Source organism: Thalassospira sp. MCCC 1A02491, from assembly GCF_001613785.1.
In the GTDB taxonomy this organism is placed as follows: Bacteria; Pseudomonadota; Alphaproteobacteria; order Rhodospirillales; family Thalassospiraceae; genus Thalassospira; species Thalassospira povalilytica.
The window spans coordinates 288,358-346,028 of the sequence record NZ_LPVX01000031.1 but is presented as its reverse complement, the minus strand read 5'-3'; the positions used below and the strand labels follow the sequence as shown (position 1 = coordinate 346,028).

The following is a 57,671-nucleotide window of genomic DNA, read 5'->3' as shown; positions in this document are numbered from 1 at the left end:
TGCAGCGCGAGGGCATTTTCCGTGAGATGAAACTCCGTCGCCACTTTGAAAAGCCGTCGGAGAAGAAAGCTCGCGAAGGGGCGGAAGCAATCCGTCGTGCCCGCAAGCTGGAGCGTAAGCGCATCGAGCGCGAAGGCTTCTAGTCTTTTTCACTTTCGGGGTATCTCGAACGTGACTGTACGATCGAATTTGGCTTGCCAAGTTCGGACCCGTGCGCCAAGCCCGCCTCGGAGCAATCCGGGCGGGTTTGGTTTTTCTGGACTATTGAAACGAGACTGATTTCACATCAGTTTCCCGCCACCCAGGCCCGGATATCATCAAGCATCGTTGGCTCATACCCAATCGGATCGGGCATCGGTTCGGACCGGATGATAATCCCCGACTGGGTGCGATAAACCCGATACACCGTATCTTCCTTGATATCGGTATAGGTCGAACTGCCATATTCGGCATCGACCAGAAAATTCCATTCCGCCAGATAATTGATCAGATCAAGCGCATCGCCCGCCCCAAGCTCATAGGCCCGAAACGGTGCGGTATTTTGCCGCACCACATCGCGATATCGGCCCTCGAACCGCACAAGCTGATAACGGGCATCCATGCCAATGATATTGGCCCATGGCTTCAGCTTGATGAATTCCGCATCAATCCGCCACTGATCGCCAAGGATTTCATAGGTCCCGCTGACACCGGGATCATCGGACACCAGATGCGCGGTAAACACATCCTCGGAAACCGGTTCGAAATAAAGGGCCGCAATCGGGTCTTCATCGGTCAGGCGCACATAGGTCAGAATGTTCAGCCCCATCGACGCGACCAGCGCAATCGACAGAATGACCACCATAAAAAGCGAGACCCTGACTATTCGAAACATATGACCTTCCGATCCATGATGTTCAAATCCTCCGACAGCTTGGGGTTATAAGCAACCACTCCGACGAAAAAAAGGCGGCCCGAAATTCGGCCGCCTAAGGTTTCTACTTTAATAGCAATAGGCTGTCGTGAAGTTACTCAAACTAAAAGCGACGCTGACGCTAGTGTTTCAGTACAGTGTAAGGTTGGTGCTCGTCCTCCCAATCTTGGATTTTACCCATCAATGGGGAGGCCTGAAACTGCGCACTGCCGAAACTCAACCTCCATCCTAACTCAACTTCCGAGCGCCATGTTCGGACATCAGGTTTTCCTGTTTTCCTACACCTCAAGTCGGCGACACATTTTCTCAATGCAATCCCGGTCACTTCAGCCAGATCATGCCCCCTGCATATGTCTTCTGCCGAAAAAGGTTGTCGACGGATAATTTTGTATCGACGCTCCACTTCACTTCTATCTATGCCCGAGCACGATTGGTCGAGAACATCATTTAAGAGCGCAGATTCATCAATGGACAAATCGTCTTCATCGACAAAATTGTATTTGAGTCCCTTAAACTTCAGGTCAACTTGCATGTGATAACGAACCAACCATAGACACCCTATTGGAACGCAGGCATCAAGCACCTTACGTCGAAGAGTTTTACCTGACTTCTCTTCAAAGGCCTTAAGCTTATCTGGATCTGCTCTTTCAAAAATAAAACGATCAAAGGCTTCAGACAGGAAAACAATAACGTCCATATCCCGAACGCCGGTGTCGATTAAATTTTCACTTTGATAATCTGCACCAACAGCGTCCGTATCAATCAACCCGACAACGCCGGGGATTCCTTCTTCGTCCAAAATTTGAATTGCTCCGACAACATTTTCCTTCTTACCTGCTATTACAATCTCGCAGTGCTCATCATCCACGAACGTGTACAATGTTCTTTGATCATTTCTACCTTCTAGTACGAAGAAAGAACTAGTAGCCCCACCACTTCTTTCCATACGAATTTGCTGAGCTACATCTTGAGCTTCTAAATAATTATGCAACATTCTCATTCACCGTCGACACTAGCCAATTCAACGGCGAGATTGCTCCAACGGCCGATCAGCTGCGGAGAATGCGTAGCAATGACTACGTCAAAGCTATTGACTTCAATAATTTTCATCAGGTCTGAAATAAACTTTTTCTGCCACACTACGTGCAAGGATATCTCAGGTTCATCAATTAGTATTAGGCTATCTTCTTTAATCTCAAATAGAAGTTCAAAAAGCATTACAAGCTGGTGCTGCTCACCAGAAGAAAGTTTGCTTAATGCGATCTCGTGACCGGATTTTTGAGATACAACTTGGAAACCGCATTCTCGATTTACTTGCACATACTTATCGAGAAATCGACTGTTTAATATTTCAGTAAATACGGATATTTTTGATTTTATGTCATTAAAGACAGAAAGCTTCTTCTCCGCATCTTCCACGTATATAGAAAGTAGATTAAGGATACCTGGGTCAATTGTACTAGGACGAGCGAGAGGCTCAAACTCCTTCTCAATAACTCCGAAGTTCTGAAGTTCTTCCCTTTTTTTCTCCAACCCAACAAATCTATTCAGTATCTGATCTGTAGAAGACCTCTTTTTTCCATGAGCTTTAATCATTCTGTTCGGAAAAGATCTATCCAACCTCTGAGAAAGACTTGCATATTCCTCTAACTCTTTAAGCAAAAGTCTCTTTAGCTTTTTTGCCTTTTCCTCCACAACCAACTCTGGAGCATATTTTGAACGCCCTTCGTAACGAAAGTCCCTCGCATTCTCTCCGGTAAACCTCAAAAGGCGCTGCGTTTCAACCAAACTACACGACACAGAACCAACAATATCATTCAATACTTCTTTTACTTCAGAATCCTCTTGACCCAACAACCTTGTAGGCAAAAAATCTGCATATCTATGAATTAGTTCCTCGTAGCGTACGGCCTCACCTGTTCTATCATCAGACCAAAACTCTGGTGATATGCGCGTCAAGAACGGCAAGTATTTGCTTACAAGTTTAGCACCTCTAAAAGCCGGAACATCCTGCGGCTCCCAAGTAATCTCCTCCCATCCAGGACGAGATACTGTATAAGTTATACGAGAACTAATTCTTTCGACACCATCTTCAAACAAAGTTTCCTGATCATATCCCTTGTTTATTTTCACCTCTGTTCCATCAGTAAAAGAAAACAACGCATAACTAAAATCAACCGTTGAAAAATATGAATAATGCATATTATAAAATGCATTTATCATCCTAAGACAGACGGTTTTACCTCTCCCGTTCGGTCCTATTACGGCTGTAATTCTTCCATCTACATTCAGGGCTATCGAGTTATCATACACACCAAACAACTCGGACACTTGAAAACTTCTAAGTCTTACAGGCACACCCACCTCCACAACTAAAATATTAACAAATAATAGACAGCACAACCGATTTACATCAAGAGAAAATCATATAAAAAAGGCGGCCCCATTGGAGCCGCCTTCTTCATGTTCGAACCGGATGGCTTGATCAGTTATCGAGATGCATGACGATTTCTTCGCACATCTTTTTGGCATCGCCAAACAGCATCATTGTGTTGTCCTTGAAGAACAGTTCGTTCTGGATGCCAGCGTAACCGGCTGACATGCCGCGTTTGACAAACAGGACCGTTTTGGCCTTTTCAACCTCAAGGATCGGCATGCCAAAGATCGGGCTGGCCGGATCGGTTTTGGCGGCCGGGTTGGTGATGTCGTTGGCCCCGATGACAAAGGCAACGTCGGCGGAACCGAAATCACGGTTGATTTCTTCCATTTCCAGAACGTCGTCATAGGGAACGCTGGCCTCGGCCAGAAGCACGTTCATGTGACCGGGCATACGACCTGCCACCGGATGGATGGCGTAGCGGACATTGACACCCTCGGCCTTGAGGATATCGGCCATTTCACGCAATGCGTGCTGTGCCTGTGCGACCGCCATGCCATAGCCCGGAACGATGATCACGTTCGATGCATTCTTCATGATGAAGGCCGCATCATCGGCCGATCCGGATTTGACCGCACGATCGCCATCACCGCCACCAGCAGCGGCAGCTTCACCTTCGGCACCAAAGCCGCCAAAGATGACGTTGAAGATCGAACGGTTCATGCCCTTGCACATGATGTAGGACAGGATCGCCCCCGAAGCACCCACCAACGCACCGGTAATGATCAGCGCGTTGTTTTGCAGGGTAAAGCCGATGCCACATGCTGCCCAACCGGAATAGGAGTTCAGCATGGAAACAACGACCGGCATGTCCGCCCCGCCAATCGGAATGATCAGCGTGATACCCAGAACAAGCGCCAGCGCAACCAGGATCCAGAAGGCCGTATGGCTTTCGGTTGCAACAAGGATGATGGCAAAGACAACAATGCCGATCCCGATGCACAGGTTCAGCATATGCTGCCCCGGGAAGCGTACCGGCGTCCCCGAAACAATGCCCTGCAACTTGCCGAATGCAACCAGCGATCCGGTAAAGGTAATCGCACCGATGGCAACGCCAAGCCCCATTTCAATCAGGCTGGCTGCACCGATATTGCCCGCCGTTCCGATGCCATAGGCACCGGGCGAATACAGGGCCGCACCGGCAACAAACACCGCTGCCAGACCGACAAGCGAATGGAAGGCCGCGACAAGCTGTGGCAAGGCGGTCATCTGGATTTTAAGGGCGATCACCGTACCGATCGCACCGCCAATCAGGATGCCGACAATGATGGTGGTATAAGACAGCACCGCCGGGGATGCCAGCGTGGTAAAGATGGCAATTGCCATACCCACCATGCCAAGGATGTTCCCGGTCCGGGCCGATTCAGGTGACGAAAGTCCGCGCAACGACAGGATGAAGCAGACCGAGGCCACCAGATACAGGAAAGCCGAAAGGTTTTCCGACATTGTGTGTTCCCCCTACTTCTTTTTCTTGAACATATGCAGCATGCGCTGGGCGACGATAAAGCCGCCAAAGATGTTGACCGATGCCAACACCACCGCGATGAAGCCCATCATCTTGGAGAAGTTCATCTCCACCGGGCCTGCTGCAAGAAGTGCACCGACAATAATCACCGACGAAATGGCGTTGGTAACCGCCATCAGGGGTGAATGAAGGGCCGGGGTGACTTTCCACACCACGTAATAGCCGACAAAACAGGCCAGTACGAACACGGTCAGACCAAGAACCGTCGGGCTGACGCCCGTTCCCTGGACTGCGACCGTGGCGGTGTTTGCTGCGTCGGTTGCGCCACTTGCCAGACTGTCGGCAAGCTTTGCGGCCTTTTCTGCCAGACCAAGGGCGGCATCACGCAGTTCATTTGCATTCTGGGCTACGGATTGATCAGCCATTTGCGACCTCCTCCCCGCCGAATTTCGGATGGACGACCTTTCCGTCATGGGTGAGCCTGGTTTCGGCGATGATCTGGTCTTCGCCGTCAAACACCAGTGCGCCCTTGTCCTTGTCGACAGAAAGGGTAATGAAGTTCAAAAGGTTCTTGGCATACATCGCGGTTGCATCGGTCGCGACCGAGCTTGTGATATTTGCCGGACCGATCAGCTTTACGCCATTGTCAGTCAGAACCGTTTCGCCAAGCTTCACACCGGCAACGTTGCCACCGCGTTCCGCGGCCAGATCAATGATCACCGAACCCGGTTTCATGCCGGCAACCATGTCGGCTGTGACAATTTCCGGGGCCGGACGACCGGGAATAAGGGCGGTCGTAATGACGATGTCGGTCTTGGCCAGAACTTCCTTGAGCTTCTCGGCCTGCTTTTTCTTGTAGTCGTCCGACATTTCCTTGGCATAGCCGCCAGAGGTTTCTGCATCCGATGCATTGTCGTCTTCGACTTCGATAAAGGTACCGCCAAGCGACTGGACCTGTTCCTTTACCGCCGGGCGCACGTCAAATGCCGACACAACGGCACCAAGGCGCTTGGCCGTTGCAATGGCCTGAAGGCCCGCAACACCGGCCCCGACCACAACAACACGGGCGGGCGGCAAGGTGCCGGCCGCCGTCATCATCATCGGATAGATCCGGCCGAACTCATGGGCGGCATCAAGAACCGCGCGATATCCGGCAAGGTTGGATTGCGACGACAGAACGTCCATCGACTGTGCACGCGAAATACGCGGCATCAGTTCCATGGAATAGCCATCAACCCCGGCCTTGGCCATCGCATCGATCAGGTCTTTGCGGTCATAGGGCTCAAGCAGGGCAACAACAGCAGCCCCCTTTTTATAAGCCGTCAATTCGTTGGTTTTGCCATCAATGACAGGTGGGCGAACCTTGAAGATGACATCGGCATCCTTCACGGTCGTTTTCATTGTCTTGGCAATGGTTGCACCGGCATCGACAAAGCGATCATCCGGTATGGCGGCGTCAATTCCGGCACCAGCCTCAATTGCGACGTCGAACCCCAGAGCCTTCAGCTTCTTGACGGTCTCTGGTGTGACGGCAACGCGCTTCTCTCCGGGCCATATTTCCTTTGGAACGGCCAGTTTCATCGCGTTAGACCTCCTTCCCTAATGTAATGGTAAGCACGGTAATTCTTGTTGTTATTGCGAAGTAACCGGTTTCAGAATGTCATCACGCATTCTGTTTTGATCCGGCTACCGGCACCCTTGCCCGGAAAGAAAAAAGGCGGTTCTTCCAGCTAACGCAGAAGAAACCGCCCACTTTCCCACCACGCATTCCGAGGCATAAAGCCTTGGTGACATGTCAGGTCCCACCCGCCATTGGTGCTCAGGACAAACAATCAATGACGCCCCGCCATGTCTGCGTTGAAAGCAAGATGCGATTTCCCACCAACAACCACAATATCAAAAACCTATAAAAAATCAGTTTAACTGAATTTCGATTAACAACGGTGAAATTGCATTATGTGCGGATTTTCGCACATTTTATTTCCGTAACGGAACAGGTCTTGATCCACACCATCACACAATAGACCGTTGATTTACAGCAGTTTCCCCTATTTTCACCCCACGCAGAAAGTGAACATTATCTTACAAACAAACGCGCAAGTCTGCATCAAATGCCTGACTGGCATTGATCTGGGAACGTTTGAATTATGAAAAAGTTCGCGAAAAAACTTATCGTTCGCGTGAGAAACGGAAGTGTTTTTAGTCTCGAATACGATCAAACATCGATCTGTTTGGCGAAAATCAGCCCCGATTCCGCCGCCTCAAACCACGAATCGTCGCGACTTATAAGCCGTTTATCAATCTTCCGGGCGTTCCAGCCCGATCAGATCAAGGGCCTTTTTCTGACGGGATTCGAGTTCAGAGACATCAAAATCGCCGACCAGATCATGGAACAGGCGATACCAGTTCACATGCGCATCAAGGCGCAGGAACACAGCACCCAGCCCGACAGCAGCCCGATCAACCAGCACGAATTCACGTGGCGGCTTTACCCCGCCGACACGACGCAGTTCCTGATGGACCTTGGCGGCGACTTCCGCGCCATAGGCAACCGAATTGGTTTCGCCCATTTTGCGTTCGCGGTCATCAAGGATCGGGCCATAAACAAAGCTGGCCCAGATGTTAAGCACATCAATCAGTTCGCGTGACGGCGCCTCAAAGCCCCAGCTTTCATAGGCGGAAACGGCCTTTTCCTCGTCCTCGTCGCGAAGGGCTTCATAAAGCGTGATCACCGCCTTGACGAAATCGGGTTTGAAGATACGGATACAGCCGAAATCGAGAAGATTGACCGACAGGTCATCACGCAATGTGTAATTGCCCAGATGCGGGTCACCATGAATGACGCCATAACGGTAAAACGGCACATACCAGGCCCGGAACATGTTAAGCGCCACCTGATTGCGCGCATCCTGATCGGGATTGCTATCAAGGAATTTCTGGAACTTCTGTCCGTTTTGCCAGGTCATGGTCAAAAGCCGCCCGGTGGTCAGCCCGTCCACCGGTTCGGGAACATGCACGGTATTTTCACCGGCCAACATGTGGCCATAAAGGCGCATATGTTTGGCTTCGCGGGCGTAATCAAGCTCTTCGCGCAGGCGTGCTGTCAGTTCGTTCTGGATATTTTCGGCATCGATCGCACTGTCATAGCGCTTATAGATCGCAAAGGCGGCGCGAAGCTGCTTAAGGTCGGCCTCAACCGTTGCCGACATGTCGGGATATTGCAGCTTGCAGGCCACTTCGCGCCCGTCGGGCAGGATTGCCTTATGCACCTGCCCAAGCGATGCAGCGGCCACCGCATCGTGGCTGAATTCGGTGAAATTTGATTGCCATCCAGCCCCCAGTTCACTGCGCATCCGGCGTTTGACAAACAGCCAGCCCATGCTGGGCGCATCAGCCTGAAGCTGTGCAAGGGCCTGGGTATATTCCTTGGGCAGGGCATCGGGGATGGTTGAAAGGATCTGGGCCACTTTCATAAGCGGGCCTTTCAACCCGCCCAGGGCCGAGGTCAGTTCGGCAGCATATTTGGCGTGATCAATTTCGCCACCGAACACCTTTCCGGTGGCAAGGCGTGCGGCCAGTTTCCCGGCCGACGCCCCCACCCTTGCATAACGACGAACCCGCCCGCCAAATCTGTTTTCTTCGGAAGGTGGGGTAAAATCATCGTCGTCTGCATTCATGTCAGGAAAGCTCCTCCAGCTCGTCGATCATGCGTTTGATCATGTTCAGACCCCGTTGCCAGAAGGCCGGGTCGGATGCATCAAGACCGAACGGTGCCAGAAGTTCCTTGTGATGTTTGGTGCCACCGGCTTTCAGCATATCAAGATATTTCTGCTGGAAGCCGTCTTCGGCGTGTTCGTAAACATCATAAAGCGAGTTCACAAGGCAATCGCCAAAGGCATAGGCATACACATAGAACGGCGAATGGATGAAGTGCGGAATGTAGGACCAGTAATATTTGTACTCGTCTTCATACCGGATGGCATCGCCCAGACTTTCATGTTGTACGGCAAGCCAGATCTCGCAGATCTCATCAACGGTCAATTCACCTTCGCGGCGTTTGTCATGGACGCGTTTTTCGAACTCGAAGAACGCGATCTGACGCACGACGGTGTTGAGCATATCCTCAACCTTGCCGGCCAGCATGATGCGTTTCATCTTCGGATCGGTTTCCGAGCGCAGCATCGACTGGAAGGTCAGCATTTCGCCAAATACCGATGCGGTTTCCGCAAGGGTCAGCGGCGTATCAGACAGGAAATAGCCATGTTCACCGGCCAGGACCTGATGCACACCATGGCCCAGTTCATGGGCAAGGGTCATCACATCACGGGTTTTGCCGTGATAGTTCAGCAGCAAATAGGGATGGGCTGACGGTACGGTCGGATGGGCAAAGGCACCCGATGATTTACCGGCACGGGGCGGCACATCGATCCATGGATTATCAAAGAATTTCTGCCCAACCGCGGCCAGTTCCGGTGAAAATTCACCATAAGCCTTAAGCACTGTCGACCGTGCGGTTTCCCAATCGATCTGACGGTCATCGTCATCAGGAAGCGGCGCGTTACGGTCCCAGTAATCAAGCTGATCGACACCGAACCATTTTGCCTTCAGGCGATAATAACGGTGCGACAGATCGGCATGGCTGTTTTTAACCGCGGTATTAAGCGCATCAACCACTTCGTCTTCGACCTGGTTGGACAGGTTGCGTGACGATACCGGGGTGGCAAATTTGCGCAGGCGATCATCAATCTCCTTGTCCTTGGCAAGGGTGTTGGTGATATGCGCCAGAAGCTTGATATTCTTGCCCAGAACATCGCCAATTGCCTTGGCAGCCTTTTTGCGATCTTCCACCTTGGTCGAGGACAGCATGTTCGATGCGTCCGACATGGTCAGCTCATTGCCATCAATCGGGAAGCGCAGATCGGCCATGGTCTGATCAAACAGGCGCACCCAGGCGCTTGATCCGGCGACACGGCGTTCATGAAGAACCTGTTCGACTTCGTCAGACAGTTGGTGCGGGCGGAAGGCCCGGTTTTCATTCAGCCACGGGCGATACCGGCGCAGATCGGCACTTTCGGCATATTTCGCATCAAGCGCGTCATCTTCGATCCGGTTCAGTTCAAGCCCGAAGAACAGCGACAGGCTTGAAATCGCCGTCATCTCTTCCTGAACGGACTGATAGAACTGACCAATTGCGGGATCAGCACTGTCACCGGCATAAAGCAGCTGTGCAAAGGAGCCGATTTTACCGCAAATCTCGCTGATGGCTTCATATTCGGCAATCGCGCCTGCCAGTTCGTCGCCCGACAGATCGTTCAATTTGCCCTGATAGCTTTTTTGGAACGCCTGACTGCGATTTTTTGCATCATCAAGATCGCGCCGGATAGCGGGGTCTTTTGGATCGTTATAGAGATCCGTCAGATCCCAGGTCGGCAAATTCTTGTTGATCGCGTTCATTTGTCCTCCAGACTAATCTCTTGCTTTCGCCCCGTTCTGCGCCGTCATGATCCGCATGCCGCGCAGTCACATCCCGATACCGATATATAGCTGCTTGATGCCATATCACCAGCCCTGAATGCGGATCGATTTCCGGGCGATCCAACCGATCATATCGTTACCGTCGATCCGAACAACAGCAAACCGTCATGAAGATGGCCCGACAATGTGTTCAGATCACGTCATCGTCGGCATGATTGCGTGAAAAATTTCCCGAAAATTCAATGTTCTTTGTGAAAAGCATTCCGGCAGACGCAAATTTCGTCATTTTCAGGCTGCCAAACGATGCAATCCCTGATAACAAAATTGTCTTGGAACGTTCATTTAAATTGGTCCAGCTTGCATCTTGCGCGATCTGAACGATTTGAAGAGAACAACCAGTACAGGGCAACCCGAAGATTGCCGACCACGGGAAAAGATAACAAGGCAAGGAAATGTCATGACGAGCTTGCAGGATTATGCCGACTGGCAAAACTTGCCCTCGATGTTTTTCGCACAGGCCAAGAAATATGGTGACGCACCGTTTCTTTGGACCAAAAACAGCGAAACCAATGAATTTGTCCCCACCACCTGGCTTGAGGTGGCCGATCAGGTCCGCGCCCTTGCCCGTGCGCTTTATGATATCGGCGTGCGTCCCGGGGACCGGGTTTTGCTAGTGTCGGAAAACCGCACGGAATGGGGGATTGCCGATCTTGCCATCATGTGCGTGGGCGCAATGACTGTCCCGGCCTATACCACCAATACCGAACGCGATCATTTGCACGCGATCGAAGACAGTGGTGCGGCCATTGCCATCATATCGACCAAGAAACTCGCCCAGCCTTTCCTGCATGCCGCCCTTGATAGCGGGCGCTGCCGTCATGCCATCATGATGGAAGAATGGGGGCAGAGCTTTGTTGGCGATATCACCATTTCACGGTGGGATGACCTGATTGCCAAGGGGCGCGGTCTTGCGCATGATATCGACAGCTGGGTCAACGGGATCAAGCGCGATGATCTGGCCTGCCTGATCTATACGTCGGGTACCGGCGGTTCGCCCAAGGGCGTGATGCTTGCCCACGGGGCGATCCTGTCGAACTGCATGGGGGCGTTCGACATCATTGATACCCTTGGCATCGAAGACGAAATCTTCCTGTCATTCCTGCCGCTGTCGCATTCCTATGAACATACAGCCGGGCTTTATTTCCCGATGAGTATCGGCGCGCAGATTTATTATGCCGAAAGCCTTGATAAGCTTGCGGCCAATCTTGCCGAAGTCCGCCCGACCATCATGACCGCGGTGCCGCGTCTTTATGAAATGCTTTATCAGCGCATGAGCCGCATGGTCGAAAAAGAAGGCGGCATCAAACAGAAGCTGTTTGAACTGACACTCCGCCTTGGGCGCAAGAATTACGAAAAGCAGCGCCTGACATTTGTGGAAAAGCTTCAGAACCTTGCATGCGAATTGCTGTTGCGGCGCAAGTTGCGCCAACGTTTCGGTGGCCGCATCAAGGCCATGGTATCGGGCGGCGGGCCGCTGAACTATGAACTGGGTGTTCTGTTTGTATCGTGCGGTATCCGCATTTTGCAGGGATATGGCCAGACCGAATTCGCCCCGGTTGTTTCGTGTAACCGTGCCGAAAACAACAAACTGCGCACCGTTGGTCCGCCCATGGTCGGCGCAGAGGTACAGATTGCCCCGGATGGCGAAATCCTTCTGCGCGGCGAAAGCATGATGAAAGGCTACTGGAACCTGCCCGATGTGACGGCAGCAACCATTGTTGATGGCTGGCTTCATACCGGCGATATCGGCATGTTTGACGAAGAAGGCAGCCTGATCATCACCGATCGCAAGAAGGACATCATCGTCAATTCCGGCGGGGACAATATTTCGCCCCAGCGGATCGAAGGTCTGATGACGCTTGAGACCGAAATCTCGCAGGCCATGGTCTATGGCGATGCCTTGCCCTATTTGGTGGCGGTTGTCTGGCCGGAAGAAGACTTCATGCGCGAATTCGCCCGCGACAATTCGATTGAAAACAATATCGATGTGCTGGCGAAGAACGAAGATTTCCGCAAAGCCATCCGTGACGCCATTGATCGCGTCAACAAACGCCTGTCGACGATTGAAAAGGTCCGCAGCTTCATGTTCGCCGAAGCTCCGTTCAGCATCGATAACGAAATGCTGACGCCGTCGATGAAAATCCGTCGCCATAAAATCCGCGAAGCCTATGGCAAACAGCTTGATGGCCTTTATCAGCGCAAGCGCAAAGGCCAGTAACTGTCGAAATGCCTGGCGTCAAAGACGGAAAGCTTCAAACACTAACCCTGATCCGGGGTCTTCCCGGATCAGGGAAATCAACATTGGCCGTGCATCTGGCATCGGCAACCGGCGCGCTACATCTGGAAGCCGACATGTTCATGGTCGACCGTCAGGGCTTCTATGAATTTGACATCCGCCGGCTTCGTCACACCCACGCCAAATGTGAAGCCAAATGTCGCGACGCCCTGACAGATGGCAGGAATGTCATCGTCTCCAACACCTTTACCCGGTTCTGGGAAATGAAGGCCTATATCGACATGGCCGAACAGCTTGATATCAAACTTCTGATCGTCGAATGCCACGGCAAATTCGGCAGCATCCATCAGGTTCCCGACGAAACCCTTGCCGACATGCGTGATCGCTGGGAAGACCTTCCCGAACAATACCGCTGATCAAAACCGGTTGTTTGCATCCACGGCCCCGGCTCCAATGCCCCTATTGCGCGGCCGAGAATACCTTTTTGAGGATATCTGTCGTCCAGCGGGTCGGATCGGAACGAATGTCTGCTTCCTGAAGCGCGATGTAATGGAACAGTCCGTCCATTGCCTTTTCCGTCGCATGATCGGTCAGTGACGCCTTGAGATCGGGGACGAACGGCAATGTGTCATATTGCCCGACCATCTGATCATAAAGCGACAGGGCACCGGTATCTGCCAGCGCATCGGTAATAACCGGGCGCAAGCGCCCTTCGATGTCCGAACCGGCAACACGGCGCAGATAGCTGGTTGCGGCGTCATCTGGTCCCTCAAGAATGCCCTTGGCATCGGCAACGGTCATCTGTTTGACCGCATTGACCAGGATATCCCCCGCATCGCTCATGGTTTGTTCGGCCGCCCGGTTCATGCGCAGCTCGATCTCGTCGGCATAGCTGCCAAGCCCGGCGGCACTCAAAAGTTTCTGGGCTGATTTGACACTTTCAGGAAGCGGGATATGGGCCACCGGGTCGGCATTGAAGCCATCGGTCGCGCCAAGCTGACTGGTAACAAGATCAACCCCCATATCAAGCGCCTGTTTGAGGCCCTGCTCCACCGTATCCGACGACAGGGCCGAAACCGCCGCACTCGTGGCATCTGACGAACTGCCTGATCCCGATGAATTCAACGCATCGCCAAGCGTTTGCTTTGCCTTGTCAAAAAAGGATTGCGCCACAGACGGCTGGGACATCCCGGTTGAAAGAACAAGTGCACCAAGTGCGATCACGCCAAGGCGCTGCATGGATGAAAACGGTTTTGACTGCATGTGATGTCCCGGTCGTTTACGTGGTTGCATATTGTCTGATCTGTCTATCTTATCGCAAACCGATAGTGCCGGGTAATCATGACCCGAAAAAGACAAAACCCCGGACATATGCCGGGGTTTTGCATTTGTAATGTCAGGCGGGGTTATTCAACCACCTCGACCTTTTTGCCATTCAGCAAAAGATCGCTTCCTTCGGTCGAGACCGGCACGGTATCGCCATCCTTGATCGCGCCTTCAAGGATCTGCATCGCCAGCGGGTTTTGCAGATAACGCTGAATGACGCGTTTAAGCGGGCGGGCACCGTAAATCGGGTCATACCCTTTTTCTGCCAGCCAATCCTTGGCAGCATCATCAAGCTTGAGATCGATCTTGCGATCAAACAGCAGCTTCTCAAGACGGCCAAGCTGGATTTCAACGATCTTGCCCATCTGTTCACGGGCCAGACGATGGAACAGGATGGTTTCATCCAGACGGTTCAGGAATTCCGGACGGAACGATGCCCGGACAATTTCCATGACCTGATTGCGGACTTCGCCGCTGTCATGACCCGGTTGCTGGTTGGCAAGAATTTCACCGCCCAGGTTCGAGGTCAGAATGATCAGCGTATTGCGGAAATCGACAACCCGGCCCTGCCCGTCGGTCAGACGACCTTCGTCAAGAACCTGAAGCAGGACGTTGAACACATCGGGATGTGCCTTTTCGACTTCGTCAAACAGCACAACCTGATACGGACGCCGCCGTACCGCTTCGGTCAGGGAACCGCCCTCTTCGTAACCGACATAGCCCGGGGGCGCACCGATCAGACGCGCGACGGCATGTTTTTCCATGAATTCGGACATATCAATCCGTACCATGGCCTGTTCATCATCAAACAGGAACTGTGCCAGCGCCTTGGTCAGTTCGGTTTTACCAACCCCGGTGGGGCCAAGGAACAGGAACGAACCAATCGGTCGGTTTGGATCCTGAAGCCCGGCACGGGCACGGCGCACCGCGTTCGAAATCGACCGCACGGCGTCATCCTGACCAACAACCCGCTTGCGCAACGTGTCTTCCATTTCCAGAAGTTTTTCACGTTCACCTTCAAGCATCTTGTCCACCGGAATACCGGTCCAGCGCGATACCACCGATGCGATATGTTTTTCGGTTACTGCTTCTTCCTTGATGCCGCGCGACGGATCGTTTTCGGCCTTTTCAAGCAATGCCATCAGGGCCGGGATTTCTTCGTATTGAAGCTGTCCGGCACGGTCGAGTTTGCCATCACGCATGGCGCGTTCAAGTTCACCGCGCGCCTGGTCAAGCTGTTCCTTGATATGGGTTGATGCCGCCAGTTCTTTTTTCTGGGCTTCCCATTTTGCGGTCAGTTCGGCCGACTTGCCTTCCAGTTCGGCCAGTTCCTTTTCCAGACGGCCAAGACGATCCTGTGACGCGCTGTCCTGTTCTTTTTTCAGGGCCTCGCGTTCGATCTTGAGCTGAATGATACGGCGATCAAGTTCGTCGATTTCCTCGGGCTTGGAATCAAGTTCCATCCGAAGACGTGATGATGCCTCATCCATCAGATCGATCGCCTTGTCGGGCAGAAAACGATCCGTGATATAGCGGTTCGAAAGCGTTGCAGCGGCCACCAGTGCGGTATCGGCAATCCGGACCCCGTGATGGAGTTCGTATTTGTCCTTGATCCCGCGCAGGATCGATACCGTGTCGGCAACCGATGGTTCGGATACAAAGACCGGCTGGAAACGCCGGGCCAGTGCCGCATCCTTTTCGATATGCTGACGATATTCGTCCAACGTGGTCGCACCAACGCAGTGCAGCTCACCGCGCGCCAGTGCCGGCTTCAGAAGGTTGGATGCATCCATCGAACCTTCGGCCTTGCCTGCCCCGACAAGGGTGTGCAGCTCGTCAATGAACAGAATGACCTGACCGGCTTCTGATTCAATTTCGCTCAAGACCGCTTTGAGGCGTTCCTCGAACTCGCCGCGGAACTTGGCACCGGCAATCAGTGCCCCAAGATCAAGCGACAGAAGTTTCTTGTCCTTAAGCGTTTCGGGCACGTCACCCTTGACGATGCGCAATGCCAGACCTTCGGCAATCGCGGTTTTACCGACACCGGGTTCACCGATCATTACCGGGTTGTTTTTGGTCCGGCGCGACAGGACCTGAACGGCACGACGGATTTCCTCGTCACGGCCAATGACCGGATCAAGTTTGCCTTCACGCGCTGCCTCTGTCAGGTCACGGGCATATTTCTTAAGGGCGTCATACTGATTTTCCGCGCCCGCACTGTCTGCCGTGCGGCCCTTGCGGATGTCATTGATCGCCCCATTAAGGCCCTGTGCGGTTACACCGGCATCCGCCAGAACCTTGCCCGCGGTCGATTTCGGATCAAGTGCGATGGTCAGCAACAGCCGTTCAGCCGTGACATAGCTGTCACCGGCCTTCTTGGCGACTTCCTGCGCCTGATCAATCAGACGGGCAAATTCCGACGAAAGGTAAATCTGACCATTGCCGCCGGAAACCTTTGGCAATTTTGCCAGTTCCTGCGCACAGCGTTCCTGGGCAAGTTTGGGCTTGCCGCCTGCTGCCTTGATCAGATTGGCTGCCAGACCTTCTTCGTCGTCCAGCAGCACTTTCAGAAGATGGATCGGTACAAATTGCTGATGGTTTTCACGCAGCGCAAGCGATTGCGCAGACTGCAGAAATCCTTTGGACCGGTCCGTAAACTTTTCGAATTCCATTCCTGCCACTCCTTGAGTCAACAGTATCCATACGATGTGGACCTTCTTTGAAGCATCCACGGCCTTGGCGTCATTGCCGAATTCTAAAATTATAGATTATTTCAACAGCGACAACATTGATATGTCTCAGTCTAGCCTGTTTGCAACCATATACCCCTACAAAAGTTGCAAGAATTATTTGTGCGCCGCAACACGGAATTCTGTCATTATTCCAGAGACGCCCGGACTGCCCTGAAACATGTATGAATGTTGGGGTTGCTCTTGGCAAAACAACGAATTAACGTCACCGTTTACGGCATGTATTCCGCCCCGAACCGATACCATGCCCAAGCGCCATACAGGAAGACACACCATGACGGTCGAGCTCAAAGCCATCAAACGATACCCGGTCAAGGGAATGCGCGGCATCGATATGCCAGACGCCAAAATCACGGCGCATAAAATGCTTGCCAATGACCGCCGGTTTGTCGTCGCCACCCAGTCATCGCTGGGACAAGACGGTGTGCGGGAATGGGCGCGCAAAAGCAACTTCCTGCAACTGGTCAACACCCCCAAACTGGCCGAACTTGGCACCGAATATGATCAGGACACCGCCACATTGACGGTTTTGCGAAATGGCCGGGCAATCTGCAAGGGCAAGCTTGACGATGCCATGGGCCGCACCGTGATTGAGGATTTCCTCAAGGCGTTTCTGAAAAACGACGTCGCTGGCACGCCGAAAATCTATTCCGCACCTGAAACCCAATTTGGCGATATGCGCGAACCCTATATTTCGGTTCTCAATCTGGCATCCATCCGCGATTTCGCCACCCGTATCGTCCAGGGCGAAGTCGATCCGATGCGGTTCCGTGGCAATTTGCTGATTGACGGACTTGATCCGTGGAAAGAACTGGAATGGGAAGAAGGCCAGATCATCAAGATCAATGGCGGATCATTCCGGGTCATTCACCCGATCACCCGGTGCAAGGCAACAAGCGTCAATCCCGACACCGCCGTTTCCGACATCAATGTGCCCCTGATGCTGCGCAAGGGTGTGAACCATCTTTATATGGGTGTCTATGTCGAGGCCCTTGACGATGTGACCATCACCCCGGGTGATGCGATCACGATCGACTGACCCGAATATTCCCGAAATTTCCATCCTGCCGGTGGTTCATCAAATACCGGCAGGATGTCGTCCATTGATAACCCCGGTCCCCGAATAGCGTTTCTAGCTTTCCGGATTGAATGTCGGGGCGTGAACAGCCATGCCGGCAAACATTTCATCATGATGCCAGTCAAGTCGCCAGGCCCGGATCGGTGGGCATCCCTTGCGAAACAGGATTTGTTCTTCCTTGGGGAACCGTGCGACTTCGGCTGATCTGAGGATCGGCTGGTTGTCCTGTGGGCGCAAATGCACCGGGCGTGTGGTATCAGCCCCGCCACCGGTGTCGTCAAAGCGTGACATCGCCGTCAGTCCCGACACCCAGTCAAGGTTGAATGCCCCTTCCTGGCTAAGCACCGAAATGGCGTCAACCCGCCCGACAACGTTTTCCCAGTTCAGGCACACATCCATCAGGCCACTGACACCGCTAAATCCGGGCCAGACCACCATGCCATCGCCATATCCGCCGCCAAGAAGCCGTTCAAACAGCGGCATGCGCCCGACCCGTTCCACCCCGTCCAGCAGAATCAGGAATTCAGGGTCCCCCGATTTCCAGCCGCGCTGATTGATCAGGTTCATCATCCCGGCCAACATCACACGGCTAAAGGATGGCTGAACATCCGGGGTTTCCCCGGCCAGTTGCCCGATGACAAAAATCGAAACGCCGCCCGATACGATATCATCGATGGTGAAGCTGCTGCTGCTGACCAGGCGCGAGATTTGCGGATGATCGAATTCCGCCGTCGCATTGCGGCAGGCCTCGATGATCTTCATGCGCTGATCTTCGGTCATATCCAGGATATTCAGGGCGACTTCGGAAATCCGCCCATCGGCGGATTCAATCCCCATCAATTCTTCAAGGATCTTGTAGAACCGGTGAGAAGGCATGATCAGGTTGCGGCGGACTTCGCCCAAATTCCTGTTTTCCTTAAGGCTTTTCTGAATGGTATGAACGATGAAGCCCTGCAACAGGGTGCGCGCAGTTCGCACTTCCTGTTCGTCAAGTTCCTGGACAAACATCGGCGCCAACAGGGTATCGGCGATCAGCCCGGTATCGGTAATCAGCCCTTCGCCCTGCTGACGGATAAAATCAAACGGATTGAATTGATGGGTTTCAGCACCGCTTTGTCCGTGCGGATCCAGCACGATCAGCTTCTGGCCCATTTTTGCACGGCGATCATGAACCGCGCGATAGATGCTGCCGACCCGTTCATAGACAAACAGATTGCCGGTATGAAGCAACGCATTGGGTTCGGCCGAGGACCGGTAATATTCGTCAGGTGACGTAGCAAAGGTGATGACACGTTTCAAACCCGACGCCCCGACCAGGCGTTTTTCATCCCCCCAGCGCCCCAGAACAAGCGGCGGATTGTTTTCAAGAAGCTTGCGTGCCGTCAGGTCTTCGCGCTTGGCCCATTGTCCTTCGGCCTTGATTTTGGCCTGCTGGGCCGGTGACAGGGTTTTCTTGGACTTCGAAGAAGCCGGTCGTGACCGGTTGATTGCAATCACAATCAGCGGCAGGAACATCGGGATGATGAAACATACCCCGCCAAGCAGGGCCAGTTCATAGTCACCATTAAACAAACCAAGGGCGATGACCATCCCGCCAAGTGCCCATAACAGCACCATGATGACCCGAAACAGACCTGTTCCCATCAACCACTCCCCGACTATGCGCGCCTTTCGGTGGTCACCACCTGTGCTCTTTGACCGGCAGTAACCTTACGGAATTATTTGTGATTTTTATAAATTGATACCAACAATAATCACAGGTTGCACGATATATTCCGATATATTGTTTTACAGTTACACCGCGTTAAACAGCCACCCGGGACCGTGAATTCCCCCGAAAACGACAACACCCCTGCAAGTCATTGACTTACAGGGGTGTTTGTCATGTTGAGATGATGTGACCGTCAGATCAGGCCGAAACCGGTTCCGTACCTTCGTCGGAAGAAACGGCTTCTTCGTCATCACGGCCCGCCGCACGGCTGCGCCCGCGACGTGCTGTCGGATGGCGGCCACGGGTGCGGGCGGTACCACTTGCGGCACGGCGCGGTTTCTTTTCGGTTTCGTCACCCTGCTCTGCCGTTTCGGCATCAGCCGGGGTGTCGTCGCCAGCGGCATCTGCGGCTGCGGGCTTGTCGGACGCATCGGCATCGTCGGTTTTGCGCGGGCGACCGCGACCGGTTGCACGACCGTCGGTCCGACGGGTGCGGGTTGCGCGTTTCGGCTTGTCGTCACCATCGTCGCTTGCGGCAGTTTCGGTGTTTTCACCAGCCGAACCGTCTGCATCCGCCGGGGTTGCAACACTGTCGTTGGACGCGTTTTCCGCGTTTTCGGTGTTGTCGCCCTGCTGGTCGTCGCCCTGGTTTGACTGGGCGTCGTTGCGGTCATCACGGTTGCCACGGTTGTTGCGCTGACGATTGTTTTCGCCACGTTCTTCGCGACGCTGGTTTTCCCACTCCTGTGCCGCCTGAAGAATGCGGTGGTAGTGTTCAGCGTGCTGATAGAAGTTTTCCGCAAGAACCGGATCGTCAGTGCAATCCTTGGCAAGCGAAACGTATTTTTCGTAGACCTGCTGGGCGTTGCCGCGAACACGGCCGTCCGGCCCATTGCTGTCAAAATTCTGGAATTTTGGATTTACTGGACGTTTGTTAGACTGTTGCCGTCCGCGCGGACGTTTATTGTTATTTCTCATATCAACATGACTTTGGTGTTGAAGAACAATCCGGTGGCATCAAAGGCCCCGGAACCACTCCGTCTGAAAAACATATTTCCCGCTAAACAGCACCGGTCAAAACGGCACCTACACAAACCTGCCGGGATCCATCAATGGAACGGAGATTGTTAACTGTTTACTGGGGAACACGGCGCTCTCATAAGCGCGTCGGGCACCCGGCCCGTTAAAACCAACCTATATGGCTTGATCTGTTATTCCAACTGTTTTTTTCACTGCCAATCGCTTTTTTTACATCACAGGGACGCAAAACTCAGATTACGCAACGACCAACAGAACAGCGCGTTTTCTTTGCCGCGACACAGCGCACAATACCGCCAAGGTCTTCGCGATATTCCACCCCGACAAAACCGGCTTCGACCAGCAACTGGCCAACGTCTTTTTCCTGACCGCGGCCAATCTCGAAAATCACGAAGCCACCCGGCTTTGCCAGATCAAAGGCAACCTGTGACAGCACCCGATAGGCCGCCAGTCCGTCCCCTTCATCGGTCAGGGCAATGCGCGGATCAAATTTCTGAACTTCCGGTGACAGTGTTTCCATCTCGTCCCGGGTGATATAGGGCGGGTTGGACATCACAAGATCAAACCCGTCCGCACGTTCGCGATCATCAAGGGCGCTATCCCAATCCGAGACCCGGAATTCCACCTGCCCGTCCAGATCAAGGGCGCGGGCATTTTCCCGCGCACAGGCAACCGCACCTTCGCTGATATCAAGACCGATACCGCTTGATCCGGGCAGATCACCAATGGTCGAAAGCAACAAACACCCGGTGCCGGTACCAAAATCGACAATGCGCGGCGCATCATTGTCTTCAAGGAAATCAATCGCCCATTCAACAAGGGTTTCGCTATCGGGGCGCGGTTCAAGCGTTTCAGGCGCCAGCTTGAAAGTATGACGCCAGAAATCGCGTTCACCCAAAATCCGCCCGACCGGTTCATGGCCGCTGCGCCGCGCGATCATGTCACGAAAAAGTGCTTCCTTGTCAGCCGCGACTTCGTCTTCGGGCCATGCCGAAATCCGCCCTCCATCAACACCGGCCGCACGTGCAAGCAAGATACGCACATCCATCCGGGCATTTTCAATGCCCGCCTCATTCAGGGCTGCGACCCCTTCTGCCATCAATGTGCCGAGTGTTGCGGACATGCTTACCCTTCGATCTCGGCCAGTTTCTGTGCCTGTTCCTCGGCAATCAGGGCATCGATCATTTCATCGACGGCCGGGCCACCGGCAATGAAGTCATCCAGACGATACAGGGTCAGGTTGATGCGGTGATCCGATACGCGCCCCTGCGGGAAGTTATAGGTGCGGATACGCTCGGAACGATCCCCCGATCCGACCTGTGACTTGCGATCCGCCGCGCGTGCGCTGTCCTTGCTTTCGCGTTCCTGGTCATACAGGCGCGAAAGCAGCATCTTCATCGCCTTTTCCTTGTTCTTGTGCTGCGATTTTGCTTCCTGGCTGGCGGCAACCACGCCGGTCGGGATATGGGTGATGCGCACCGCACTATCGGTCGTGTTGACGTGCTGACCACCGGCCCCTTGCGAACGGTATGTATCAATACGCAGATCCTTGGGATCAATGCGGATATCGACTTCTTCGGCCTCGGGCAGCACCGCAACGGTTGCCGCAGACGTATGAATGCGACCGCCGCCTTCTGTCACCGGGACACGCTGCACACGGTGCACGCCACTTTCAAATTTCAGACGCGCAAACACGTCCGTCCCCGACACGTTGACGATGACTTCCTTGTAACCGCCAAGGTCGTTCTCGCTGGCATCCATCTGTTCGAACTTCCAGCCGCGGCCTTCGGCGTAACGCTGATACATGCGATACAGATCGGCTGCAAACAGGGCGGCTTCCTCGCCGCCGGTGCCGGCACGGATTTCAAGAATGGCGTTTTTGGTATCTGCGCTGTCCTTGGGGATCAGCATCAGCTTCATCTGGCGTTCGGCTTCGGGCAGTTTTTCAAGAATTTCGTATTTCTCGGTTTCTGCCATTTCACGCATGTCGCGATCACCGGACGGGTCAGCCAGGATTTCTTCGGCTTCTTCAAGGTCGCTCAAAAGGCGTTTATAGGCCTCGATCGCCTCGACCACCGGGGCCAGTTCGGCATGTTCGCGCGACATTTTGGCGAAGCCTTCACCATCAAGCTCGCCGCTTGAAAGAAGCGCGTTGAGTTCGTCAAACCGGCGCACAACACCATCAAGTTTACCAAGGTCGAGACTCACTCTTCATTCTCCTGCTTCGGATCGGTCGGGCTTTTTGCCGTGTCGACCGGTTTGTCTTCAAGTTCAAACAGGCGCGCCAACAATTTCTGGGCCTTGACCCATTCCACGGTGCCAACACCGTCTGTTGTCGTCGCCAAATCTTTCAGGGCCTGGGTCGGTGCATGCAAAAGACGATTGACCAGAAGTCTGGTTGCCTTTTCCGCATCCCCGTGGCTTTCACGCAGTGCATCTTCACGGACGGCCTCGAACCGTTTGCGCAAATCGGCAATGGCCGGAACAGCCGCGCGTTGCGCACGATCCCGGACGAAACCGTCAAGCTCGGTTTCAATCAGCGCCCAGGCTTCGTCTGCCTTTTCCTCGCGCCCGCCGCGTCCTTCGGCTGCGATCTTTTCCAGATCCTCGATCCGGTAAAAGAACACTTCGTCAATTTCATCGACCTGCGGATCGATGTCGCCCGGAACGGCGGTATCAATCATCAGAACCGGTCGGAACCGGCGGCGTTTGACCGCGGCAAGTGCGCGGTCCTTGTCAATCATGTATCGCCGTGAACCACCGGCGGTCAGAACCAGATCCGCCTCGGCCAGAAGCCGGTCCAGATCGTCCATTTCCGACCAGTGGCAATCAAGCCGTCTTGCCACCAGCCGCGCCCGGGCTGTCAGGCGATCGGTCACCAGAATGCGTCCGATGCCCCGTTCGGCAAGCGATGCGGCAATCAGTTCGCCCATGTCCCCGGCCCCGGCAACAAGCAAGGTACAATCCTTGAGATCACCATGCAGATCACGGGCAACCGACTGGGCCGCTGCGGCAATCGAAACCGCGCCCTGTCCGATACCGGTCTGGCTTCGGACCTTTTTGGCGATCGCATAGGCGGTCTGATAAACCTGCTCCAGTTCGCGCCCGACCAGATCATGCTTGCGCGCGATGCGATGCGCATCCTTGACCTGACCAAAGACTTCGGGTTCGCCAATCACCAGACTGTCAAGCGATGCGGCCACCGCAAACATGTGGCGAAGCGCATCCCGGCCTGCGCGGATATAAAGTTCGGTTGCCAGCTGATCACGATCAATATCAGCCCAAAGCGACATCAGATCGATCAGACGTTCGCGACCGCGCTCGGCCTCAGACGCCAGCAAATGGATTTCGGTGCGGTTACAGGTCGAAACCACCACGGCCTGCCCCAGACGGGCCTGCTCGATCGCGGCCAGAAACTGTGGCAGGCGGGCTTCTTCGATGAACAGACGGTCGCGGGTATCCTCGCTTGAGCGCCGATGATTGGTGCCGATCACCATCAGGCGATCAAGCGGCCAGTCTCCGGCATCCTCATGCGTTGGTCCGTCTGTCACGCTGTTCTCACTTTTTGCCGATCACATCAGCAAGCTGATCAAGTGCGACTTCCTGTTGCTCGCCACTGTCAAGATCGCGCAACTGGGCGACACCTTTGGCCAGTTCGTCATCACCAAGGATCACGGCCCGGCTGGCATTTGCCTTGTCCGCGCGCTTAAGACGCTTTTTCATATTGCCTGAATAGCCAAGCTCGACAGCCACACCGGCTTCGCGCAAAGTCTGGGCCAGACTTCTGCATTTTGCCTCGGCCGCATCCCCCATCGGGATCAGGGCCACCGGACGGGCACCGGCCGGGGCTTCGCCCACCATAAGGGCAAGACGCTCCACACCAGCCGCCCAGCCAACACCGGCAGTCTGCGGACCACCCATGGTCGAAATCAGGCCGTCATAACGGCCACCGGCCATCACGGTGCCCTGTGCGCCAAGGGTGTTGGTGGTGAACTCGAAACAGGTATGGCAATAGTAATCCAGACCACGCACCAGACGCGGGTTCAACTGATAGCTGATGCCGATATCCCCCAGACCTTCGGTCAGGCCCTTGAAGAATTCCTTGCTGTGATCATTCAGATATTCCGAAAACAGCGGCGCATTGGCCACCAGTTCGCGGTCGCCTTCATCCTTGGAATCAAGAATACGAAGCGGGTTCTTTTCCAGACGCGCGCGGCTGTCTTCTGACAGCTTGTCAAAATGGCCCTTGAAGTAATCGACCAGCACATCGCGATAAGCCGCCCGGCTTTCCGGATCGCCAAGGGTATTGAGTTCCAGCGTGATATCGTCCCAAAGGCCAAGGCGTTTAAGGATATGTGCGCCATACCCGATCATTTCGATGTCGCCTGCGACCTGTTCAACGCCAAGAAGTTCGGCACCAATCTGGTGGAACTGGCGCTGGCGGCCTTTTTGCGGACGTTCATATCGGAACATCGGGCCATAATAGCTGACCTTGACCGGGGACATCTGCTGCATGCCATTGGAAATATAGGCACGCGCAATACCCGCCGTTCCTTCGGGGCGCAGCGTGATCTGTTCGCCGCCGCGATCCTCGAACGTATACATTTCCTTGGTCACGACATCGGATGTATCGCCAAGGGTTCTGGCAAAGACTTCGGTAAATTCGAAGATCGGCGTGGTCATCCGGTGGTAGCCATACAACTCGCCGATTTCGCGTGCAGTATTCGCGATGTAATCCTGCAGACGGTTCTGTTCCGGCAGAAGGTCGTGCGTGCCACGGACGGGTTGAAGCGATGCCACTTTGGGTCTCCGATCTAACTTGAATTCCAGATATTTGCGCGAAAATCCGCGTTGCGCAAATTCATGCGAACATGAAAATAGCTTTCCGCCGGTGTGGCGGAAAGCCAAAATTGATCAATACAGCGTTGCTATTCCGCTGCGGTTTGTTTTGCTGCTTCTTCGGCTTCGATCTTGGCAGCCCGCTCTTCGACCAGTTCGACGATATGGTCGACCATCTTTTCGGTGCTGATATTGTGATCGGGACGGCCGGAAATATACATCTTGTGATTTCCTCCACCCCCCCCGGTCAGACCGATATCGGTTTCGCGGGCTTCGCCCGGGCCATTGACGATACAGCCGATAATCGACAGGGAGATCGGGGTCGAGATATGGGCAAGACGCTTTTCAAGCTCTGCCACGGTTTCAACCACGTTAAAGCCCTGACGCGCACAGGACGGACAGGAAATGATCTGAACACCGCGGGTCCGAAGACCAAGCGATTTCAGAATATCAAACCCGACATGGATTTCCTCGACCGGGTCAGCCGACAGCGAGACACGAAGCGTATCACCAATACCGGCCCACAGAAGGTTGCCCATACCGATCGACGATTTTACCGTACCACCGCGCAGACCACCGGCCTCGGTAATGCCAAGATGCAGCGGATAATCGCATGCTTCGGCCAAACCGTAATAGGCGGCAACCGCAAGGAACACGTCCGATGCCTTTACCGAAATCTTGAATTCGCGGAAATCCTGATCTTCAAGGATCTTGGCGTGATTAAGCGCACTTTCGACCATCGCCTCCGGGCAAGGTTCGCCGTACCGTTCCAGAAGCTCCTTTTCGAGCGACCCGGCATTCACGCCGATGCGCATCGAACAGCCATGATCCTTGGCTGCCTTGACGACTTCGCGCACGCGGTCGGTCGATCCGATATTGCCCGGATTGATGCGCAGACACGCAGCGCCGGCTTCGGCGGCCTCGATCGCGCGTTTGTAATGGAAATGAATGTCGGCAACGATCGGGACATGCACCTGTTTGATGATGTCTTTCAGGGCTGCGGTTGATTCCTGATCGGGGCAGGAAACACGCACAATATCCGCACCCGCTTCTTCCAGACGATGGATCTGCGCAACTGTCGCGTTCACATCGGTGGTCAGGGTATTGGTCATCGACTGCACCGAGATCGGCGCGTCTCCACCAACTTCCACATTACCAACACGGATTTTGCGGCTTTGGCGGCGTTCAATATCGCGATATGGGCGGACGCTCATTTCGTGTTCCAGAATGTTCAAGATGTCTTGGGGGTGTATATAGCTTATCAGGCACAGATTAGAAACCGTTGCCTGACAGATTTTCAGCCAGATTTTGCATATCTGACACGAAAAAGGCGACCCATTGGGTCGCCTTCGTCATCAGATCACAGTTCCGTGCCAGTTCGATGGCAGAAAAGTTACTGTGCAGTCGGCTGATCGGCCTGTGTCAGATCATCGACATCAAGCGAAAAGTCCGAAATCACCGCACCGTAATCGCCGACCGGCTTGGCGTCCGCACCGTCGATGCTATAGGTCAGCGCACCGGCATTGCCGACTTCAAGTTTAAGGCCATCGCGATTCGGCACCTTATAGGTATCGCCTGCCGTCAGCATACGGGTCAGAAGCACATTGCCATCTGACTCACGGATGCGGACCCAGCTGGTCTCAACCGCCGAAATCGTTACACGGCTGTCAACATTGACCGCCCCGAACACACGGGCACCGCCCGCCTCTTCGACTTCCGGTGCCGCAGGAACCGACGCAACTTCCGCTGCGGGTGCCGCCGGTACCGATGCCGAAGCAGCAGGTTGCTGCTCAGCCGGTGCAGGCGTCGCCGTCGCCGCAGGTGCCGTTTCAGGCGTGGCTGCGGGTTCTTCGGCTACAACCGGTGCCGGTGCATCAGATGCGCCCGCTGCCTCGGTTGCTTCTGCAACTTCGGCGGCCGGTGCCGATTGCGGTTCCGCGACCGGTTCTTCTGTCGCGGTTGCAGTTTCCTGTGACGGCACGACCGGGGTGACTGGCGCATCAGATGCGTCATTCGCCGCCGTTTCCGGGGTTACCGGTGCTGTTGCAGGAACATCGGCCTCGGCAGCTTGTGCCTCGGCTGCGTTTTCAAGATTGCGCGGTTCAGCCGGCTCGACCGGCTTTGCCGAATAGCTTGCCAGGCGTTCGGGCAACGGATCAACCAGATCAGCAATGGTTTTGCCCTGGCTCGACAGATAGTACCATCCGCCATAAGCACCAAGACCCAGCATCACGGCAATCAGCAGCACCGCCCCACCGGGCACACGGCTTTCCTGAACCGGTTTCGGGAATGACAATTCGCTGCGAACCGCAGGCGCATTGCTTTCCTCGCGGAAACGACGGGTCATTTCTGCCCCGTCCAATCCAAGATGTTCGGCATATGCCTTTACAAAGCCAAGACCATAGGGACCATTCGGCAAGATCGAATAGTCGCTGTTTTCAATGGCTTCGATATAGATTTTGCGAATACGGAGCATACGGCAAACGTCTTCGACTGATTGCCCCAATCCGGTACGGGTCGCCTTAAGCAGGCTTCCGACATCGGCACTTCCACCGCCGAACTGATTATTCTCTGCGTCCATCACAACATCATTCGATGGCTGGTCCCCGGATAAAGGCCTGAAACGCAGGCGTTCACGGGACTCATCACCCAAATGATCTTCCTTTCGCTTTTTGATCGCCAACTCCGCACCCCCACGTTACGATCTAGCAATAAAAATAGCAGATACCCCCACCAAAAGCGATGTTTTTTAAAGTTTTACACCATGATCTATTGCGAAAGCCTTAAGACGCGAACGCAGAGATCTGGTGGAACTGTCCATTATCGTCAGGACATATCTTTCAACTTCAGCCTTGCACATGCTTCTGACCATTTCCTTCACAGGACCGACAGATGCAGGCGCCATTGACAATCGTTTGATTCCCAAACCGATGAGAGCCATCGCTTCGAGCGGCCGCCCCGCCATTTCACCACAAATGGTCAGGCGGACATTCCGCTGGTCACACAATGTCACCAATTGCCGCATAAATGCAAATACACTCGGTGACAGGGTATCATACCGTCCTTCGATCCGCGGGTTACCGCGATCGGCAGCAAACATGAACTGCAAAAGATCGTTGGTACCAACCGACAGGAAATCCACCCGGTCAAGCAATGTCGGGGCCTGCCAGATCAGGGCAGGCACTTCGAGCATTGCGCCAACCTCGACCTTGCGCGGCACAAATCCGCGTTCGGCTTCACGTTTAAGCTGCTGATCCAGAAGCTGCTTGGCCTGATCAAACTCGGCCACTTCTGCGATCATCGGGAACATGACATACAAATCCCGATCATGACCGGCCCGGATCAGGGCGCGCAACTGATGCACAAGCACCGCCGGGCGATCCAGGGTGATGCGGATCGACCGCCACCCCATTGCCGGGTTTTCTTCTGTCATGTCCTCCCAATAGGGTAACAACTTGTCACCCCCGACATCAAGGGTCCGAAACACAACAGGACGTCCGTCCGCCTGTTCGAAAATGCGGTCATAAAGACGCGTCTGGTCGGTGATATCGGGCATGGCCGATCGCACCATGAACGGAATTTCCGTCCGGTACAGGCCAATACCATCCGCACCGCTTTCCACCACATGGGGGACATCGATCAAAAGACCGGCATTCACATTAAGCGAAATGTCCGCACCATCGGTGGTGCGTGCCGGCATGTCGCGCATCTGGGCATAAAGCGCCTTGCGTTCGGCCCGGGCCTTAAGGGCGCCGTCAATTACCGCGCGCACATCTTCGGTCGGGCGGACAAACAGCTGGGTATTGTCGGCATCAACAATCAGCGGATCACCGGCCTCGACCTTGTCGAGAACTCCTTTGACCCCGCCCAGAACCGGAATATCAAGCGCACGGGCAACGATCGCCACGTGCGAGGTATGCGACCCTTCTTCAAGCGCCAGACCGCGCAACCGGGTATGATCATAATCAAGAAGTTCGGCCGGACCGATATTGCGCGCAACCAGAATGATATCATCAGGCAGATCGCCAAATGCCGGGGACTGATATTGCCCGGAAAGATGCTGCAACAACCGGTTGGCCAGATCTTCGAGATCATGAAGACGTTCGCGCAAATACGGGTCGGAGACCTGCGCCATGCGCGCACGCGTATCGTCATGGACCTTTTGCACCGCGGCTTCTGCCGTAAGGCCCGTATGGACCGCCTCGGTGATGCGGTTAAGCCATCCGGTATCCTGGGCAATCATCCGATAAGCTTCAAGAATGTCGCCCGGATCGTCGGCCTCGTTCAGGCCATCAATACCCGATACTGCTTCGAGCATCTTGTCGAGATGGTTCTGAAGGCCGTGCATGGCTTCGCGCAGACGCGTCAGTTCTTCTTCCGGGTCTTCGGACACCATGCGATCAATGACGATGCGCGGTTCATGAAGAACGGCAAGCCCCTTGCCGATCCCGGGTGCCAGACGCGCCCCGCCCAGACGCAGCGGCAACAATGCAATCCCATCAGCCGGAAGCAGTTCTTCACGGCTGACCAGTTCGCCACCGGCGACCATTTCGGCCAGCACCATGGCTACGTTTTCAAGCGCTTCCTGTTCGTCTTCGGAATAAAGGCGTTCGGTACGGTTCTGGACGGCCAGAACCCCGATAATGCGACCACCGCGCAAAATCGGTACACCGATCATAGAATGATAGATTTCCTCGCCGGTTTCCGGGCGATAGGCAAAGTTCGGGTGCTTTTGCGCATCCTTGAGATTAAGCGGACGGGCATGGGCGGCAACAAAACCGACAATGCCCTCGCCAACGCGCAGGCGGGTCATGTGGACCGCCTCTTTGGACAGACCACATGTCGCGAACAGTTCAAGCACTTCGCCCGCGCGCATGACATAGACCGAGCACACCTCTGCCACCATATCAGCAGCAATGATGGTTACGATCTGTCCCAGACGCTCTTCCGCAGTCCCCGGCCCAGCCATAACGTCACGGACGCGCTTTAAAAGGCGTCGCGGACCAGAGACTGCGGCGGAGGGAATGCTCATTTGGCTTAGTCGTCTCTCTTAATCAGGGAATGAACGGCCTGTTCGACCAACTCTTGCAGAATTTCGGTAACCGGTTGTTCTTTCTTTACCATACCAACCGACTGCCCTGCCATAACCGATCCACTTTCGACGTCACCATCGATCACGGCGCGGCGCAATGCCCCGGCCCAGAAATGTTCGATTTCAAGCTGGGCGGCACCCTGATCGAGTTCGCCTGAACGGAATTTCTCAATGACTTTGCGCTGGGTTTCGCGGAATTCCTCGGTTCCCTTGTTGGCAAGGGCACGGACCGGAATAACCGGGAAACGGTCATCAAGCTGCACGGTGGTGACAGCATCACGCGCGCTTGCGCGAATGAAAGCCTTCTTGAAATCGGGATGGGCAATGCATTCTTCGGCACACACCAGACGAGTCCCGATTTGCACACCCGCCGCACCCTGTTCAAGCAGACCGGTAATTGCTTCGCCGCGTCCGATACCACCGGCACAGAAAACCGGAATGTCGGAAATGTTTGGCAGAATTTCCTGAACCAGAACGGTCAGCGATACCGGGCCGATATGGCCACCGGCTTCACTGCCTTCGATCACCAGCGCATCGGCCCCCGAACGGATCAGTTTCTTGGCCAGAACCAGCGCCGGGGCAAAACAGACAACCTTGGCGAATTCCTTGGCCTGCTTGATCGAGTTTGACGACGGCAAACCGCCAGCCAGAACCACATGACCGACATTATGTTCACGACAAACTTCGATCAGATCATCAAGCTGCGGATGCATGGTGATCAGATTGACGCCAAACGGCTTTTTGGTCATTTCCTTGGTCGCGGCAATTTCCGCCGACAGCAAATCCGGGGTCATGGAGCCACAGGCAATTACACCAAAACCGCCCGCATTTGAGACCGCCGAAACCAGATGACGTTCAGACACCCACGACATTGCACCAGCCATGATGGCATAATCGGTTCCAAGGAATTCCTTGCCCGCTGCCCACAGTTTTTCAAGGCGCGCGTGTGCTGCGTCGAATTTCGGATCACTCATATTTTCTGTACCCCAAAGCAGAAATGCAGGAGACCGATTGATCCCCTGCCATTTCATCACAAATGGCCGAAACACATCGTTGCGACCAGTATGTAGTATTACACGTAATTTAACAGTGGCTTAATCGCGCAAAAGCGATCGGACTGTCGAAATTATTCGTCATCAAGACCATAAGCAGTGTGCAGGGCACGAACTGCAAGTTCGGTATATTCCTCGGCGATCAGAACACTGACCTTGATTTCCGAGGTGGAGATGACCTGAATGTTGATGCCCTTTTCAGCAAGGGTTTCAAACATTTTGCGCGCGACACCGACATGCGAGCGCATGCCGACACCAATGATCGATACCTTGGTAACATCCGAAGTGCTCAGAAGTTCCTGATAGGCGATCTTGTCCTTGTTTTTTTCGATGACCTGAAGCGCACGCTGGAATTCACCCCGCGGAACGGTAAAGGTCATGTCCGTGCTTTTGCCGTCTTCAGAGACGTTCTGCACGATCATATCGACATTGATATTCGCATCAGCCAGCGGGCTGAAAATAGAAGCGGCAATACCCGGCTTATCAGCGACTTTAACCAAGGTGATCTTGGCTTCGTCACGGCTATAGGCAATTCCGCTGACGACTTCCTGTTCCACGATTTCGTCCTCGTCTACAACAAGTGTTCCTTCTGCTTCGCTAAAGGTCGAGCGGACCTGTACCCGGACGCGATGGTTCATGGCCATCTCGACAGAACGGGTTTGCAGGACCTTCGCACCCAGCGAAGCCAGTTCCAGCATTTCTTCGTAGGTAATCTTTTCGATCTTCTTGGCCTTGGGCACGATGCGCGGATCGGTGGTGTAAACCCCTTCGACATCGGTATAGATGTCGCAACGATCCGCATTCAGTGCCGCCGCAAGCGCCACAGCAGACGTATCCGACCCGCCACGCCCCAGCGTGGTGATCCGGTTGTCCGGTGCGATCCCCTGGAACCCGGCCACACAAACGACTTCGCCGCCATTCATGCGCTTGTCGAGTTCGGTGGTATCGATTTCCTTGATACGGGCCTTGGCATGTGCGCCATCGGTCTTGATCGGAATCTGCCATCCAAGCCAGGAACGCGCAGGCACATCCATGCTTTGCAGCGCCATGGCCAGAAGCCCGACGGTAACCTGCTCACCCGACGATACGATGACGTCATATTCGCGTGCATCATACATCGGCGAGACTTCCTGCGCCCAACCGACCAGTTCATTGGTCTTGCCAGACATGGCAGAGACGACCACAGCAACCTGATTGCCAGCGTCCACCTCGGCCTTGACCCGACGTGCTACGTTTTTGATTTTATCAACATCAGCGACCGAAGTGCCGCCAAATTTCATGACAATACGGGCCATGAAGTATCCCCGCTATGCTCTCCGTCCATCGGCGATCCGAACGAGACGGTATGTGATCCGGTTCCCTGGCAGGGATGCAATGCCATCGTGTCGGCGCGTCCCCTGTTTCGGGCGGCGTTATCAATACTTCCATAATCATCGCGAAACAAGCATCAACGCAGCCGATAAATTGCGTCGGAGCAATTTTTATAAGCCAAATATGTCCCGAATGGCCCCGCGCATGCAAATTCAGTGAAATATCGTGCGAAATTTACCCAAAAACCCTGACGATCCATACCAGCAATGCAGATCACCTCAGACATGGTTTTGATCCCCGATCAGCGACGATGGCCGCGCGCATTTGTCAGCTGAGTATTGCCTTGCCGATCAGGCCCGCGTAAACAGGGCACAGAACACACATACTGATGTCACGCCTTTGGAGCCACGCCATGTCGGACGCATCCGCCAAAACCAGCCGCACCGCCAATGCCGAGGAAATCGCGCGTTTTTCCGCGATGGCAGAAAAATGGTGGGATCCGAATGGCGTGATGAAACCGCTGCACCGCTTCAACCCGGTGCGCCTGCAGCTTTTGCGGGACAATATCTGTGCCCATGTCGGGCGTGACCCCGCACAGATCGAACCTCTTAAAGATATCGAAATCATCGATATCGGCTGTGGTGCGGGCCTGTTGTCCGAGCCGCTGGCACGGATGGGGGCCAAAATGACCTCGATCGATGCTGCGGAAAACAACATCGAAGTCGCCAAGGTTCATGCTGCCCAGTCCGGTCTTGAAATCGACTATCGTTGCTGCACGCCGGAAATGCTGGCCGATGAAGGCAAACAGTTTGATATCGTGCTCAATATGGAAGTCATCGAACATGTCGATGATCCGCAATTCTTCATGCAGGCCTGTGCATCGGTTCTCAAACCGGGCGGACTGATGTTTGTTGCGACCCTTAACCGCACCATCAAGTCACTGGCGCTGGCCAAGATCGGCGCCGAATATGTTCTGCGCTGGCTGCCGGCTGGCACCCATGACTGGCGCAAATTCGTCAAACCGTCGGAAATGTCGGGCTACCTGCGTGGTGCCGGTCTGGAACTGACCGATATCACCGGTGTTGCCTATAACCCGATCAAGGATACCTGGTATCCCGCCCCGCGCGATCTTGACGTCAATTACATGGTCATCGCCCGCAAGCCCGAGGCTGCCTGAACCAAGGGCTGCCTGAACCCGGGGCCGCGAAACGGCCCCTAACATTGCGAAATTACAAACCGGTTCTTGCCCGACCTTTTGGCTTCGTAAAGATCCCGGTCAGCGACCTGCATGACCTTGTCCGTATCGATGCCATTGCTCGGAACCACGAAACATGCGCCAAGGCTGACAGTGATCGACACATGCTGACCGTCGGCAAGCTCAACCCGGCATGACCGTGCATTTGACAGCACCCTGGCACACAGGATGTCCGCTGCTTTGCGCTCCTTGACGATTGAGGCAAAGGCAAATTCTTCGCCGCCGATCCTGCCAAACACATCTTCGATGCGGAACTGATCGTCAACCGCACGCGCCAATTGCACCAGCACCTCGTCCCCCACGCCGTGACCGTGCGTATCATTGACATATTTGAAGTCATCAATATCAAAAATGCCGACCAGCAACGGGTAACTGTTGCGCACACAAAACCCGAACATCTTTTGCAACTGATCGGTGAAGCTGCGCCTGTTGGGAACGCCGGTCAACGCATCATAATAGGCAAGCTGCTCAAGCTTCATATTGGCTTCGCGAAGCTGACGGGTCTTTTCCTGAACAAGCTTGTTCAGCGAGTCCTTGATTTGCCTGAGCTCCGCATTGCGTCGTTCAAGCTGCTGCGCGTTGAACACTGATTCCGTCACATCATGTTCAATCGCCGCAAAATGGGTAACCTGACCATTTCGCCCAAAAAGCGGCATGATGCTCATATCAAGCCAATATGGCTTTCCGGTTTTGGAATAGTTCAGCAATGTCTCGCGGATATTGGTTTTTTCGTGCAGAGCCCTGGAAATGCGTCGACAGGCTTCGATATCGGTCAGTTGGCCTTGCAATATGCGCGGTGTTTCACCGATGACTTCGTCGCGCGAATATCCTGTCAGCTTTTCGAACGCCTTGTTCACATAGACGATTTTCGGGCCAAACGGCGCCTCTATCGGATCGGCTTCGGTAACGATGACCACATCCCCGGCATGTTCCAGAATATGCTCATAGGAAAACAGGTTCTGCCGGTCGGTAATGTCATTGAAGGAAACAACAATGAAGCCTTTACCATCGGGCAGATTGGGTTGACGTTCGACATAGGCATTTACCAGAAACCACCTGACGTCACCGGTTTCCTCATTCACCTTGCCAAAGACTTCGTTGACCATCGTGGTGTTGGTTTTGCGCACCCGGTTGACCGGGTATTCGTAAACCATCAACCGCCTGTGCTGCTCGTCAACAAAGTGCCATTGCGGATCGTATGATGTTTTTCCGATCAGATGATCGTAGCTCATTTCCAGCAAGTCCATCGCCCGCGGGTTCGCATAGACGATCGATGTATCCCAGTCATGGATCACCACGCCGACGATGGAATTATCAAGAAGGGTCTTCAGATTCAGTTCGTTAAAATCAATCTTCATCTCCCCACACTCTTCTTCGGTCGGTTGAACCGGACACGGTTTATGGTCCGCGCGTGGGAGAGCCGTCTGATCAGATAACGATTTCTGTGATGGCCTTCAGGCCATTCTGGTTTTCAAGCCAACGCCGGGAATACCGAAATCGCGATGCTTTCGCTTCCCCGAACCTCTCCCTCCGAATAGCTCCAGCCATTCAAATGGGGAGGAACAGAAATCTTTCAATGCAATTGCAGGCAACTTTCGATGATTGCAATTTGCATATCAAGACACCCGTCGGCCTGCTGTGCTGTCAGTTCTTTTTCTTGGTGTCATCGCCCCAGGGCAAGGCGTGAACGTCGATGCCTTCTTCGACGAGTTCGACCGTTTCCTTCAGCGATGCCTCACCATAGATGCCGCGTTTTTCAGCTTCGCCGTAATGGATTTTGCGGGCTTCCTCGGCAAATTTGTCACCGACATGTTCGCAATTGGTTTCGACCTGTTTGCGGATTTCGGCAATCGCGGCCTTGGTTGCTTCGGCCACGGCTTTTTGCTGCTGCTTTTCCGCTGCCAGTTCCTTTTGCCGCGATGTGCGCAATCGCGGCGCCATCAGGGCCTTGCCCACATTGGACGTGCCACAGACCGGACAGGACAAATCGCCGCTTGCGGCCTGCGTGTCATAGGTCGCGCCGTCCTTGAACCAGCCTTCAAATTCGTGATCATGTTCGCATTTAAGCTGAAAAAGAATCATGATGGTACTTGTGGAAACCGATATGTCGCAGAATTAAGGTATCTGTAATATGGCCTGACCGGGCGCATTCCGCCAGTCACATGCGAAACCTTCAATAAACAAGATTTACAAAAATGTCATCCCAATTGCCATCGGACTGGATCACACAGCATTGCCCTGTGGCAATGCCGGGACATAACCGCGCACTCGACCTTGCCTGCGGCGCCGGACGGCACAGTTTCTGGCTGGCCAAACAGGGATGGGATGTCACGGCAATTGATCGCGATCTTTCGCGTATCGAACAGCCCGGCAACCGGGCGATCACCTGGATCGAGGCCGATCTTGAAACCGGGAACTGGCCCCTTGAAAACCGTCAGTTTGATCTGATTGTCGTCGTCAATTACCTGCATCGCCCGCTGTTTGATCATCTGCGCGCAGCAACAAACCCGGGCGGCATCCTGATCTATGAGACCTTCATGGTCGGCAATGAACGTTTTGGCCGGCCACGGTCACCGGAATTTCTGCTGCGCCCGGATGAATTGAACAAAACCTTTGCCGACTGGAATATCATCACCGCCCGGCAAGGCCCTGTCCGCGACAGCGATACCGGGTTACCGGTTTCTGTCAAACAGGCGATCGTTGCGCAAAAGCCGGCTCCGCCTGAAAACGAATGATAGGGCCCGAAGGATCGATCACGGTCGCAAGGTTCGGTCTGGCAAAATCGGTATTCAAATGAACAATCGGTTCTTTCGAAACATCATACCAACAAGTCACACATTCGTGGATATGCCCAGATTGCTGTTTTGTCGAGATTATCAATCAATAACAGCATCTTATAATGCCGCGCACCCGACTGCACCACACCGGTAAAAACATATCGTCAGACTTTTGAAATCGCGGGAATTGGCGAATTCCGGTTCATCCGAACATTGTAACAGATCAATCATATTTGCTTCACGAAAGCGCCTTTCACAGACACTAGACTCCCGCCGCATTCGCTGTTGGGCAGATAGCAGCGAGCATATTATTCGATAAGGGAGACTATCGAAATGAAACGCCTTCTTGTGGCTTCCGCGCTGGCTGGTGCCATGTGCGCAAACGTTGCCTATGCGGCTGATCAGCTTCCGCAGGCAAACGATTCCTATTTCCTTGCTGCACAGCAGACCCTTCAGCAGAAGCTGATGGAACAGGACAACACCAACCGTGCCAAAAACATCATCCTGTTCGTCGGGGATGGCATGAGCATTCCGACCGTTACCGCGGCCCGTATCTTTGAAGGCCAGAAGCGCGGCGTTGACGGCGAAAGCAACAGCCTGATTTTCGGTCAGTTCCCGAACGTGGCACTGTCGAAAACCTACACCCATGACGCCCAGATCGCTGACTCGGCACCGACCGCATCGGCAATGGTTACCGGTGTTAAGCTCAATAACGGCACCATCGGCGTTTCCAAGGAAGTCGCCCGTCGTGATTGCGAAGCACAGAAAGAACATCCGCTGACCAGCATCGCCGCACAGGCCGAAGAAAAAGGCATGTCGACCGGCTGGATTTCCACCGCCCGCCTGACCCACGCGACCCCGGCTGCGAACTATGTTCACACCGCTGACCGTAACTGGGAAAGCGACAGCGACCTGACCGAAGAAGCAAAAGCAGGCGGCTGCAAGGACATCGCCCTTCAGATGATCGAATGGAAAGAAGGCGGTGACGGCTTTGAAGTTGCCATGGGCGGCGGTCGTCGCATGTTTATGGACAAAACCATGGAAGACCCGGAAGATGCAGGCAAAATGGGCCAGCGTTCCGATGGTCGCGATCTTCCGAAAGAATGGGTAGAAGCCAACGGTGCCGGTGCGCAATACATCTGGAACCAGGAACAGTTCAACAAACTTGACCCGGCGAAAACCAAAAAGGTCCTGGGCCTGTTTGACCGTTCGCACATGGAATATGAAGCCGACCGTGCAAAAGATGCGGCCGGCGAACCGTCGCTTGCTGAAATGACCGGCAAGGCGATTGATATTCTTGCGAAAAATGACAAGGGCTTCTTCCTGATGGTCGAAGCAGGTCGTATTGACCACGCCCACCATGCCGGCAATGCCGCACGCGCCCTTGAAGACACCGTCGCGCTGAACGATGCCGTCAAGGAAGCCATGGGCAAGGTCAACCTGAATGACACCCTGATCATTGTCACCGCCGACCACGCGCACACCATGACCATTTCGGGTTATGCAAGCCGCGGCAACCCGATCCTCGGCCTGTCCGAAGAAAAAGGCGATGATGGCAAGCCATACACCACCCTTGGCTACATGAACGGTCCGGGTGCTCTGAAAGACAACCTTCGTGCTGATCTGACCAATGTTGACACCACCGACATTGACTACCTTCAGCAGGCGCTGGTCCCGATGAGCAGCGAAACCCACGCGGGCGACGATGTTGCGATCTTTGCAGCCGGTCCGTGGTCGCACCTGTTCAAGGGTGTGGTTGAACAGAACTTCATCTACCACGTCATGGCGCATGCCTCGAAAATCCAGGAAAGCATGGCTTCGAAATAAGCCATCCGCTGACCACCATCTTTGCCGGTCGCAGTTCGCTGCGACCGGTGCTTCTGTTTGACGGAGACTTCCCATGCCCATCGGACGCCGCACATTCATTGCCGGTGCCTCTGCCTCAATCGGTCTTGCCCTGACCCGTCCGGCATTCGCGCAAAGCCGCATCAAAATTCGCGACCTTTACAAAACACAGGCCGAATTTTCCGCTGAGGCAAAAGCCTTTGCCGCATCGCGCGAAATCATCACGGTTCCGGGTTTCATGGCCCCGCCGCTTAAGGCAGATGCATCCTTTTTTGTCCTGACCCAGCGCCCGATGGCGGTCTGCCCGTTCTGTGAAACATCGGCAGACTGGCCAAGTGACATCGTTTTTGTCCGCACCCGCGATACGGTTGATGCGGTGGCATTCAATCGCCCGATCATTACCACCGGTATTCTTGAACTCGGTGAAGCCAAAGATGAGGAAACCGGTTTTGTCAGCCTTGTCCGACTTGTCGATGCCCAGTTCGAACTTATCTGAGCCCGCCTCTGACGTGCTTTTGCGCATCGAAGAACTCAGTCTGCATTACGGGAAAAACCAGCCCCCTGTATTGCAGATCGGAAATCTTGCGATTGATCGCGGGCAAACCGTCGGCATTTCCGGCCCGTCCGGATCAGGTAAATCAAGCTTGCTGTATCTGATCAGCGGCCTTTTGAAGCCAAGCCACGGCAAGATCATCTGGAACGGCACGGATATCACCACCCTGGGCGAAGGTGAAACAGATCGCTGGCGGCGCAAATCCATCGGTTTCGTGTTTCAGGATTTCCACCTGATTGATGAAGTCAGCCCGCTTGACAACGTTCTGATCCCGGCAAGTTTTATCGGTTGGCGTATTGATGACGCCAACCGTAAACGCGCCCACGAACTTCTTGATCAGGTGGGCGTACCGCTGGCGCGCAAAAGCACATCTGATTTGTCACGCGGTGAACAACAACGTGTCGCCATTGCCCGTGCCCTGCTGTTTGATCCGCCCGTCATTCTGGCCGACGAACCAACCGCAAGCCTTGATGACGCCGCATCAAAAACCGCAACCGACACCCTGTTTTCGCTGGCCGGGTCGAACCGCACCATCATCACCGTCAGTCATGATCAGGATGTGATTGATCGCTGTGGCCGTGTTCTGCGTTTTGACAAGGGTGCCCTGATTGATGATAGCGCTAACATCAAGGAAAAGGCTGAGCTTGCATGAACCCGTTTCCCATCGTGATGGCCAGTCTGAAACGGCACTGGATCATGAACATTCTGTTTGTTCTTCTGATCGCGGTTGCGGTTGCCATCGGTGTTGGCCTGACGGCACAGGAACGTGCACTCCGTCAGGGCAGTGCACAGGCGGCCGACAAGTTTGATATCCTGATTGCAGCCCCGGGAAGCCAGACCGAAATCGTCATGAATTCGATCTTCCTGCAACATAGCGCCATCAATCTTCTTGATGGTCCTTATTGGGGCACGCTGTTTGACGATCCGCGGGTTGAAATTGCCGCCCCGCTTGCCTTTGGCGACAGCTGGAAGGGGCATTCGATTGTCGGATCAACGCCGCAATTCGTGACCTATCTGTCTGGCGGGCTTGCCAGCGGGCATGTGTTTGAAACCATCGAACAGGCCGTGGTCGGTGCTGCCGTCCCGCTTGCCATTGGCGATGAATTTGAACCCAGTCATGGCCATGGCCCCGAAGAAGTCCTTGATCATCATCACGGCGCGGAACTTCATGTGGTCGGCAAAATGCAGCCGACCGGCACGCCATGGGACAGCGCCATCATTGTGGCGGTCGAACAGGTCTGGGATCTTCATGCCCTGCCGACCGGGCATCATGAACCTGCCGGTGATGAACATGATCATGACGCCAGCGAAGCGCATGAAGATCACGAAGATCACGAAGATCATGAACACAATGAAGCCAATGCCCATCATGAGGGTGATCACGATCATGACCATGACCACGATCATGCAGCAGATCACGACGAAGACGCCCATGATCACGGACACGAACATGATGACCATCATCACGTAACCCGCATCGGCCCGCCCTTTGATCTTGATGAATTGCCCGGTGTCCCTGCCATCGTCGTCAGACCCAAAAGCGTTGCCGCGGCCTATACCATCCGGTCCGATTATCGCACCGACCATTCCACCGCCTTTTTCCCGGCCGAAGTCCTGGTCGAGATGTATCGTCTGCTTGGCAATGCCGGATCGGTGATGCGGGCCATGGCGCTGGGGTCACAAGCGCTTGTGGTTGCGGCAATTCTGGCTGCGATCCTTGCGCTGATGCAGCTTTATCGCAAACAGTTTGCCGTTCTGCGGGCCCTTGGTGCGCCGCGTAGTTATGTCTTTTCCGCGATCTGGAGCTATGTCTCCCTGCTGGTGATTACCGGCGCGATTTGTGGCCTTGGGCTTGGCTGGATGGTTGCGCAATCGGTGTCGCGGATCTTTACCGCAGAAACCGGCATGGCCATGCAGGCGTCGCTCGGATCATCGGAACTGATGCTGGCGGGCGGCTTTGTCATTATCGGATTGATCCTGGCAACCCTGCCCGCCTTTTTGCTGTATCGCCGCCCGGTGGTCAGCGCATTGCGCGGTTCCTGACCTAACCTGATCTGATCCGTAACCGATCAAAAAACACCCCGGCAGACCATTCTGGCCGGGGTGTTTTGTCATGGGGGCAATATAGGGGGCAGTATGGGGGCGCTATGGGCTGTATGGGGCTTAACGCTTATTTGATCGGTGCTGCCATGTCATAGGTGCCGTCATTGTCGCTCATCTCCATCCAGCTGTCATCAGACGCCGATTTCGGTTCAAGATCGGACCATTCATCATTGGCATCCATGATGTAATCGGCGATATCGCTGTTCCAGGTTTCCGCGACTTCCGGGGTGATGTTAAGATACAAGCTGCCATCAACGATCCGCCACAGGTTCGGGTTGGCAGGCACCTTTGCCCCCTTGGCAACACCATATGCACAATGCCCGTCATATTTCGGGGCATATTTTGCCGGATCGGCCAGGAACATGTCGCGGTTTTCAGCCGTCGCAAAGGCCCAGGTCGCCCCGTTATAATCGGCGGTAATGTCCGCGCGGCCCGGCACGGCATGGGGTTGCATCATGCCATCGTCTTTTTGCGCCAGATTGAAATAGGCCACCGCGTCATAGCCGCTGATCGCAAAGCCGGTTTCGTCGACATATTGCTCACCCGCCAGGGCTGCGCCCGACATGGCAAAAAGGACAATCGCCCCGGTCAGTGTTTTCTTCAACATTGGTGCTGTCTCTCCGCTTGGGTTTCCGTGATGCCCAAGAGTGCCCCGCACAGCCTGAAAATCGAAATGACGTTGCGACACTGTTTCGTGAGGCCCTGTGAGCAATCTGTCATCCCGATCAGATAAAATTGCAAATTCAATGCAATTTGGCTCTTGACCTCAACCTTACTTCAGGAATTACCACCAAGGAACAAACCCACCCTTCTCCTTTACATTGAAAGGGAAACGCCATGAGTGAAGCATTTCTGGAACACGTGAATTTTACCGTTTCCGACCCCGCCCGAACGGCAAGTCTTCTGCATGACTGGTTCGGATGGTACGTCCGCTGGAAAGGCCCGTCGATCCATGACGGTGAAACCTATCACGTTGGCAACAGTTCAAGTTACGTCGCACTTTATGCCCCCGGCAAAGCCGACAGTTCAAACGGCGCCCGTGATGCACGCGACAACACCTATCAGACGCGCGGTGGCCTGAACCATATTGCCGTGGTGGTCGATGACCTTGATGCGACCGAAGCAAAGATCAAGGCATCGGGTTTCACAACCCACAATCACGCCGATTACGAACCGGGTCGGCGGTTTTATTTCCGCGATGCCGACAATATCGAGTTCGAAGTGGTCAGTTATTCCTGACCACTTCTACATCGGACCTTAGACCGCGAACCGCGAACCTCAGGCCTTACCGGCACATGGTCAGCACGGCTTATAGGTCTGACCATTTTGCAGGGACGGCACCATGCGCCGGATTTCATCAACGCGCGACAGATCGATCTCGGCTGTGACAAAGCCGGGATCGGTCCCGCCATCGGCCAGAACCTCGCCCCACGGATCAATAATCAGGGAATGACCGAATGTCTGACGCCCGCCCGGATGATCACCGCATTGGGCCGCGGCAATGACAAAGCAGCCATTTTCAATCGCCCGCGCCTTCAAAAGTGTATGCCAATGTGCCTGTCCGGTGGTTCGGGTAAAGGCCGCCGGGATGCTCAGGATCTTGGCCCCTGCCTTGGCGTAATCGCGAAACAGATGCGGGAACCGCACGTCATAGCAAATCGACACACCGATCTTGCCAAACTCGGTCTCCGCAAGTTTGGCGGTGTCGCCGGGACGGAATGTTTTGCTTTCGCGGTAACTTTCCCCATTGGCAAGATCGACATCAAACATATGGATCTTGTCATAGGACGTGATGACATTGCCATCGGGCCCAATGACAAAGCAGCGGTTTGCCACGCGGTCTTCACCCGCGACCTTTACATGGAGCGATCCGACAATCAGGGTTGATTGAAGTTCCCGGGCCAGATCGGCAAAGAAGCCAAGGCCGGGATGTTCTTCTTGGGGAAAGGCTGCGGCGCGGACATTTTCCCCACCAAAGGACATCATGGATACGTTTTCAGGAAATGCGATCAACCGGGCCCCTGCCGCATGGGCATCGCGCGCATAGGTCGCCGCACGCGCAAGGTTGTCGGACATGACGTCACGGGAATTGACCTGGACACAGGCAGCAATGAAACGGGTCATGATGCATTCTCCTTTTTATCATTATCCCTGCCATGATGACCCTGTCGGTCACGCGCGACAATACGCAATTCGATCAGTGCGAACTTCACACCTTATGACTATCGCACCGCCTTGCGGTCGTGATGCCCAGCACCCGTACGCAATGACAAAACGTCACGTCCGCGCGGGCACGTGATCAACCGCATGCCCCCAAAAGAGTCCTGATTGCAACTTACACCTTTCCTTGGTTGAAATTACTGTATACAGTATTCCGTACACCTAAGAAGGATCGAAGATGGAACCTCTTTCCGGTCGAAAAAGTCTGACTGACGAAGTGCATGACCGCCTGGTTGATGCCTTGTGTTCCGGTGCTCTCCCTCCCGGGACACCTTTGCGTCAGGAAGCGCTGGCTGAGGAACTCAATGTCTCGCGGCAACCCGTGTTGCAAGCTCTGGGGCTGCTGCGTCGTGACGGACTGGTCGAACCGATGGGGCGGCGCGGCTATCGCGTGGCACCTGTTGATGCCGATCTGGTCCGTCACGTTTATGACCTGCGAGAAGCGTTTGACGGGCTCGCCGCCCGTCTTGCCGCCCAATCCAACGCCCCGGACCGGGAATCGGCTTTGCGGGCTGCCATCACACAGGGAAACCACGCCCTGGGCAGCGGCGACACCGCAGAACTTGTTGCAGCCGACGTCGCATTTCATCAAACGATCTATCGTCTGTCGGGCAACCCCCTTTTGCCCGAAGCATCAGCGGCCGTCTGGTTGCAAATTCGGCGTGTGATGCATGCAGACCTGCAGACCGGATCGTCCCGCGATCCGATCTGGACGGAACATGAAGCCATCGCCGACGCGATCTGTGCCGGCGATGGCGACCGTGCCCAAATGCTGGCCATTGAACATACCCACAATGCCAAGCATCGCCTGATCTCGAATATGAAGGATACCGATCACCACACCAATTAACCGCCCGAAGCGGGCATCAGCCGCAACACAATAAACAAGAATGTGCGGCGCGGAGGAAACGTCATGAAACTCAGTGAGACCGAACTCGCGAAATTTCGCGAAGATGGCTTTGTTTTTTTGCCTGAACTTTTTTCACGCGAAGAAGCCGCCCTGCTGTTATCCGAAGCCAAACAGATTTACGCATCCGACCGCGAAGAGGTCTGGCGCGAGAAATCCGGCGTCGCCCGAACCGCCTTTGCCGCACATACCTATAACGAAGCCCACCGCCGTCTTGGCGCCCATCCCCGCCTGATCGAACCGGTTGTTCAGTATCTTGAAGAACAGGTCTACATGCATCAGTACAAGATCAACGCCAAGGCCGCCTTTGATGGCGCTGTCTGGCAGTGGCATCAGGATTACGGCACATGGCAACGCGATGATGAAATGCCCGAACCGCGCGCGTTCAACATTGCCCTGTTCCTCGAAGACGTGACCCCGGCCAACGGCCCGCTTCTTTTCATTCCCAAAAGCCACAAGGCAGGCGTGCTTCAGGCCGGTCACGATCTTGAAACCACGTCCTATCCGCTTTGGACGCTTGATCGTGAAACCGTGACCAAACTTGCCGATGACGGCGGCTGCGAAGCCCCGATCGGTCCGGCCGGATCGGTTGTGATGTTCCACGGCAATCTGGTCCATGCCAGCCCGCCCAATATCAGCCCGTTTGACCGCACGATTGTGTATCTCAGCCTGTGTGCGGTTTCGAACCATATTCGGGCATTCAATCGCAAACCGTGGATTGCGCACCGCGATTTCACGCCGATCGAACCGCTTGCGGATAACTGCCTTGAAGAACTGGTTGCCAAGCGCACCGCTGCATAACACCTGCCGGAGAAGTGAAGTTAAATGAATCTCGATGCAAAACTGCGCAAGCGTGCCGATGAAGGCAATCCGGTCCGGGTTGGCATTATCGGTGCCGGTAAATTCGGATCGATGTTTTTAAGTCAGGCCGGACATCATCCGGGCTACCATGTGCTGGGCATCGCAGACCTTGGCATCGACCGGGCCAAGGCGGCATTGCGCCGCGTTGGCTGGTCCGATGACCGGTTTTCGGCAACCGACCCGGCAAGTGCGTATAAAAACGGAACGACCTGGATCACCGATGATGCCGACGCCCTGATTGCCGCTGACGGGCTTGAAGTCATCATTGATGCAACCGGAAGCCCGTCAGCCGGTATTCGCTTTGCGCTAAAGGCCATCGAATATGGTCGCCATATCGTCATGGTCAATATCGAGGCCGATGTGCTTGCAGGCCCCCTTCTTGCCAAGCGGGCCGAGGCCGCCGGTCTTGTCTATTCCATGGCCTATGGCGATCAGCCTGCCCTGATTTCTGAAATGGTTGATTGGGCGCGCGCCATTGGCCTGCCGGTAACCTGCGCGGGCAAGGGCACCAAATATCTTCCGATCTATCACCATGTAACCCCTGATGATGTCTGGCATCACTATGGCCTGACGCCCGAACAGGCACAGGCGGGCGGCATGAACCCGCAAATTTTCAACAGCTTCCTTGATGGCACCAAATCCGCCATTGAAATGGCCGCTGTTTCCAATGCCTGTGATCTTGTGCCCCAGGATTGCGGATTGCAATTCCCGGCCTGCGGGGTTGATGACCTTCCCCGGTTGCTGTGCCCGCGCGAAAGCGGCGGCATCCTTGATCGCAAAGGCACGGTCGAAGTTGTTTCAAGTCTTGAACGTGACACCCGCCCGGTCTTTCGCGATCTGCGCTGGGGCGTTTATGTGACATTTGAAGCCCCCAGTGACTATGTCGCACGTTGCTTTAACGAATACGGCCTTCTGACCGATCCAAGCGGGCAATATTCCACCATGTATAAACCCTATCACCTGATCGGGCTGGAACTGGGAATTTCGGTGGCATCGGCGGCCTTGCGGGGTGAGGCAACCGGCACGTCGCGTGCCTGGTCGGGCGATGCGGTCGCCACCGCCAAGCGTGATCTTAAACCCGGCGAGATGCTGGATGGCGAAGGGGGCTATACGGTATATGGCAAACTCGCCCCGGCCAGCACATCGCGTGCACGCAATGCGCTGCCGATCGGCCTTGCCCACCATCTTAAAATCAAACGCCCGGTCGCGATGGATCAAACCCTGACCTGGGATGATGTCGAATTTGACGCCAAAGACCCGGCAATCGCATTCCGCAAGGAAATGGAAAGGGTCTTTTCCTGATTTTCGCAAATCAGTCTCGCCCCGTACCCCGTGCCACCAACAAAAAAACCCCGGCCACAAAAAGGCCGGGGTTTTTAACATGTGCGGGTCAGGATGACCTGATTTATGCCGACAGTTTTGCTTCAAGCTTGTCAGCAGCTTCAAGCGCCATCAGCTCGTCGCAGCCGCCGATATGTTCGTCATTGATGAAGATCTGCGGCACGGTATGACGGCCATTGGCACGGTCCATCATTTCCTTTTTGCGCTTCGGCTCCATCATCACGTCGATCAGCTGATATTTCGCGCCTTTTTCTTCAAGAAGCTTGCGGGCACGTTTGCAATAGGGGCACCATTCGGTGGCATACACTTCAACTTTTGCCATTGGGCATTCATCCTTTTTCAAGCAGCCGATCATGCCAAAAGCCCCGTAAACCGGGCTTTGAACATTTGATACGGCGCGGAAAACTGTTCTGATGACGGCTGTATAACAGATTTTTTGCAACGCGTCATCGTACGACGCGTGCAACCGTGATCACAGATACGTGCATGACGCCCGACTGCTTCAACGCCCGGGCACAGGCATTGGCGGTTGCCCCGGTTGTCAGCACATCATCAATCAAAACAACCCGCCCGCCATCAAGCCCGCAAAGCTGCGCCCGCGCGTCATCAATGGCAAAAGCACCGCCGACTTCACGTTTGCGCGATGACGGACCAAGCCCGCCAAGACTGCGCGTGTTTCGCGTGCGCCCCAGCACCAATCCATCCCAGGGAATGCCGGTCATTTTTGATAATCTGGCGGCCAGCAATCCCGACTGGTTATAGCGACGATGCAATAACCGCCGCCGATGCAACGGAACCGGCACAATCAAATCCGCCTGATCCCATATCCCCTTGCCACACTGATAAAGCCAGCGTGCCAGAAGCGGGGTCAGATCGGTGCGATCGGCATGTTTGAACCGAAGCAGATAATCGCGGCTGTGATCATCATAAACAAGTGCAGCCCGCGCCAGATCAAAAGCCGGTTTCTTTTGCAGACAGTTTCCACACAGCACCTGCCCGTCAGCCTGTTCATTTCCGGTGATGTTAGCGCTATCATCAAGTTCAAACGGATAACCGCAACAGGCACATTGCGGGGCCGATATGAACCGCAGTCCCGCCCAGCAATCGGCACAGACCGCATGGGTGGTTTCGGTAATCGCGCCACACCCGCCACAGCGCGGCGGCAGGATGGCATCAATCCCGATCCGGCCAACCGTGCGCAACACCGCCATTACCATTCCCGTGACCCCCAGTCACATCAGCATCACCAACCGACCCACAATATCACACGCAAAACGCGAATGCCGCATTTAAGGCATTCGCGTTTTTTGGATATCAGTACAGTATCAGCCCATATGCTTTGCAAGGAACGACAGGACGTTTTCCGGATGGCGACCGAAATGGTTATAGCCATCCTTGAACCGATGGGGCGTATCTTCGATCCAGAACAGTTCCTTTTCCTTGCTGCCCAGAAGATCAAAGGTTGTCTGTCCGTCAACCGGGTTGCGGGTCCATGCATCTTCGAGAACCTGCACCATCAGAACCGGCATCGTGACACTTGGCGCCCAAAGATGCGGGGTCATTTCGGCTGCAACAAAACCACCCATTTTCAGCAATTCAAGATCGATCAGTTCCTGATATTGCGAAACGCCCTGAAGCTCCGAGAAAGCGTCATAGATTGCCGACATTGAAACAACCATCGGGCTGACCATGCAGCTGACATTTTCAAAAAGCTCCGGATGGCGATGAATAGCGTGATATTGCGAGTTTCCACCCATGCACTGACTATACAGTGCCACCTTCATTTTCGACAGACGGGGGTGATTATCGACGAACTTCTTTACACCGACGCAGTCGCGCCATTCCCATTGTCCAATCCCGCTTAGCCCGCCATTGGCCGCTCCGCTGTTGCCATGATTGCGGATGTCGTATGTCAGGACGTTATAGCCCGCATCGGTAAGATGTTTGTATTGAATGACAAAGTCGATTTCGACCGCGTCATAGGCACTCCATGGTGCGCCAAGATGCCCGGGGAAGCCTGCACGACACATCGGAAGTGCGTGGTTGAAAATCACAAGCTTGTTGCTTTCACCGCCCTTTGCCGGGATGTACCAGGCCTCCAGCGGCACGCCATCATCTGACGGGATCACCAGATCATACCAGCCGGTCATACCATAATCATCCGGGGTCTTGTGGATCACGCTGCGCAACGGTCGCACAATCTCCGCAAGTCCCTGGACCTTTGCGTAGTCATCCGGCGAAATGGTTTCGAGCTGTTTGAATGCTGCTTCCATACGCTCCTTCGACATGCGAGACATCTTAACTCTCCTATCATTGCAACTCTGTCCGTCCTGCGGACATTTCAGAAACTCTGCGTCACATATGTCGGGTCCGGGAACAGAGGACAGTCCGAAACCGTCGATCAATCAGCGACAAACAAAAGGTAGCGCATCGCCAAGAAAGTGATTATATACTGAATTGTGCATGAACTTATAAGTAAGGTGATAAATGCGCCGAGATGAAATGGCCGATCTCACAGCCTTTGTCGTCGTTGCCGAAGCACGCAGTTTTACCCGTGCTGCCGGTAAACTTGGCCTGTCGCAATCAGCACTTAGCCAGATTGTCCGTCGCCTTGAAGAACGGCTGGGGGTTCGGTTACTGGCGCGCACAACGCGAAGTGTTGCGCCAACCGAAGCTGGCCAGCGACTGGTCGATCAACTTGCGCCGATGCTTCATGAACTTGATCAAAGCATCGCTGATCTAAGCGAATTTCGTGACAAGCCCGCCGGAACGATCCGGATCACCTCTGTCGAACATGCTGCCAAGACGGTGCTTAATCCGGCAATGTCCGCCCTTTTGAAATCCAATCCCGATATTACGGTCGAGATCACGGTGGATTACGGATTGGCCGATGTAGTCAGCGACCGTTTTGATGCAGGCGTCCGTCTGGGCGAACATGTGGCGCGCGATATGATTGCCATGCGGATCAGCGCAGATATCCCGATGTGCATCGTCGGGTCGCCGGAATATTTCGAAAGCCACCCTGCCCCTAAAAGCCCGCGGGACCTCGCCAGACATCGCGGCATTAATCTGCGTCTTCCGAGTTCGGAAACCCTCAATGCATGGCGCTTGATGCAGGATGGCGAAGAAATCCGGGTCAGGATGGACGGGCCGCTCGTCTTTAACACCATCGATCTGATTCTTGATGCGACGCTTGACGGTGTTGGTCTTGGCTATCTTCCTGAAGATCAGGTGACCAATGCATTAAGTTCAGGCAAATTGATCAGGGTACTTGATGATGCTGTCCCGCCGCTTCCGGGGTATCATCTGTATTATCCGAGCCGTCGTCACCATTCGCCAGCCTTCAAACTTTTCCTTGATGCCGTGCGATACCGTCCGTCAATTCCCAGATAAGTTAACGCATCCGGTAGCAATCACGGGGACTTCATGAATTCGATGACAAGCGACAGCCTTTACAATGAACTGAGCAACTGGTTGCACCGGCGCTCCATTCAGGGATGGGATGTCGAAACGCTTCTGACCGAACTGGTAGAAAAGCTGAACGAAGCCGGCCTTGATCTGATCCGTGTGCATATCGGGATGCCAATGCTTCATCCGCTTTTTGTCGCGGGCAGCTATTCCTGGTCACGCGGCAAAGGCATTGTTGCCGAAACCTATGACCGCGGACTTGAAAAAAGCGACGCATGGCTAAAAAGCCCCGTCCGCGAGACTTTCCTGAACGGCAAGGAAGAAGCCCGATATCAGATCAATGGCAGGGACCGCGACCGCTTCGAGATTTTCAGTCGCTTCGCCGACGAAGGTGCTACCGACTACATCATTCAGTTGACCGGTTTTGACGACCGCAAAACCAACCTCATTGGTCAGGAAGGCACGATATTTAGCTGGACAACAAATGCGCCCGGCGGATTTGACGAAAAGGCCGTCGCACTTTTGCAACGTCTGCGACTTCCGCTTAGCGCTGAAATCAAAGGATTGTCGCAACGCCGTCTGGTTGGAGACATCCTTAGGGCCTATCTTGGAAATTATTCCACCGACCGTGTTCTGTCCGGACAAATCCAGCGCGGTGACGGCGACCTGATCGAAGCCGTCATCCTGTTCTGCGATCTTCGACAGTCCTCCAAACTGGCCGAGCGATATGGATTTCAGGGATTTCTGGAAGTTTTGAATGACTATTACGACATTACCGCAGGTGCCGTAATTGCCGGTGGCGGCGAGGTCTTGCGCTATATCGGAGATGCGTCACTGGCGATTTTTCCGTTTGAGCGTTATGAGCGCGATATTGATGCTTGTGATGCGGCGCTGGCCGTTGCCCATGACGCGATGAAGCGTGCGCAAACAATCAATGAGGACCGAAAGGCACGCGGGGAACCGGCCCTTGAATTCGGGATCGGGCTTCATACCGGCAAGGTGATGTATGGCAATATCGGCACCAAGGAACGGATTGAATTCACCGTTATCGGCAGTGCCGCCAACGAAGCCGCCCGGATCGAAGCAAAGTGCAAGGAACTGTCGCAAACCGTACTGGTATCGGATGCCTTTGCAGCCATCCGCCCCGGCAATTGGCATTCCCACGGCACCTTTGAACTGCGCAATATAGGCCATCCGATCGAAATCCTGTCTCCTTTGAACCTGCAACAGGAATAAGAAAATATCATGGTGTTATGGCATTGGATTGTGATCGGTATTGTCGCCATCGCGTTAATTGGCGCACTTTCCGTTACGCTTTTTGTCACACAAACAGAAAACAGTCAGGCACATCAGGCCGAAAAGTTCCTGAGTGCGCAACAGCGTGAAGCTGTGTCTGAAAGCACCACCGCGGTCGTTTTCTTTTCCAGATCCGGGAACACAGCCCTTGCATCCCATCATGTCGCCGATCAGCTTGGCGCACGTATTTTCCGGATTGAGGCCCCCGATTACAAACTTGGCATTATCGGCTGGATCAGGGCTTTAATCGATGCCCGCAACCATCAGGCGGCTGTAACACCCGCCGAGATTGACCTTAGCCCCTATGACACGATCTATCTCGGATCACCGATCTGGCTTTACAGCCCTGCACCGCCGATCTGGGAATTTGCCCGCCATCATCGTTTTGATGGCAAACGGGTGGTTTTGTTCAACACCTTTAACAGCAAATTTGAACAAAGCTTCATTGACGAGTTTCGTGATCTTGTCCGGACAAATGGTGCTGTTTCCTTTGATCATCGCTTTGTCAAACGCGGGCGCATGGGTCAGCAGCTATCGACCGAGGATATGCTTCAGGAAATCGATGCACGCTGGGAACTGACCGATCAAACGGCAGATCCACAAGGCAAATAGACCCAGGTTCCTCGGTCAGGCCGGCATGGCTAACCGGAATTCAGAACCGGGTTTGATCGCAAGGTTTCGACAGCGAGATCAATAAAACTTCGGACCTTTGCCGGGGCGTGGCGGCCTTCGGGATGGACCAGATGAACCGGCACCGGGTCGGGGGCATGATCATCAAGCACGGTTTGCAGACTGCCGTCGGAAATGAAGGGTGCGGCCTGATAGGACAACATGCGCATGATCCCCCACCCGTCAATTACGGCTTTTCGCGCCGCTTCGATCGAATTGGTCTGCCATCTGGCATCCGGGGATACCTGTATTTTACGCCCGGCCCCCGACAATGTGTTGAATTGCCAATCAAGCCTTGCCGATGAACCGGTGGTGGCAATGATCCGGTGCCCGGCCAGATCCGCGGGGACTTCAGGCACCCCGACACGGTCAAAATAGGCCGGCGCGCCGCAAACCACCTGGCGCACCTGCCCGATGCGGATGGCTGAAAGCGATGAATCGGCAAGATGACCGATCCGCACAGCAAGGTCGATTCCTTCTTCTACGATATTGACGATGCGGTCAAACAACATCAGGCGCGCGCGCATGTCGGGATATTGATCAAGATAGCGCCCGACAATCGGGGCAACATGCATCTGTCCGAACTGCACAGGTGCGGTAATCGACAACATCCCGCTTGGGCGGGCATATGCCCCGCCAGCCGCGGCTTCGACTTCGTGCAAATCCGCCAGCAACCGTTTGCAATCAGCCAGATACCGTGTCCCGGCCTCGGTCATTGTGACTGTGCGTGTCGTGCGGATCAGAAGCCGCGCGCCGATGATATCTTCAAGCTGGGCAATGGTCCGGGTGACGGCGGCCGGGCTCATATTCAGGGCGCGGGCCGCAGCGGCAAAGCCTTGTTCCTCGGCCACACGCACATAGACCTTCATGGCGTTAAAGCGATCCAAGCACAGCCTCCTTCGCAACGACTATTATTTCATTTATCGGAATAATAAATTGCAAATGATGTGAATTCCATAAATTTTCCGAAACAGACATCATGGCACGACATTTACAGCGCAATCACAGGGAAACCTGCCATGAAACTCTATTACCATCCGATTTCCGGGCATGCCCATCGTGCGGTCTTGATGCTTGGCCTTTTGGGGCTTGATCATGAATTGGTCGAAGTCGATCTTGCCAGCGGCGCGCACAAGAAGCCCGACTTTCTCGCACTTAATCCGTTTGGGCAGGTTCCTGTCCTGCAGGATGGCGAGACGGTGATTTCCGATTCAAATGCCATTCTGGTCTATCTTGCCAAGAAGCAGGGGGTGACCAACTGGCTGCCCGAAGACCCAAAAGGTGCCGCCTGCATACAGCGATGGCTGTCGGTTGCGGCAGGTCAGATCGCATTTGGCCCCGGTGCCGCCCGTCTTGTGACCCTGTTTGGCGCACCTTTTGACCCCGATGAAGTTATTGCGCGCGCCCATGCCATCCTTGGCCTGATGGAAGCCCATCTGAACACCCAGAACTGGCTGGCAGCCGATCATCCGACCATCGCCGATGTCGCACTTTACAGCTATGTCGCCCGCGCACCCGAAGGCAATGTTGACCTTGAAAGCTATGGCAAGGTGCGCGACTGGCTGTCGCGGATCGAAGAATTGCCGGGTTTTGTGCCCTTCATGCATGCCCCGGCCGAGATGCTGGCCTCTTCCTGAACGCCCGGTCCTGACCCCATGCCTGCTGCCACCTGCCTGTTGCCAGTTGCCTGCTGCCCCCTTGTTTGAAGGACGCACCCATGTCTGATCGCATCGACACCCACAACCCGCACTCCCCCCGACCGCCTGTGTCAGATGGTGCCCCCACCCCCTGGCATGCTGGAGAAATCCGTCTTCAGCAAATTCTGGGTGTCGATGCGCGTATGGAAGAAGTCGGGCGCAAGGTGCTGCGTGATCATTTGATCGAACAGCACCGCCTGTTTTACCCGCAACTGCCATTCGTCGTATTGGGCAGTGTCGATCCCGATGGCAGACCGTGGACCACCCTTCGCGCCAACAAGCCGGGCTTTTTGTTTGCGACCGATATCTATCACCTTGCCGTAACGCTGCCGCGCGACGGGAATGACCCGGCTGATGCCGGGATGGAAGACGGCGATGCCATCGGATTGCTTGGGATCGAGCTTCATACCCGTCGACGCAATCGTCTGAATGGGACAATCAGTCGCACAAATGAGACATCGTTTGACATCACGGTCGGGCACAGTTTTGGCAATTGCCCGAAATATATCACTCCGCGCGAACTCGACATTTCCCGTCATTCTGCCCCCGCAGGCGCTACTATTACCCGTGGCGAGCATGACCTTTCAAACGATGCCCGTGCATTGATTGCGCGCAGCGACACATTTTTCATCGCGTCCTATATCGATCATGATGATCAAAGGCGGGATGTCGATGTATCGCATCGCGGCGGCAATCCGGGCTTTGTCCATATCGAGGATGACGGAACCCTGATCATTCCCGATTATGCCGGAAACCGGTTCTTTAACACCCTGGGCAATCTTTTGATCAATCCGCAGGCCGGACTGGTATTTGTTGATTTTACCAATGGCGACATGTTGCAGATTACCGGCAATGCCGAAATCATCATGGGCGGTGCCATGCTGGCAAATTATGACGGGGCGGAACGCCTTGTCGCATTTCGACCAAGCCAATGGATCCATCGTCCCGGCGCATTTCCGTTGCGCATGAATGGTGCGAATGGCTGAATGGTTTGATGGTTGATTGCGCGGCGGACCAAGACGCTCTATCTAGGTCGTAACAACTTTAACGACTTTTGCCGGAGCATCCCGCCTCATGGCCGATCCGATCACTGTCTTTGATCGAGACATATTAAAGCTGCGCCGCGACCGTGCGGCAACGAGGGCACAGGATTACAATTTCCTGTTTGCCGAAACCGCCGAACGGCTTGCCGACCGGCTTGATGATACCACACGCACATTCCCCATGGCGGTTGATCTTGGCTGCCATAGTGGCGAATTGGGCCAAATCATTGGCACGCGCGGCGGTATTGAAACACTGTATCAATCCGATATTTCAACCGGCTATGCCCGCAATGCGCAGGCCAATAATGGCAAGACAACCCTTGTCGCCGACGAAGAATTCCTGCCCTTTGCCGAAGGGTCGCTTGATCTGATCCTGTCCAACCTGTCGCTGCACTGGGTCAATGACCTTCCGGGCATGTTGCTGCAAGCGCGCCGGGCGCTGAAACCCGACGGGTTGCTTTTGGCCTGTATGCTGGGCGGCGATACATTGCGTGATTTGCGCGAAGCCCTGATGGCTGCCGAAGCCGAGGAAGAAGGCGGCGTATCCCCGCGTGTATCACCGTTCGTCGATGTGAAGGATGCCGGTGCATTGCTTCAGCGCAGCGGCTTTGCCCTGCCGGTGGTTGATGCCGATGACATCACCATTGATTATCCCGATGCGCTTAAACTGATGCGTGACCTTTCGGGGATGGGTGAAAGCAACCTGATCGCCAAACGGTCCAAGAAATTCACCAAACGCAGCACCCTTGCCCGTGCGGCAGCGATCTATCACGAACGCCATGCGCGCGAAGATGGCCGCATTCATGCGAAGTTTCAGGTGATCTATCTGACGGCCTGGGCTCCCGATGACAGCCAGCCCAAGCCGCTGCGCCGCGGATCGGGTCAGGTCAGTCTGGTTGATTTCCTTGGCGATGATGCCAAGAAACAATAATCCCTGTTTGGCGGGCTATTTGCCCGCCCGCACCATCTCGCGGATTTTGGTGGCCTTTTCAAAATGATCAAGCTGATGGGTTTTAATCCACCAGGATGCCGCTTCCATCAAAAGAGCCGGATCATCGTTGCGATTGGCAAAGAACGCATAAAATGACAGGCCGACATCCGGTCCCTTTTGCGTGATCTTACGATCACAAACGGCAATGATTTTGGCGCGCAGGCTTTGACGCATGATGGTTCCGATACGGGCACATGTTTGCAAGGGGTTGATGTATGACCGATTTGCCGCAAAATTGGCATCCTGATCGCGGCCCCACACTGACAGTTTTTGTCAGGACAGATTTTCCGAAAGGTTTTTCATGCAGCTTCCTCAGCCCCTGATCCATGGCAAACTGATCAAGCGCTACAAACGTTTCCTTGCCGATATCGAGCTGGATAATGGCGAGATGATTACGGCCCATTGCGCCAATCCGGGCGGGATGATCGGGCTTAAGGAGCCGGGCATTGATGTCTGGCTGTCAAAATCGGACAATCCGAAACGCAAACTGAAATACAGCTGGGAGCTGTGCCAGATCGGTGATGCCTGGATCGGGATCAATACCGCCCATCCCAATGCCATCGTCGAAGAAGCGATCCGGTCGGGCACGGTCCCGGAACTGGCGGGCTATGAAACCCTGAAACGCGAAGTCAAATACGGCAAAAACTCGCGGATTGATATCCTGCTGTCGGACCCGGAACGCGGGCTTTGTTATGTCGAAGTCAAGAATGTGCATCTGAAACGCGATGAAGATGTGCCCGGTCTTGCCGAATTCCCCGATGCCGTCACCGCACGCGGGGCCAAGCATCTTGATGAAATGGCCGACATGGTGGCCGAAGGTCATAGGGCTGTGATGTTTTACCTGATCCAGCGCACCGATTGTGATCGCTTTACCCTATCGACCGATATTGATCCCCATTACGGCGAACGGTTCAAGGCCGCGCGCAGCAACGGGGTCGAGGCGATTGCCTATGACTGTTCGATTGATACAGATGCCGTGACCGTGCGGTCGGCGTTACCGATTGTCGGCCTGTAAGCACTGATCCCAAATCCCTGCATATCAGCCAATCCTTGCCAATTTCGGCGTCTGGCTTTATGTCATTGGACTATAAAACACAGATATACTTAGCCGAACGTAAGGAGATTTCGGGTGGCGAACGGAACAGTCAAACTTCACGGACCCGAAGCATTTGAAGGCATGCGCGCCGCAGGTAAGCTGGCAGCGGAAGTGCTTGATATGATTACCCCGCATGTGGTGCCTGGTGTAACCACCGGTGAACTTGACCGCCTGTGCGACGAATATATCCGCGACCATAATGCGATTTCGGCCTGCCTTGGCTATCGCGGTTTTCCGAAATCGATCTGCACATCAATCAACCATGTGGTCTGTCACGGTATTCCCGGTGACAAGAAACTGGCCAATGGCGACATCATGAATATCGATGTAACGGTTATCCTTGATGGCTGGTACGGCGATACATCACGCATGTATATCGCAGGCTCGCCCAAAGTCATGGCGCAGCGTCTTGTTGATGTGACCTATGAAGCGCTTTGGCGGGGCATCAATGCCGTAAAACCGGGCGCGACCCTTGGCGATATTGGTCATGCGATCCAGTCCTATGCCGAAAGCGAGCGTTTTTCGGTCGTGCGTGATTTCTGCGGGCATGGCCTTGGCCAGGTGTTCCATGATGCGCCCAATGTCCTGCATTACGGCAAGCCGGGCGAAGGTCTGGTTCTTGAACCGGGCATGATCTTTACGATTGAGCCGATGATCAATCAGGGAACCTATGCGTGCAAAATTTTGCCAGATGGCTGGACAGCCGTAACGCGAGACCGCAAACTGTCGGCACAGTTTGAACATTCGCTCGGCGTGACGGATGACGGGTTTGAAATCTTTACCCGATCCCCGGCCGGTCTGGACAAGCCGCCCTATGACCTGCCCG

52 protein-coding genes (2 of these 52 only partly in view) are annotated in these 57,671 nt (G+C 54.5%); 22 read left to right on the top strand and 30 right to left on the bottom strand.

All coding sequences use genetic code 11. The annotated features are described in order from the left end of the window. Positions 1–143, top strand: partial view of a 30S ribosomal protein S21 gene (gene rpsU / locus AUQ42_RS14010; RefSeq protein ID WP_008891676.1) — the 3' portion only. 61 nt of this gene lie to the left of the window's left edge; only the last 143 of its 204 coding nucleotides appear in the window; the start codon falls outside the window, past its left edge; the stop codon is at positions 141–143. A 143-nt stretch (positions 144–286) separates the two neighbouring features. Here the strand turns inward: rpsU and AUQ42_RS14005 are convergent, their stop codons facing one another. The 8 genes from AUQ42_RS14005 to AUQ42_RS13970 form a co-directional block, all read right to left on the bottom strand. After that, on the bottom strand, positions 287–874 hold the full coding sequence (locus tag AUQ42_RS14005) for a hypothetical protein (RefSeq protein WP_068519684.1): 588 nt from the start codon (positions 872–874) through the stop codon (positions 287–289). Between the two features lie 160 nt (positions 875–1,034). Beyond that, entirely contained in the window at positions 1,035–1,907 is an 873-nt protein-coding gene (locus AUQ42_RS14000; RefSeq protein ID WP_068519683.1) for a DUF4435 domain-containing protein, read from the bottom strand. Between the two features lie 2 nt (positions 1,908–1,909). Further along, entirely contained in the window at positions 1,910–3,271 is a 1,362-nt protein-coding gene (locus AUQ42_RS13995) for an AAA family ATPase (protein WP_197460856.1), read from the bottom strand. A 127-nt stretch (positions 3,272–3,398) separates the two neighbouring features. Then, on the bottom strand, positions 3,399–4,796 hold the full coding sequence (locus tag AUQ42_RS13990) for an NAD(P)(+) transhydrogenase (Re/Si-specific) subunit beta (RefSeq protein ID WP_068519681.1): 1,398 nt from the start codon (positions 4,794–4,796) through the stop codon (positions 3,399–3,401). A 12-nt stretch (positions 4,797–4,808) separates the two neighbouring features. Continuing rightward, positions 4,809–5,240 carry an NAD(P) transhydrogenase subunit alpha gene (locus tag AUQ42_RS13985; protein ID WP_068519680.1) on the bottom strand — a complete coding sequence of 144 codons (432 nt, stop codon included), beginning with the start codon at positions 5,238–5,240 and terminating at the stop codon, positions 4,809–4,811. Further along, positions 5,233–6,396 (bottom strand): Re/Si-specific NAD(P)(+) transhydrogenase subunit alpha, encoded by a 1,164-nt coding sequence (locus AUQ42_RS13980; RefSeq protein WP_068519679.1) that lies wholly within the window; start codon positions 6,394–6,396, stop codon positions 5,233–5,235. Before AUQ42_RS13980 ends, AUQ42_RS13985 begins: the two co-directional genes overlap by 8 nt. Before the next feature lie 716 nt (positions 6,397–7,112). After that, positions 7,113–8,492 carry an AarF/ABC1/UbiB kinase family protein gene (locus AUQ42_RS13975; protein ID WP_068519678.1) on the bottom strand — a complete coding sequence of 460 codons (1,380 nt, stop codon included), beginning with the start codon at positions 8,490–8,492 and terminating at the stop codon, positions 7,113–7,115. Between the two features lies 1 nt (position 8,493). After that, a complete protein-coding gene (locus AUQ42_RS13970) occupies positions 8,494–10,269 on the bottom strand; it encodes a M3 family oligoendopeptidase (protein WP_068519677.1) in 1,776 nt (591 codons plus the stop codon). Between the two features lie 478 nt (positions 10,270–10,747). Here AUQ42_RS13970 and AUQ42_RS13960 point away from each other — a divergent pair, with 478 nt between their 5' ends. Then, on the top strand, positions 10,748–12,568 hold the full coding sequence (locus tag AUQ42_RS13960; protein WP_068519675.1) for a long-chain fatty acid--CoA ligase: 1,821 nt from the start codon (positions 10,748–10,750) through the stop codon (positions 12,566–12,568). Between the two features lie 8 nt (positions 12,569–12,576). Further along, complete coding sequence (locus AUQ42_RS13955; protein WP_068519674.1) at positions 12,577–13,002, top strand: ATP-binding protein; 426 nt, start codon at positions 12,577–12,579, stop codon at positions 13,000–13,002. 43 nt (positions 13,003–13,045) lie between these two features. Here the strand turns inward: AUQ42_RS13955 and AUQ42_RS13950 are convergent, their stop codons facing one another. Together AUQ42_RS13950 and clpB are read right to left on the bottom strand one after the other, a co-directional pair. Beyond that, the gene (locus tag AUQ42_RS13950; RefSeq protein ID WP_231856773.1) at positions 13,046–13,849 is read right to left on the bottom strand and encodes a DUF4197 domain-containing protein; all 804 of its coding nucleotides are present in this window, start codon (positions 13,847–13,849) and stop codon (positions 13,046–13,048) included. A 143-nt stretch (positions 13,850–13,992) separates the two neighbouring features. After that, positions 13,993–16,584 carry an ATP-dependent chaperone ClpB gene (clpB, locus tag AUQ42_RS13945; protein WP_068519673.1) on the bottom strand — a complete coding sequence of 864 codons (2,592 nt, stop codon included), beginning with the start codon at positions 16,582–16,584 and terminating at the stop codon, positions 13,993–13,995. Between the two features lie 352 nt (positions 16,585–16,936). On the opposite strand from clpB, the gene AUQ42_RS13940 reads away from it, so the two are divergent. Next, positions 16,937–17,701 carry an MOSC domain-containing protein gene (locus AUQ42_RS13940; protein ID WP_068519672.1) on the top strand — a complete coding sequence of 255 codons (765 nt, stop codon included), beginning with the start codon at positions 16,937–16,939 and terminating at the stop codon, positions 17,699–17,701. Between the two features lie 93 nt (positions 17,702–17,794). On the opposite strand, the gene AUQ42_RS13935 is transcribed toward AUQ42_RS13940, so the two are convergent. The 11 genes from AUQ42_RS13935 to AUQ42_RS13885 form a co-directional block, all read right to left on the bottom strand. Next, positions 17,795–19,384, bottom strand: a complete 1,590-nt coding sequence (locus AUQ42_RS13935; RefSeq protein WP_068519671.1) for a type IV secretory system conjugative DNA transfer family protein — start codon at positions 19,382–19,384, stop codon at positions 17,795–17,797. Between the two features lie 265 nt (positions 19,385–19,649). After that, the gene (locus AUQ42_RS13930) at positions 19,650–20,429 is read right to left on the bottom strand and encodes a DUF4167 domain-containing protein (protein ID WP_068519670.1); all 780 of its coding nucleotides are present in this window, start codon (positions 20,427–20,429) and stop codon (positions 19,650–19,652) included. A gap of 292 nt (positions 20,430–20,721) precedes the next feature. Beyond that, positions 20,722–21,612, bottom strand: coding sequence for a peptide chain release factor N(5)-glutamine methyltransferase (gene prmC, locus AUQ42_RS13925; RefSeq protein ID WP_068519669.1), 891 nt, complete (start codon positions 21,610–21,612; stop codon positions 20,722–20,724). A gap of 2 nt (positions 21,613–21,614) precedes the next feature. Next, entirely contained in the window at positions 21,615–22,697 is a 1,083-nt protein-coding gene (prfA, locus tag AUQ42_RS13920; RefSeq protein WP_068519668.1) for a peptide chain release factor 1, read from the bottom strand. Then, complete coding sequence (hemA, locus tag AUQ42_RS13915) at positions 22,694–24,040, bottom strand: glutamyl-tRNA reductase (protein WP_068519667.1); 1,347 nt, start codon at positions 24,038–24,040, stop codon at positions 22,694–22,696. Before hemA ends, prfA begins: the two co-directional genes overlap by 4 nt. Before the next feature lie 7 nt (positions 24,041–24,047). Continuing rightward, positions 24,048–25,289, bottom strand: a complete 1,242-nt coding sequence (gene hisS, locus AUQ42_RS13910) for a histidine--tRNA ligase (RefSeq protein WP_068519666.1) — start codon at positions 25,287–25,289, stop codon at positions 24,048–24,050. A 128-nt stretch (positions 25,290–25,417) separates the two neighbouring features. Beyond that, entirely contained in the window at positions 25,418–26,542 is a 1,125-nt protein-coding gene (gene ispG, locus AUQ42_RS13905; RefSeq protein WP_068519665.1) for a flavodoxin-dependent (E)-4-hydroxy-3-methylbut-2-enyl-diphosphate synthase, read from the bottom strand. 179 nt (positions 26,543–26,721) lie between these two features. Beyond that, on the bottom strand, positions 26,722–27,909 hold the full coding sequence (locus tag AUQ42_RS13900; RefSeq protein ID WP_082817879.1) for a helix-turn-helix domain-containing protein: 1,188 nt from the start codon (positions 27,907–27,909) through the stop codon (positions 26,722–26,724). Positions 27,910–28,077: 168 nt separating this feature from the next. Next, the gene (ptsP, locus tag AUQ42_RS13895; protein ID WP_068519663.1) at positions 28,078–30,360 is read right to left on the bottom strand and encodes a phosphoenolpyruvate--protein phosphotransferase; all 2,283 of its coding nucleotides are present in this window, start codon (positions 30,358–30,360) and stop codon (positions 28,078–28,080) included. A 5-nt stretch (positions 30,361–30,365) separates the two neighbouring features. After that, on the bottom strand, positions 30,366–31,394 hold the full coding sequence (locus AUQ42_RS13890) for a nitronate monooxygenase family protein (protein WP_068519739.1): 1,029 nt from the start codon (positions 31,392–31,394) through the stop codon (positions 30,366–30,368). A 152-nt stretch (positions 31,395–31,546) separates the two neighbouring features. Continuing rightward, positions 31,547–32,767, bottom strand: coding sequence for an aspartate kinase (locus AUQ42_RS13885; protein ID WP_068519662.1), 1,221 nt, complete (start codon positions 32,765–32,767; stop codon positions 31,547–31,549). Positions 32,768–33,195: 428 nt separating this feature from the next. On the opposite strand from AUQ42_RS13885, the gene ubiG reads away from it, so the two are divergent. Continuing rightward, the gene (ubiG, locus tag AUQ42_RS13880) at positions 33,196–33,960 is read left to right on the top strand and encodes a bifunctional 2-polyprenyl-6-hydroxyphenol methylase/3-demethylubiquinol 3-O-methyltransferase UbiG (protein WP_068519661.1); all 765 of its coding nucleotides are present in this window, start codon (positions 33,196–33,198) and stop codon (positions 33,958–33,960) included. A 38-nt stretch (positions 33,961–33,998) separates the two neighbouring features. On the opposite strand, the gene AUQ42_RS13875 is transcribed toward ubiG, so the two are convergent. Both AUQ42_RS13875 and AUQ42_RS13870 read right to left on the bottom strand, forming a co-directional pair. Continuing rightward, positions 33,999–35,396, bottom strand: a complete 1,398-nt coding sequence (locus tag AUQ42_RS13875; RefSeq protein ID WP_068519660.1) for a sensor domain-containing diguanylate cyclase — start codon at positions 35,394–35,396, stop codon at positions 33,999–34,001. 286 nt (positions 35,397–35,682) lie between these two features. Continuing rightward, positions 35,683–36,120, bottom strand: a complete 438-nt coding sequence (locus AUQ42_RS13870; protein ID WP_068519659.1) for a DUF1178 family protein — start codon at positions 36,118–36,120, stop codon at positions 35,683–35,685. 113 nt (positions 36,121–36,233) lie between these two features. On the opposite strand from AUQ42_RS13870, the gene AUQ42_RS13865 reads away from it, so the two are divergent. The 5 genes from AUQ42_RS13865 (at position 36,234) to AUQ42_RS13845 (ending at position 41,256) form a co-directional block, all read left to right on the top strand. Next, a complete protein-coding gene (locus AUQ42_RS13865) occupies positions 36,234–36,773 on the top strand; it encodes a bifunctional 2-polyprenyl-6-hydroxyphenol methylase/3-demethylubiquinol 3-O-methyltransferase UbiG (protein WP_068519658.1) in 540 nt (179 codons plus the stop codon). Positions 36,774–37,148: 375 nt separating this feature from the next. Continuing rightward, a complete protein-coding gene (locus AUQ42_RS13860) occupies positions 37,149–38,642 on the top strand; it encodes an alkaline phosphatase (RefSeq protein ID WP_068519657.1) in 1,494 nt (497 codons plus the stop codon). Between the two features lie 73 nt (positions 38,643–38,715). Beyond that, a complete protein-coding gene (locus tag AUQ42_RS13855; RefSeq protein WP_068519656.1) occupies positions 38,716–39,156 on the top strand; it encodes a hypothetical protein in 441 nt (146 codons plus the stop codon). Then, a complete protein-coding gene (locus AUQ42_RS13850) occupies positions 39,134–39,865 on the top strand; it encodes an ABC transporter ATP-binding protein (protein WP_197460855.1) in 732 nt (243 codons plus the stop codon). The genes AUQ42_RS13855 and AUQ42_RS13850 overlap by 23 nt, the downstream gene beginning before the upstream one ends. Continuing rightward, positions 39,862–41,256: an FtsX-like permease family protein gene (locus tag AUQ42_RS13845; protein ID WP_068519654.1), complete on the top strand. Its 1,395-nt coding sequence runs from the start codon at positions 39,862–39,864 to the stop codon at positions 41,254–41,256. Before AUQ42_RS13850 ends, AUQ42_RS13845 begins: the two co-directional genes overlap by 4 nt. Before the next feature lie 127 nt (positions 41,257–41,383). Here AUQ42_RS13845 and AUQ42_RS13840 read toward each other — a convergent pair whose 3' ends face one another. Continuing rightward, a complete protein-coding gene (locus AUQ42_RS13840) occupies positions 41,384–41,923 on the bottom strand; it encodes a YHS domain-containing (seleno)protein (protein WP_101245814.1) in 540 nt (179 codons plus the stop codon). Between the two features lie 230 nt (positions 41,924–42,153). Between AUQ42_RS13840 and AUQ42_RS13835 the strand changes: the two genes are divergently transcribed. Then, complete coding sequence (locus AUQ42_RS13835) at positions 42,154–42,555, top strand: VOC family protein (protein WP_068519653.1); 402 nt, start codon at positions 42,154–42,156, stop codon at positions 42,553–42,555. A 60-nt stretch (positions 42,556–42,615) separates the two neighbouring features. On the opposite strand, the gene AUQ42_RS13830 is transcribed toward AUQ42_RS13835, so the two are convergent. After that, entirely contained in the window at positions 42,616–43,440 is an 825-nt protein-coding gene (locus tag AUQ42_RS13830) for a carbon-nitrogen hydrolase family protein (protein ID WP_068519652.1), read from the bottom strand. A gap of 274 nt (positions 43,441–43,714) precedes the next feature. Here AUQ42_RS13830 and AUQ42_RS13825 point away from each other — a divergent pair, with 274 nt between their 5' ends. The 3 genes from AUQ42_RS13825 to AUQ42_RS13815 all read left to right on the top strand — a co-directional run bounded on the left by AUQ42_RS13825 (position 43,715) and on the right by AUQ42_RS13815 (position 46,606). Further along, positions 43,715–44,386, top strand: coding sequence for a GntR family transcriptional regulator (locus AUQ42_RS13825; protein WP_068519651.1), 672 nt, complete (start codon positions 43,715–43,717; stop codon positions 44,384–44,386). Positions 44,387–44,449: 63 nt separating this feature from the next. After that, the gene (locus AUQ42_RS13820) at positions 44,450–45,244 is read left to right on the top strand and encodes a phytanoyl-CoA dioxygenase family protein (protein ID WP_068519650.1); all 795 of its coding nucleotides are present in this window, start codon (positions 44,450–44,452) and stop codon (positions 45,242–45,244) included. 24 nt (positions 45,245–45,268) lie between these two features. After that, on the top strand, positions 45,269–46,606 hold the full coding sequence (locus AUQ42_RS13815) for an NAD(P)H-dependent oxidoreductase (protein ID WP_068519649.1): 1,338 nt from the start codon (positions 45,269–45,271) through the stop codon (positions 46,604–46,606). Between the two features lie 103 nt (positions 46,607–46,709). Here the strand turns inward: AUQ42_RS13815 and grxC are convergent, their stop codons facing one another. The 3 genes from grxC to AUQ42_RS13800 form a co-directional block, all read right to left on the bottom strand. Further along, positions 46,710–46,967, bottom strand: a complete 258-nt coding sequence (gene grxC, locus AUQ42_RS13810; protein ID WP_068519737.1) for a glutaredoxin 3 — start codon at positions 46,965–46,967, stop codon at positions 46,710–46,712. A gap of 124 nt (positions 46,968–47,091) precedes the next feature. Then, positions 47,092–47,856 carry a ComF family protein gene (locus AUQ42_RS13805; protein ID WP_231856772.1) on the bottom strand — a complete coding sequence of 255 codons (765 nt, stop codon included), beginning with the start codon at positions 47,854–47,856 and terminating at the stop codon, positions 47,092–47,094. Positions 47,857–47,970: 114 nt separating this feature from the next. Further along, entirely contained in the window at positions 47,971–48,942 is a 972-nt protein-coding gene (locus AUQ42_RS13800) for a S9 family peptidase (protein WP_231856771.1), read from the bottom strand. A gap of 205 nt (positions 48,943–49,147) precedes the next feature. Between AUQ42_RS13800 and AUQ42_RS13795 the strand changes: the two genes are divergently transcribed. From AUQ42_RS13795 to AUQ42_RS13785, 3 genes are read left to right on the top strand one after another with little or no spacing between them, the layout of a single operon-like run. Continuing rightward, complete coding sequence (locus AUQ42_RS13795; protein ID WP_369813529.1) at positions 49,148–50,038, top strand: LysR family transcriptional regulator; 891 nt, start codon at positions 49,148–49,150, stop codon at positions 50,036–50,038. 33 nt (positions 50,039–50,071) lie between these two features. Continuing rightward, the gene (locus AUQ42_RS13790; protein WP_068519645.1) at positions 50,072–51,289 is read left to right on the top strand and encodes an adenylate/guanylate cyclase domain-containing protein; all 1,218 of its coding nucleotides are present in this window, start codon (positions 50,072–50,074) and stop codon (positions 51,287–51,289) included. 9 nt (positions 51,290–51,298) lie between these two features. After that, positions 51,299–51,961, top strand: coding sequence for a hypothetical protein (locus AUQ42_RS13785; RefSeq protein WP_068519644.1), 663 nt, complete (start codon positions 51,299–51,301; stop codon positions 51,959–51,961). Positions 51,962–51,990: 29 nt separating this feature from the next. Here AUQ42_RS13785 and AUQ42_RS13780 read toward each other — a convergent pair whose 3' ends face one another. Next, on the bottom strand, positions 51,991–52,905 hold the full coding sequence (locus tag AUQ42_RS13780; RefSeq protein ID WP_068519643.1) for a LysR family transcriptional regulator: 915 nt from the start codon (positions 52,903–52,905) through the stop codon (positions 51,991–51,993). 132 nt (positions 52,906–53,037) lie between these two features. On the opposite strand from AUQ42_RS13780, the gene AUQ42_RS13775 reads away from it, so the two are divergent. The 3 genes from AUQ42_RS13775 to AUQ42_RS13765 all read left to right on the top strand — a co-directional run bounded on the left by AUQ42_RS13775 (position 53,038) and on the right by AUQ42_RS13765 (position 55,689). Then, entirely contained in the window at positions 53,038–53,655 is a 618-nt protein-coding gene (locus AUQ42_RS13775) for a glutathione S-transferase family protein (protein ID WP_068519642.1), read from the top strand. A gap of 80 nt (positions 53,656–53,735) precedes the next feature. Further along, on the top strand, positions 53,736–54,701 hold the full coding sequence (locus AUQ42_RS13770) for a pyridoxamine 5'-phosphate oxidase family protein (RefSeq protein ID WP_197460854.1): 966 nt from the start codon (positions 53,736–53,738) through the stop codon (positions 54,699–54,701). Positions 54,702–54,789: 88 nt separating this feature from the next. Further along, positions 54,790–55,689, top strand: coding sequence for a methyltransferase domain-containing protein (locus AUQ42_RS13765; protein ID WP_068519641.1), 900 nt, complete (start codon positions 54,790–54,792; stop codon positions 55,687–55,689). 15 nt (positions 55,690–55,704) lie between these two features. Here the strand turns inward: AUQ42_RS13765 and AUQ42_RS13760 are convergent, their stop codons facing one another. Then, positions 55,705–55,923, bottom strand: a complete 219-nt coding sequence (locus AUQ42_RS13760) for a DUF6500 family protein (RefSeq protein ID WP_068519735.1) — start codon at positions 55,921–55,923, stop codon at positions 55,705–55,707. A 127-nt stretch (positions 55,924–56,050) separates the two neighbouring features. Here AUQ42_RS13760 and sfsA point away from each other — a divergent pair, with 127 nt between their 5' ends. Beyond that, positions 56,051–56,764, top strand: a complete 714-nt coding sequence (sfsA, locus tag AUQ42_RS13755; RefSeq protein ID WP_068519640.1) for a DNA/RNA nuclease SfsA — start codon at positions 56,051–56,053, stop codon at positions 56,762–56,764. A 114-nt stretch (positions 56,765–56,878) separates the two neighbouring features. Further along, positions 56,879–57,671 carry the 5' portion of a type I methionyl aminopeptidase gene (gene map, locus AUQ42_RS13750; RefSeq protein WP_068519639.1) on the top strand. Its footprint extends 14 nt past the window's final position, so 793 of the gene's 807 nt are visible here — the first part of the coding sequence; it begins with the start codon at positions 56,879–56,881; the stop codon falls past the right edge of the window.

Bases quoted from the DNA above. Each gene is read 5' to 3' on its own strand.
- AUQ42_RS14005 (WP_068519684.1), bottom strand. From the start codon at position 874: ATGTTTCGAATAGTCAGGGTCTCGCTTTTTATGGTGGTCATTCTGTCG.
- AUQ42_RS14000 (WP_068519683.1), bottom strand. From the start codon at position 1,907: ATGTTGCATAATTATTTAGAAGCTCAAGATGTAGCTCAGCAAATTCGT.
- AUQ42_RS13990 (WP_068519681.1), bottom strand. From the start codon at position 4,796: ATGTCGGAAAACCTTTCGGCTTTCCTGTATCTGGTGGCCTCGGTCTGC.
- AUQ42_RS13985 (WP_068519680.1), bottom strand. From the start codon at position 5,240: ATGGCTGATCAATCCGTAGCCCAGAATGCAAATGAACTGCGTGATGCC.
- AUQ42_RS13980 (WP_068519679.1), bottom strand. From the start codon at position 6,396: ATGAAACTGGCCGTTCCAAAGGAAATATGGCCCGGAGAGAAGCGCGTT.
- AUQ42_RS13975 (WP_068519678.1), bottom strand. From the start codon at position 8,492: ATGAATGCAGACGACGATGATTTTACCCCACCTTCCGAAGAAAACAGA.
- AUQ42_RS13970 (WP_068519677.1), bottom strand. From the start codon at position 10,269: ATGAACGCGATCAACAAGAATTTGCCGACCTGGGATCTGACGGATCTC.
- AUQ42_RS13960 (WP_068519675.1), top strand. From the start codon at position 10,748: ATGACGAGCTTGCAGGATTATGCCGACTGGCAAAACTTGCCCTCGATG.
- AUQ42_RS13955 (WP_068519674.1), top strand. From the start codon at position 12,577: ATGCCTGGCGTCAAAGACGGAAAGCTTCAAACACTAACCCTGATCCGG.
- AUQ42_RS13950 (WP_231856773.1), bottom strand. From the start codon at position 13,849: ATGCAGTCAAAACCGTTTTCATCCATGCAGCGCCTTGGCGTGATCGCA.
- clpB (WP_068519673.1), bottom strand. From the start codon at position 16,584: ATGGAATTCGAAAAGTTTACGGACCGGTCCAAAGGATTTCTGCAGTCT.
- AUQ42_RS13940 (WP_068519672.1), top strand. From the start codon at position 16,937: ATGACGGTCGAGCTCAAAGCCATCAAACGATACCCGGTCAAGGGAATG.
- AUQ42_RS13935 (WP_068519671.1), bottom strand. From the start codon at position 19,384: ATGGGAACAGGTCTGTTTCGGGTCATCATGGTGCTGTTATGGGCACTT.
- AUQ42_RS13930 (WP_068519670.1), bottom strand. From the start codon at position 20,429: ATGAGAAATAACAATAAACGTCCGCGCGGACGGCAACAGTCTAACAAA.
- prmC (WP_068519669.1), bottom strand. From the start codon at position 21,612: ATGTCCGCAACACTCGGCACATTGATGGCAGAAGGGGTCGCAGCCCTG.
- ispG (WP_068519665.1), bottom strand. From the start codon at position 26,542: ATGAGCGTCCGCCCATATCGCGATATTGAACGCCGCCAAAGCCGCAAA.
- AUQ42_RS13900 (WP_082817879.1), bottom strand. From the start codon at position 27,909: ATGGACGCAGAGAATAATCAGTTCGGCGGTGGAAGTGCCGATGTCGGA.
- ptsP (WP_068519663.1), bottom strand. From the start codon at position 30,360: ATGAGCATTCCCTCCGCCGCAGTCTCTGGTCCGCGACGCCTTTTAAAG.
- AUQ42_RS13890 (WP_068519739.1), bottom strand. From the start codon at position 31,394: ATGAGTGATCCGAAATTCGACGCAGCACACGCGCGCCTTGAAAAACTG.
- AUQ42_RS13885 (WP_068519662.1), bottom strand. From the start codon at position 32,767: ATGGCCCGTATTGTCATGAAATTTGGCGGCACTTCGGTCGCTGATGTT.
- ubiG (WP_068519661.1), top strand. From the start codon at position 33,196: ATGTCGGACGCATCCGCCAAAACCAGCCGCACCGCCAATGCCGAGGAA.
- AUQ42_RS13875 (WP_068519660.1), bottom strand. From the start codon at position 35,396: ATGAAGATTGATTTTAACGAACTGAATCTGAAGACCCTTCTTGATAAT.
- AUQ42_RS13870 (WP_068519659.1), bottom strand. From the start codon at position 36,120: ATGATTCTTTTTCAGCTTAAATGCGAACATGATCACGAATTTGAAGGC.
- AUQ42_RS13865 (WP_068519658.1), top strand. From the start codon at position 36,234: ATGTCATCCCAATTGCCATCGGACTGGATCACACAGCATTGCCCTGTG.
- AUQ42_RS13860 (WP_068519657.1), top strand. From the start codon at position 37,149: ATGAAACGCCTTCTTGTGGCTTCCGCGCTGGCTGGTGCCATGTGCGCA.
- AUQ42_RS13855 (WP_068519656.1), top strand. From the start codon at position 38,716: ATGCCCATCGGACGCCGCACATTCATTGCCGGTGCCTCTGCCTCAATC.
- AUQ42_RS13850 (WP_197460855.1), top strand. From the start codon at position 39,134: ATGCCCAGTTCGAACTTATCTGAGCCCGCCTCTGACGTGCTTTTGCGC.
- AUQ42_RS13845 (WP_068519654.1), top strand. From the start codon at position 39,862: ATGAACCCGTTTCCCATCGTGATGGCCAGTCTGAAACGGCACTGGATC.
- AUQ42_RS13840 (WP_101245814.1), bottom strand. From the start codon at position 41,923: ATGTTGAAGAAAACACTGACCGGGGCGATTGTCCTTTTTGCCATGTCG.
- AUQ42_RS13835 (WP_068519653.1), top strand. From the start codon at position 42,154: ATGAGTGAAGCATTTCTGGAACACGTGAATTTTACCGTTTCCGACCCC.
- AUQ42_RS13830 (WP_068519652.1), bottom strand. From the start codon at position 43,440: ATGACCCGTTTCATTGCTGCCTGTGTCCAGGTCAATTCCCGTGACGTC.
- AUQ42_RS13825 (WP_068519651.1), top strand. From the start codon at position 43,715: ATGGAACCTCTTTCCGGTCGAAAAAGTCTGACTGACGAAGTGCATGAC.
- AUQ42_RS13820 (WP_068519650.1), top strand. From the start codon at position 44,450: ATGAAACTCAGTGAGACCGAACTCGCGAAATTTCGCGAAGATGGCTTT.
- AUQ42_RS13815 (WP_068519649.1), top strand. From the start codon at position 45,269: ATGAATCTCGATGCAAAACTGCGCAAGCGTGCCGATGAAGGCAATCCG.
- grxC (WP_068519737.1), bottom strand. From the start codon at position 46,967: ATGGCAAAAGTTGAAGTGTATGCCACCGAATGGTGCCCCTATTGCAAA.
- AUQ42_RS13805 (WP_231856772.1), bottom strand. From the start codon at position 47,856: ATGGCGGTGTTGCGCACGGTTGGCCGGATCGGGATTGATGCCATCCTG.
- AUQ42_RS13800 (WP_231856771.1), bottom strand. From the start codon at position 48,942: ATGTCTCGCATGTCGAAGGAGCGTATGGAAGCAGCATTCAAACAGCTC.
- AUQ42_RS13795 (WP_369813529.1), top strand. From the start codon at position 49,148: ATGGCCGATCTCACAGCCTTTGTCGTCGTTGCCGAAGCACGCAGTTTT.
- AUQ42_RS13790 (WP_068519645.1), top strand. From the start codon at position 50,072: ATGAATTCGATGACAAGCGACAGCCTTTACAATGAACTGAGCAACTGG.
- AUQ42_RS13785 (WP_068519644.1), top strand. From the start codon at position 51,299: ATGGTGTTATGGCATTGGATTGTGATCGGTATTGTCGCCATCGCGTTA.
- AUQ42_RS13775 (WP_068519642.1), top strand. From the start codon at position 53,038: ATGAAACTCTATTACCATCCGATTTCCGGGCATGCCCATCGTGCGGTC.
- AUQ42_RS13770 (WP_197460854.1), top strand. From the start codon at position 53,736: ATGTCTGATCGCATCGACACCCACAACCCGCACTCCCCCCGACCGCCT.
- AUQ42_RS13765 (WP_068519641.1), top strand. From the start codon at position 54,790: ATGGCCGATCCGATCACTGTCTTTGATCGAGACATATTAAAGCTGCGC.
- AUQ42_RS13760 (WP_068519735.1), bottom strand. From the start codon at position 55,923: ATGCGTCAAAGCCTGCGCGCCAAAATCATTGCCGTTTGTGATCGTAAG.
- sfsA (WP_068519640.1), top strand. From the start codon at position 56,051: ATGCAGCTTCCTCAGCCCCTGATCCATGGCAAACTGATCAAGCGCTAC.